Source organism: Robertmurraya massiliosenegalensis JC6, from assembly GCF_000311725.1.
GTDB lineage: Bacteria > Bacillota > Bacilli > Bacillales > Cytobacillaceae > Robertmurraya > Robertmurraya massiliosenegalensis.
In genome coordinates this window covers 494,184-551,854 of record NZ_HE978511.1, presented here as the reverse complement: position 1 = coordinate 551,854, position 57,671 = coordinate 494,184, and the positions used below count along the sequence as shown (strand labels likewise).

At 37.5% G+C, this 57,671-nt stretch carries 59 protein-coding genes (2 of these 59 cut by a window edge); 51 read left to right on the top strand and 8 right to left on the bottom strand.

Going from position 1 to position 57,671, the window contains the following annotated elements; all coding sequences use genetic code 11:
• Positions 1-2,527 carry the 3' portion of a pyruvate carboxylase gene (gene pyc / locus BMSHG_RS02890; protein WP_019152930.1) on the top strand. 914 nt of this gene lie to the left of the window's left edge, so the window shows 2,527 of its 3,441 coding nt (coding positions 915-3,441); its start codon lies off the left edge, out of view; its stop codon occupies positions 2,525-2,527.
• Between the two features lie 491 nt (positions 2,528-3,018).
• Here pyc and BMSHG_RS02885 read toward each other — a convergent pair whose 3' ends face one another.
• Positions 3,019-3,969 carry a COX15/CtaA family protein gene (locus BMSHG_RS02885; protein WP_019152929.1) on the bottom strand — a complete coding sequence of 317 codons (951 nt, stop codon included), beginning with the start codon at positions 3,967-3,969 and terminating at the stop codon, positions 3,019-3,021.
• A 600-nt stretch (positions 3,970-4,569) separates the two neighbouring features.
• On the opposite strand from BMSHG_RS02885, the gene cyoE reads away from it, so the two are divergent.
• From cyoE to BMSHG_RS02845, 7 genes are all read left to right on the top strand, one after another.
• The gene (gene cyoE / locus BMSHG_RS02875) at positions 4,570-5,508 is read left to right on the top strand and encodes a heme o synthase (protein WP_019152927.1); all 939 of its coding nucleotides are present in this window, start codon (positions 4,570-4,572) and stop codon (positions 5,506-5,508) included.
• A gap of 339 nt (positions 5,509-5,847) precedes the next feature.
• A complete protein-coding gene (gene coxB / locus BMSHG_RS02870) occupies positions 5,848-6,918 on the top strand; it encodes a cytochrome c oxidase subunit II (RefSeq protein ID WP_019152926.1) in 1,071 nt (356 codons plus the stop codon).
• A 100-nt stretch (positions 6,919-7,018) separates the two neighbouring features.
• Positions 7,019-8,890, top strand: coding sequence for a cytochrome c oxidase subunit I (gene ctaD / locus BMSHG_RS02865; protein ID WP_019152925.1), 1,872 nt, complete (start codon positions 7,019-7,021; stop codon positions 8,888-8,890).
• The gene (locus BMSHG_RS02860; protein WP_019152924.1) at positions 8,890-9,519 is read left to right on the top strand and encodes a cytochrome (ubi)quinol oxidase subunit III; all 630 of its coding nucleotides are present in this window, start codon (positions 8,890-8,892) and stop codon (positions 9,517-9,519) included. The genes ctaD and BMSHG_RS02860 overlap by 1 nt, the downstream gene beginning before the upstream one ends.
• A gap of 3 nt (positions 9,520-9,522) precedes the next feature.
• Positions 9,523-9,855: a cytochrome c oxidase subunit IVB gene (gene ctaF, locus BMSHG_RS02855; RefSeq protein WP_019152923.1), complete on the top strand. Its 333-nt coding sequence runs from the start codon at positions 9,523-9,525 to the stop codon at positions 9,853-9,855.
• A 133-nt stretch (positions 9,856-9,988) separates the two neighbouring features.
• A complete protein-coding gene (gene ctaG, locus BMSHG_RS02850) occupies positions 9,989-10,891 on the top strand; it encodes a cytochrome c oxidase assembly factor CtaG (RefSeq protein ID WP_019152922.1) in 903 nt (300 codons plus the stop codon).
• A 264-nt stretch (positions 10,892-11,155) separates the two neighbouring features.
• Positions 11,156-11,623: a DUF420 domain-containing protein gene (locus BMSHG_RS02845; protein ID WP_019152921.1), complete on the top strand. Its 468-nt coding sequence runs from the start codon at positions 11,156-11,158 to the stop codon at positions 11,621-11,623.
• A 48-nt stretch (positions 11,624-11,671) separates the two neighbouring features.
• On the opposite strand, the gene ytvI is transcribed toward BMSHG_RS02845, so the two are convergent.
• Complete coding sequence (ytvI, locus tag BMSHG_RS02840; protein ID WP_019152920.1) at positions 11,672-12,730, bottom strand: sporulation integral membrane protein YtvI; 1,059 nt, start codon at positions 12,728-12,730, stop codon at positions 11,672-11,674.
• A 251-nt stretch (positions 12,731-12,981) separates the two neighbouring features.
• Positions 12,982-13,341, bottom strand: a complete 360-nt coding sequence (locus BMSHG_RS02835; RefSeq protein WP_019152919.1) for a YugN family protein — start codon at positions 13,339-13,341, stop codon at positions 12,982-12,984.
• A 234-nt stretch (positions 13,342-13,575) separates the two neighbouring features.
• Here BMSHG_RS02835 and BMSHG_RS02830 point away from each other — a divergent pair, with 234 nt between their 5' ends.
• Positions 13,576-14,010, top strand: coding sequence for a CBS domain-containing protein (locus BMSHG_RS02830; RefSeq protein WP_019152918.1), 435 nt, complete (start codon positions 13,576-13,578; stop codon positions 14,008-14,010).
• A gap of 174 nt (positions 14,011-14,184) precedes the next feature.
• Positions 14,185-15,273 carry a CAP domain-containing protein gene (locus tag BMSHG_RS02825; RefSeq protein WP_019152917.1) on the top strand — a complete coding sequence of 363 codons (1,089 nt, stop codon included), beginning with the start codon at positions 14,185-14,187 and terminating at the stop codon, positions 15,271-15,273.
• Between the two features lie 41 nt (positions 15,274-15,314).
• Here the strand turns inward: BMSHG_RS02825 and BMSHG_RS02820 are convergent, their stop codons facing one another.
• The gene (locus tag BMSHG_RS02820; protein ID WP_392397243.1) at positions 15,315-15,803 is read right to left on the bottom strand and encodes a PaaI family thioesterase; all 489 of its coding nucleotides are present in this window, start codon (positions 15,801-15,803) and stop codon (positions 15,315-15,317) included.
• A 196-nt stretch (positions 15,804-15,999) separates the two neighbouring features.
• Here BMSHG_RS02820 and BMSHG_RS02810 point away from each other — a divergent pair, with 196 nt between their 5' ends.
• The 5 genes from BMSHG_RS02810 (at position 16,000) to BMSHG_RS02790 (ending at position 18,095) form a co-directional block, all read left to right on the top strand.
• Complete coding sequence (locus BMSHG_RS02810) at positions 16,000-16,392, top strand: YlbD family protein (RefSeq protein ID WP_019152914.1); 393 nt, start codon at positions 16,000-16,002, stop codon at positions 16,390-16,392.
• Positions 16,393-16,407: 15 nt separating this feature from the next.
• On the top strand, positions 16,408-16,650 hold the full coding sequence (locus BMSHG_RS02805; RefSeq protein WP_019152913.1) for a YlbE-like family protein: 243 nt from the start codon (positions 16,408-16,410) through the stop codon (positions 16,648-16,650).
• A gap of 137 nt (positions 16,651-16,787) precedes the next feature.
• A complete protein-coding gene (locus tag BMSHG_RS02800) occupies positions 16,788-17,207 on the top strand; it encodes a hypothetical protein (RefSeq protein WP_019152912.1) in 420 nt (139 codons plus the stop codon).
• A 72-nt stretch (positions 17,208-17,279) separates the two neighbouring features.
• Complete coding sequence (locus BMSHG_RS02795) at positions 17,280-17,723, top strand: YlbF family regulator (protein WP_019152911.1); 444 nt, start codon at positions 17,280-17,282, stop codon at positions 17,721-17,723.
• A 96-nt stretch (positions 17,724-17,819) separates the two neighbouring features.
• Positions 17,820-18,095 (top strand): YlbG family protein, encoded by a 276-nt coding sequence (locus BMSHG_RS02790; RefSeq protein ID WP_019152910.1) that lies wholly within the window; start codon positions 17,820-17,822, stop codon positions 18,093-18,095.
• Between the two features lie 33 nt (positions 18,096-18,128).
• Here BMSHG_RS02790 and BMSHG_RS02785 read toward each other — a convergent pair whose 3' ends face one another.
• Positions 18,129-18,518 carry a DUF7147 family protein gene (locus BMSHG_RS02785; protein WP_019152909.1) on the bottom strand — a complete coding sequence of 130 codons (390 nt, stop codon included), beginning with the start codon at positions 18,516-18,518 and terminating at the stop codon, positions 18,129-18,131.
• 283 nt (positions 18,519-18,801) lie between these two features.
• Between BMSHG_RS02785 and BMSHG_RS02780 the strand changes: the two genes are divergently transcribed.
• From BMSHG_RS02780 to coaD, 3 genes are all read left to right on the top strand, one after another.
• Positions 18,802-20,220, top strand: coding sequence for a hypothetical protein (locus BMSHG_RS02780; protein WP_019152908.1), 1,419 nt, complete (start codon positions 18,802-18,804; stop codon positions 20,218-20,220).
• A gap of 319 nt (positions 20,221-20,539) precedes the next feature.
• Entirely contained in the window at positions 20,540-21,097 is a 558-nt protein-coding gene (gene rsmD, locus BMSHG_RS02775) for a 16S rRNA (guanine(966)-N(2))-methyltransferase RsmD (protein ID WP_019152907.1), read from the top strand.
• A 13-nt stretch (positions 21,098-21,110) separates the two neighbouring features.
• Positions 21,111-21,593 carry a pantetheine-phosphate adenylyltransferase gene (gene coaD, locus BMSHG_RS02770; RefSeq protein WP_019152906.1) on the top strand — a complete coding sequence of 161 codons (483 nt, stop codon included), beginning with the start codon at positions 21,111-21,113 and terminating at the stop codon, positions 21,591-21,593.
• A 158-nt stretch (positions 21,594-21,751) separates the two neighbouring features.
• On the opposite strand, the gene ylbJ is transcribed toward coaD, so the two are convergent.
• The gene (ylbJ, locus tag BMSHG_RS02765) at positions 21,752-22,960 is read right to left on the bottom strand and encodes a sporulation integral membrane protein YlbJ (protein ID WP_019152905.1); all 1,209 of its coding nucleotides are present in this window, start codon (positions 22,958-22,960) and stop codon (positions 21,752-21,754) included.
• 427 nt (positions 22,961-23,387) lie between these two features.
• Here ylbJ and BMSHG_RS02760 point away from each other — a divergent pair, with 427 nt between their 5' ends.
• The gene (locus BMSHG_RS02760) at positions 23,388-24,173 is read left to right on the top strand and encodes a patatin-like phospholipase family protein (protein WP_019152904.1); all 786 of its coding nucleotides are present in this window, start codon (positions 23,388-23,390) and stop codon (positions 24,171-24,173) included.
• On the top strand, positions 24,174-25,199 hold the full coding sequence (locus BMSHG_RS02755; protein ID WP_019152903.1) for a SepM family pheromone-processing serine protease: 1,026 nt from the start codon (positions 24,174-24,176) through the stop codon (positions 25,197-25,199). It begins immediately after the preceding gene.
• A gap of 44 nt (positions 25,200-25,243) precedes the next feature.
• On the opposite strand, the gene BMSHG_RS02750 is transcribed toward BMSHG_RS02755, so the two are convergent.
• Positions 25,244-26,461, bottom strand: a complete 1,218-nt coding sequence (locus tag BMSHG_RS02750; RefSeq protein WP_019152902.1) for a nucleotidyltransferase — start codon at positions 26,459-26,461, stop codon at positions 25,244-25,246.
• A 154-nt stretch (positions 26,462-26,615) separates the two neighbouring features.
• Here BMSHG_RS02750 and BMSHG_RS02745 point away from each other — a divergent pair, with 154 nt between their 5' ends.
• From BMSHG_RS02745 to BMSHG_RS02730, 4 genes are all read left to right on the top strand, one after another.
• Positions 26,616-27,140 carry a YceD family protein gene (locus BMSHG_RS02745; protein WP_019152901.1) on the top strand — a complete coding sequence of 175 codons (525 nt, stop codon included), beginning with the start codon at positions 26,616-26,618 and terminating at the stop codon, positions 27,138-27,140.
• Between the two features lie 85 nt (positions 27,141-27,225).
• Entirely contained in the window at positions 27,226-27,399 is a 174-nt protein-coding gene (gene rpmF, locus BMSHG_RS02740) for a 50S ribosomal protein L32 (protein WP_009791160.1), read from the top strand.
• Between the two features lie 151 nt (positions 27,400-27,550).
• The gene (locus BMSHG_RS02735; RefSeq protein ID WP_019152900.1) at positions 27,551-28,315 is read left to right on the top strand and encodes an enoyl-CoA hydratase/isomerase family protein; all 765 of its coding nucleotides are present in this window, start codon (positions 27,551-27,553) and stop codon (positions 28,313-28,315) included.
• 103 nt (positions 28,316-28,418) lie between these two features.
• Positions 28,419-29,021: an RsfA family transcriptional regulator gene (locus tag BMSHG_RS02730; protein WP_019152899.1), complete on the top strand. Its 603-nt coding sequence runs from the start codon at positions 28,419-28,421 to the stop codon at positions 29,019-29,021.
• 58 nt (positions 29,022-29,079) lie between these two features.
• Here the strand turns inward: BMSHG_RS02730 and BMSHG_RS02725 are convergent, their stop codons facing one another.
• On the bottom strand, positions 29,080-29,553 hold the full coding sequence (locus BMSHG_RS02725; RefSeq protein WP_019152898.1) for an N-acetyltransferase: 474 nt from the start codon (positions 29,551-29,553) through the stop codon (positions 29,080-29,082).
• Between the two features lie 224 nt (positions 29,554-29,777).
• Here BMSHG_RS02725 and BMSHG_RS02720 point away from each other — a divergent pair, with 224 nt between their 5' ends.
• From BMSHG_RS02720 to ftsA, 27 genes are all read left to right on the top strand, one after another.
• Positions 29,778-29,990, top strand: a complete 213-nt coding sequence (locus BMSHG_RS02720; protein WP_019152897.1) for a biotin/lipoyl-containing protein — start codon at positions 29,778-29,780, stop codon at positions 29,988-29,990.
• Positions 29,991-30,013: 23 nt separating this feature from the next.
• Complete coding sequence (locus tag BMSHG_RS02715) at positions 30,014-31,555, top strand: acyl-CoA carboxylase subunit beta (RefSeq protein WP_019152896.1); 1,542 nt, start codon at positions 30,014-30,016, stop codon at positions 31,553-31,555.
• 174 nt (positions 31,556-31,729) lie between these two features.
• Positions 31,730-32,632 carry a 2-dehydropantoate 2-reductase gene (locus BMSHG_RS02710; RefSeq protein WP_019152895.1) on the top strand — a complete coding sequence of 301 codons (903 nt, stop codon included), beginning with the start codon at positions 31,730-31,732 and terminating at the stop codon, positions 32,630-32,632.
• Position 32,633: 1 nt separating this feature from the next.
• Positions 32,634-33,023, top strand: a complete 390-nt coding sequence (locus BMSHG_RS02705; RefSeq protein ID WP_019152894.1) for a DUF3397 domain-containing protein — start codon at positions 32,634-32,636, stop codon at positions 33,021-33,023.
• Between the two features lie 124 nt (positions 33,024-33,147).
• On the top strand, positions 33,148-34,782 hold the full coding sequence (bshC, locus tag BMSHG_RS02700; protein WP_019152893.1) for a bacillithiol biosynthesis cysteine-adding enzyme BshC: 1,635 nt from the start codon (positions 33,148-33,150) through the stop codon (positions 34,780-34,782).
• 680 nt (positions 34,783-35,462) lie between these two features.
• Positions 35,463-36,053: a DUF6230 family protein gene (locus tag BMSHG_RS02690; RefSeq protein WP_019152891.1), complete on the top strand. Its 591-nt coding sequence runs from the start codon at positions 35,463-35,465 to the stop codon at positions 36,051-36,053.
• Positions 36,054-36,079: 26 nt separating this feature from the next.
• Complete coding sequence (locus BMSHG_RS02685) at positions 36,080-36,544, top strand: DUF6114 domain-containing protein (RefSeq protein WP_019152890.1); 465 nt, start codon at positions 36,080-36,082, stop codon at positions 36,542-36,544.
• 39 nt (positions 36,545-36,583) lie between these two features.
• Complete coding sequence (locus BMSHG_RS02680; protein WP_019152889.1) at positions 36,584-36,808, top strand: hypothetical protein; 225 nt, start codon at positions 36,584-36,586, stop codon at positions 36,806-36,808.
• A gap of 20 nt (positions 36,809-36,828) precedes the next feature.
• Positions 36,829-38,175, top strand: coding sequence for a hypothetical protein (locus tag BMSHG_RS02675; RefSeq protein WP_019152888.1), 1,347 nt, complete (start codon positions 36,829-36,831; stop codon positions 38,173-38,175).
• A gap of 231 nt (positions 38,176-38,406) precedes the next feature.
• The gene (gene mraZ / locus BMSHG_RS02670) at positions 38,407-38,838 is read left to right on the top strand and encodes a division/cell wall cluster transcriptional repressor MraZ (RefSeq protein ID WP_019152887.1); all 432 of its coding nucleotides are present in this window, start codon (positions 38,407-38,409) and stop codon (positions 38,836-38,838) included.
• 66 nt (positions 38,839-38,904) lie between these two features.
• Positions 38,905-39,837: a 16S rRNA (cytosine(1402)-N(4))-methyltransferase RsmH gene (rsmH, locus tag BMSHG_RS02665; RefSeq protein WP_019152886.1), complete on the top strand. Its 933-nt coding sequence runs from the start codon at positions 38,905-38,907 to the stop codon at positions 39,835-39,837.
• Between the two features lie 36 nt (positions 39,838-39,873).
• A complete protein-coding gene (gene ftsL / locus BMSHG_RS02660) occupies positions 39,874-40,230 on the top strand; it encodes a cell division protein FtsL (protein WP_019152885.1) in 357 nt (118 codons plus the stop codon).
• Entirely contained in the window at positions 40,227-42,416 is a 2,190-nt protein-coding gene (locus BMSHG_RS02655) for a penicillin-binding protein (RefSeq protein WP_019152884.1), read from the top strand. Before ftsL ends, BMSHG_RS02655 begins: the two co-directional genes overlap by 4 nt.
• A 345-nt stretch (positions 42,417-42,761) precedes the next feature.
• Positions 42,762-43,154, top strand: coding sequence for a thiol-disulfide oxidoreductase DCC family protein (locus tag BMSHG_RS02645; protein ID WP_019152882.1), 393 nt, complete (start codon positions 42,762-42,764; stop codon positions 43,152-43,154).
• A 183-nt stretch (positions 43,155-43,337) separates the two neighbouring features.
• Positions 43,338-45,278 (top strand): stage V sporulation protein D, encoded by a 1,941-nt coding sequence (locus BMSHG_RS02640; protein WP_019152881.1) that lies wholly within the window; start codon positions 43,338-43,340, stop codon positions 45,276-45,278.
• A gap of 254 nt (positions 45,279-45,532) precedes the next feature.
• Positions 45,533-47,002, top strand: coding sequence for a UDP-N-acetylmuramoyl-L-alanyl-D-glutamate--2,6-diaminopimelate ligase (locus tag BMSHG_RS02635; RefSeq protein WP_019152880.1), 1,470 nt, complete (start codon positions 45,533-45,535; stop codon positions 47,000-47,002).
• A 74-nt stretch (positions 47,003-47,076) separates the two neighbouring features.
• The gene (locus BMSHG_RS02630; protein ID WP_019152879.1) at positions 47,077-47,529 is read left to right on the top strand and encodes a hypothetical protein; all 453 of its coding nucleotides are present in this window, start codon (positions 47,077-47,079) and stop codon (positions 47,527-47,529) included.
• A gap of 3 nt (positions 47,530-47,532) precedes the next feature.
• Complete coding sequence (gene mraY, locus BMSHG_RS02625) at positions 47,533-48,507, top strand: phospho-N-acetylmuramoyl-pentapeptide-transferase (RefSeq protein ID WP_019152878.1); 975 nt, start codon at positions 47,533-47,535, stop codon at positions 48,505-48,507.
• Positions 48,508-49,860, top strand: a complete 1,353-nt coding sequence (gene murD / locus BMSHG_RS02620; protein WP_019152877.1) for a UDP-N-acetylmuramoyl-L-alanine--D-glutamate ligase — start codon at positions 48,508-48,510, stop codon at positions 49,858-49,860. It abuts the gene before it with no gap.
• A gap of 71 nt (positions 49,861-49,931) precedes the next feature.
• The gene (gene spoVE / locus BMSHG_RS02615) at positions 49,932-51,032 is read left to right on the top strand and encodes a stage V sporulation protein E (protein WP_019152876.1); all 1,101 of its coding nucleotides are present in this window, start codon (positions 49,932-49,934) and stop codon (positions 51,030-51,032) included.
• A gap of 292 nt (positions 51,033-51,324) precedes the next feature.
• Entirely contained in the window at positions 51,325-52,416 is a 1,092-nt protein-coding gene (gene murG, locus BMSHG_RS02610; protein WP_019152875.1) for an undecaprenyldiphospho-muramoylpentapeptide beta-N-acetylglucosaminyltransferase, read from the top strand.
• 76 nt (positions 52,417-52,492) lie between these two features.
• Positions 52,493-53,401: a UDP-N-acetylmuramate dehydrogenase gene (gene murB / locus BMSHG_RS02605; protein WP_019152874.1), complete on the top strand. Its 909-nt coding sequence runs from the start codon at positions 52,493-52,495 to the stop codon at positions 53,399-53,401.
• Positions 53,402-53,628: 227 nt separating this feature from the next.
• Complete coding sequence (locus tag BMSHG_RS02600) at positions 53,629-54,414, top strand: cell division protein FtsQ/DivIB (protein ID WP_019152873.1); 786 nt, start codon at positions 53,629-53,631, stop codon at positions 54,412-54,414.
• The gene (locus tag BMSHG_RS02595) at positions 54,392-55,093 is read left to right on the top strand and encodes a DUF881 domain-containing protein (RefSeq protein ID WP_019152872.1); all 702 of its coding nucleotides are present in this window, start codon (positions 54,392-54,394) and stop codon (positions 55,091-55,093) included. The genes BMSHG_RS02600 and BMSHG_RS02595 overlap by 23 nt, the downstream gene beginning before the upstream one ends.
• 43 nt (positions 55,094-55,136) lie before the next feature.
• Entirely contained in the window at positions 55,137-55,865 is a 729-nt protein-coding gene (locus BMSHG_RS02590) for a DUF881 domain-containing protein (protein ID WP_019152871.1), read from the top strand.
• 2 nt (positions 55,866-55,867) lie between these two features.
• Positions 55,868-56,209 carry a small basic family protein gene (locus tag BMSHG_RS02585; RefSeq protein WP_019152870.1) on the top strand — a complete coding sequence of 114 codons (342 nt, stop codon included), beginning with the start codon at positions 55,868-55,870 and terminating at the stop codon, positions 56,207-56,209.
• Positions 56,210-56,475: 266 nt separating this feature from the next.
• Positions 56,476-57,671 carry the 5' portion of a cell division protein FtsA gene (gene ftsA, locus BMSHG_RS02580; RefSeq protein WP_019152869.1) on the top strand. 88 nt of this gene lie beyond the right edge of the window, so 1,196 of the gene's 1,284 nt are visible here — the first part of the coding sequence; the start codon lies at positions 56,476-56,478; its stop codon lies beyond the right edge, outside the window.

Sequence of the window (57,671 nt, the reverse complement as noted above, 5' to 3'; positions counted from 1 at the left end):
GATTACCGGTATTGATATTGTTCAGTCGCAAATATTAGTTGCTGAAGGTCATTCATTACATTCTGAATTAGTCGCAATACCAGAGCAAAAGGATATTAAAATCCATGGTTATGCGATTCAGTCTCGAGTAACGACAGAAGATCCATTAAACAACTTTATGCCTGATACAGGGAGAATTAATGCTTATCGCTCAGGTGGGGGATTTGGCGTACGTTTAGATGCAGGAAATGGCTTTGCAGGTGCGATTATTACTCCGTTTTACGATTCTTTACTTGTGAAACTTTCGACACATGCGATGACGTTTGAACAAGCAGCGTCAAAAATGGTGAGAAATTTACAAGAATTTCGAATTCGCGGCATTAAAACGAATATCCCGTTCCTGGTCAATGTGGTCAAACATAAGAAATTCAGGTCAGGTGAATACGATACTTCTTTTATCGATAAGACACCTGAGCTATTTTTATTCCCTGTTAGTAAGGACCGCGGGACTAAAATGCTTACATATATCGCAAATGTCACAGTCAATGGTTTTCCAGGGATCGATAAGAAAAAACGTCCTGTTTTTGAGACACCAAGAGTTCCGAAGCTGAAATTAACCGATCCTTATCAAAATGGAACAAAGCAAATATTAGATGAAAAAGGTGCAGAAGGGTTAGTAGATTGGGTTAAAAATCAAGAAAAAGTATTGCTAACTGATACGACATTCCGAGATGCCCATCAATCTTTATTAGCTACTCGTGTCCGAACAACGGATATTAAACATATTGCTGAGCCGACAGCAAAGCTGCTACCAGAAATGTTCAGTTTTGAAATGTGGGGCGGGGCAACCTTTGATGTTGCTTATCGTTTTTTAAAAGAGGATCCATGGGAGAGACTGTTAACTGTCCGAAAGCAAATCCCTAATGTATTGCTACAAATGCTTTTAAGAGCATCAAATGCGGTAGGTTACAAAAACTATCCTGATAATGTAATAAGAGAATTTGTTGAGAAATCAGCTTATGCAGGAATTGATGTCTTCCGAATCTTCGATAGCCTAAACTGGGTTAAAGGAATGGAAGTTGCGATTGACGCAGTCAGACAAACGGGAAAAATTGCTGAAGCAGCTATTTGCTATACTGGAGATATATCAGACCCTTCCAGAAAAAAATATGATTTAAATTACTATAAGAGTTTGGCGAAGGAATTGGAACAACAAGGAGCGCATATTCTTGGTATAAAAGATATGGCTGGCCTCTTGAAACCACAAGCTGCATACACATTAATTTCTGAATTAAAGGAAACAGTGGATATTCCCATTCATCTTCATACACATGACACAAGTGGGAATGGTCTATTCACTTATGCAAAGGCGATAGAAGCAGGAGTGGATATCGTCGATGTTGCCCTTAGTACAATGGCGGGCTTAACCTCTCAGCCAAGTGCAAATTCATTGTACTATGCCCTTGAAGGAACAAAGCGTAAACCAGATGTTGACATCTTTGCTTTAGAACAGTTATCTCATTATTGGGAAGATGTCCGTAAATACTATCAGGATTTCGAGAGTGGCATGATGGCACCACATACAGAGATTTATCAACACGAAATGCCTGGTGGACAATATAGTAACCTTCAGCAACAGGCTAAAGCAGTCGGTCTTGGTGATCGATGGGATGAAGTAAAGGAAATGTATGCCTGTGTCAACCAAATGTTTGGTGATATTGTAAAAGTTACACCTTCTTCAAAAGTGGTTGGTGATATGGCGTTATATATGGTTCAAAATGAATTATCGGTTGACGATGTTCTTGAAAAAGGGGAAAGCCTAGATTTCCCTGACTCTGTTGTCGAGTTATTTGAGGGCTATCTTGGTCAACCAGCAGGTGGATTCCCGAAAGAATTACAACGAGTCATTTTAAAAGGGAAAGAACCGATCGTTGTTCGTCCAGGTGAATTATTAGAGCCTGTCGATTTTGAGGCTACCAAGGCTGAGTTATATAAAGAACTTGGAAGGCCTGTAACCAGCTTTGAAGCAATCGCACATGCCCTTTATCCAAAAGTATTTAAAGAATATATTAGCACTGTCGAAAAATTTGGTGATGTTTCGGTCTTGGATACGCCTACTTTCTTATATGGAATGAGACTTGGAGAAGAAGTAGAAGTTGAAATTGAACGAGGAAAGACGTTAATCGTTAAATTAGTATCAATCGGACAACCGCAACCAGATGGTACAAGAGTCGTCTACTTTGAGTTAAACGGACAGCCTCGCGAGGTTATCGTCAAAGATGAAAGTATTAAATCTACAGTTGCTTCGAAAGTGAAAGCGGACCCTAAAAATGATCAACATATTGCTGCTTCGATGCCAGGCACAGTGATTAAAGTGATCGTTGAAAAAGGGGAAAAGGTTGAAAGAGGAGACCATCTCATGATTACTGAGGCAATGAAGATGGAAACGACCGTACAGGCTCCGTATTCCGGTGTTGTAAAGGATATATATGTTTCCAATGGGGAAGCAATCCAGACCGGAGACTTATTGATTGAGTTGACCAAATAAGAAGCAGAAAAATGCTAGGTCAAAAAGTCGATGGTAGTTTGGAGTGTATAAATTCCCTCGCAGTTGGCGGATCGCTATGAAAGAATAACAGGAAAAATTCCGCTTAATGAGCAACCATCGTGAAAAAGAGCCGAAATAACAGGAAAATTTCCTGCTATTCCCTGAAAAAATGCCAAAATAAACGCTTTTGCCCTCCATAAGCGGAAAATCTTCCGTTATTTCTCCTAAAAGGGACTCCGTTGAGGAGTTAACAGGAAAAATTCCGCTTAAGGGCGAGGGATGATTGGAGCAAATTAGGGTCTTTTTAGACAAAGTGGAAATCGATTGGATTCTTGAAAGCTAATTGGCGTTTCACTCGATTTTTTGTACGAGGAAAATCGATGGGCTTGCGTTAATGGCTAAATGAACAGACAAAAATAGAGAAAGGTGAATTCGAGTACCCTCAGGATTCACCTTTCTCTTTATTAGAAGCTAGTTATGTTCCAGCCTCTTTATTGTTCAGGATTAATCGTAATGGTGTCTTTTTGTTTTAATAAGATTTCATTTTTCTTACTTCTTGATGTTAAGAGAATAAAATAGCTTAAGACACCGAAAAGGCAGGAAATAAAAAATGCGTGTGATAGCGCAATAAATAAATTCAATCTTGTTAAAACAACTAATGCTCCTGATGTTACTTGGAGAGAAACAAGGGTACATGCTACGAGCCAACCCCAATAGACAACTTTTTGATGCCTGTAATGCTTAATTGCTAGATAGGTGATATAGGCGATCCAAATGAAGATTAAGCCTGCAGCAAAACGATGACCCATTTGCACCCACTCGTGAAAAGAGTTAGGTATATTTGGTTCGGTATTAATGCACAACGGCCAATCCCGACACACTAAACTGGCATTCACGTGCCTAACTAGTGCTCCAGTATAGACAACAACAAAGCTATATAATGTTACTCCAATAATATGCTTTCGCATTCTGCTGTCTAAAATAAGCTTGTCTGCCTCAAATTTCTTATCTACTTCAAAAATCAATAATGTTAGAAGAAATACTGCAGCAAAGGATATGAGAGAGACGCCAAAGTGAATCGCTAGTATGAAATCAGATTGACCCCAAATGACAGCTCCTGCACCAATTAAGCCCTGTAGTACTAAAAAGGAGAAAGAAAGTAAGGAGAGAAATTTCGTCTCGCGTATATGTCCAATTGCTTTCCATGACCAATAAGACAAAATAAGTACCATCAAACCGACTGTTCCAGACACCACTCTATGAGCTAATTCGATAACCAATTCTATCGTTATATCAGTAGGAATGAGTTGACCATTACATAACGGCCATGAACGACCACAGCCCATTCCTGATTCTGTTTTAGTCACTAGCGCCCCGCCGAGAAGAATGAGTAACATACCAATCGTTGTAAGCACTGCAAACCATTTTAGTGACTTTCTCAATTTCATACACCTACTTTAATAAAAATCAATTTGTCATCCTATAAACCATATCACGAATATTTTATCAAAAGAATAGATCTTGCATTTTTTCATACCACTTTTTTGATAGTACACAAAAAAAATGAAATTTACAATGGTATATGAATTTATCACCATTATTATAGTAAAAAGGTTGCAAAATGAATAAGAGTTTGCTAGAAATATATAAGAGTTAAATTTGATGGATAAATGCTTTTAGCTCTTTTATATTTTTGTATGAAAATATTTAAGTGAAGATGTATTCCTTTACATATATTATCTTGGTGTTTTTTGTGAATGTAATATTGTTATCGTAAGAAAACAACGGAGAAATCATGAAGTTTTCTTCAAAGTTCACAAAAATGGCAAAAAATATTCAAAAAATGTTCACAGATCATGCTAAAATATGGTTTAATAAAAGAGACAGAAACCCTTATACAATAACGATGTTTAATAACATTAACACTATGTCAATAGTGAAAAAATTATCCTGAAAAAAATTTGCAGGATTGCCTCGTGTCCGTTGCGAATATAGTGATATAGACAATGGTATTTGTGATAGGTTTTTTAGGAGGAAAAAAAATGAGTGATTTGAGGGCTTTAAGTGAAATGCCATCACCTAATTGTGAACAAGGTATACAAGGAACTGTGCCGAAGACAAATGCTTGGAAGGATTTTTTAGCCCTAATCAAAGTTGGAATTGTCAATTCCAATATGATTACCACCTTTACAGGCCTTTGGCTAGCGCTTTATTTTACGAACACGAGTTTTTTAGCGAGCCTTGACATCATTTTCTTTACGTTAGCAGGTTCCGCTCTTATTATTGCCGGTTCTTGTGCCATTAATAATTTCTATGATCGAGACATCGATCCATTAATGGAACGAACAAAGACAAGACCTACCGTAACAGGAAAGGTAAGTGGAACAGCGACTTTGTTGTTGGGAGTGGCTTTTGTCGCAGTTGGTATTATCTTTCTTTTACTGACAACGTTTACAGCAACATTGATTGGTATTGTCGGGATTGTAAGCTATGTATTTCTATATACGATGTGGACTAAAAGAAAATATGTATCGAACACGATCGTTGGAAGTATATCTGGAGCTGTACCCCCTTTAATTGGATGGGCAGCTATTGATCCGAGTCTCGATGTCATTGCTTGGAGCTTATTTTTCATCATGTTCGCATGGCAACCACCTCATTTTTATGCACTCGCAATGAGAAGGGTGGAGGAGTATCGGGCAGCTGGTATCCCTATGCTTCCTGTGATTAAAGGTTTCGATGTGACAAAGAAACATATCCTTGCTTGGGTCATCATATTATTTCCAGTACCATTTTTATTAACTTCCTTAGGTATACCTTTTTTAATACTAGCTACCCTATTAAATATAGGCTGGCTATTCATTGGAATAAATGGATATCGGAAAAAAGATGACATCAAGTGGGCCAAGTCGATGTTTGTATACTCATTACAATATATGACTATTATGTTTGTAGCTATGGTAATTGTCACACTTGTGTAGATTTTTTTTCATCATTTGTTTCTTACATAGAATTACTGTTTCAGTTTTAGTAAAAATTAAAGAGATAATAAAGTAACAACCAATTATTGGGAGAATTTTTCTTTACGTTTTAAGTAAAGGGGATTTATCTATAAATATTTTTCAAGAGAGTTAATTTCATAAAGCACCTGCTGATGACAACGACTTCCGCAAAAGGCATTGATTTTAGCATGAAGTGTTTATGGAATTCTTGACATTTCATTGGAATCGTAAATCGTTTTCAAACGATGATTAGACTTTGTGAAATTTTCTCATCCAAATTCAAATATTTTCTGTATGAAAGAGGGGTATGTTCAAACTATGAAAAAGCTAGCAAAATGGCGTCTGTTCTCTTTATTAGCGTTTATGGCGCTCATTCTTTCTGGTTGTGGCAAACCGTATTTATCAACGCTTCAACCGGCTGGTGAGGTTGCTCAAAGTCAATATGAGCTGATGAAATTAAGTACGATCATAATGGTTGGGGTAATTGCGATCGTAACAATCATCTTTTTAGTTGTTGTTTTCCGTTTTAAACGGAAAGATGAACAAATTCCTAAGCAAGTGGAAGGTAGTCATAAATTAGAAATTATCTGGACTGTTATTCCAATTTTATTATTACTTGTTTTGGCTGTCCCAACGGTAGTGGAAACATTCAGACTTGCAGATGTGTCCGCAATGGACGAGGTTAATGAAGAAGGCGAAAAAGACGCACTAGTAGTAAATGTTCGTGCAAATCTTTATTGGTGGGAGTTTGAATATCCAAATCAAAAGATCGTAACAAGCCAGGAACTAGTTGTTCCAACAGACGAGAAGGTTTATTTCAACTTGAAAGCATCGGATGTGAAGCATTCATTCTGGATTCCATCAATTGGTGGAAAGATGGATACAAACACTGATAACGTTAATAAATTTTGGTTGAATTTTGATTCTGAAGGTGCTGAAAAAGCTGGAGAGCTGTTTTATGGAAAATGTGCAGAGCTTTGTGGTCCATCCCATGCATTAATGGACTTTAAAGTAAGAGCCCTTCCTAATGACGAATTCGATCAATGGGTTGCATCGATGCAAGCTGTTGAAGAGCCTGTTGAAACAGAAGTTGCTCTTGAGCAAGAAGGTCAAGCGCTTTTCAATGAAAGCTGTATTAGCTGTCATGCTGTGACACCAGGAAATGATACACCAGAAGCAGCTCGAGTGGCCCCAAATTTAACTAATTTTGGTGAGCGAGCTTATGTAGCGGGAATATTAGAAAATAACGAAGAAAACATTAAAAAGTGGTTAGCTGACCCTGAAACAGTGAAGCCAGGAAACAAAATGAGTAAAACTTACGGAAAATTAACACCTCAACAAATTGATGCTTTAACGGCTTATTTAATGAGCTTAAAAGTAGAGGAATAACCGTATTTATTTACTGTAAATGACAAATTAGAACGATAAATGACCTTAATTATATTCTTTGTATAGCTAGGGGATTAGTTTTTCAAAGGGAGGTAAAATTGTGAGTACGTACGCTCAGAAAAAGGGGTTCGGAGCAACAATTTGGGACTATTTAACAACTGTTGACCACAAGAAAATAGCGATTCTGTACTTTATCGCAGGAGGATTCTTTTTCGTTGTTGGTGGTCTCGAAGCGATGTTCATCCGAATTCAGCTAGCAGTACCGAATAGCGATTTCGTTAGTGCTGGACTTTTTAATCAAATATTAACGATGCATGGTACAACGATGATTTTCTTGGCTGCAATGCCATTGTTATTTGGGTTTATGAATGCGGTTATGCCGTTACAAATAGGTGCTCGTGATGTTGCGTTTCCTTTCATTAATGCACTTGGATTTTGGTTATTCTTCTTTGGGGGAGTATTCTTAAATCTATCATGGTTTCTAGGCGGAGCTCCTGATGCTGGCTGGACGTCATATGCATCACTTGCTCTTGAATCTGGAGGACATGGAATTGATTTCTACTTATTAGGTTTACAAATATCTGGTGCTGGTACATTAATGGGGGGAATTAACTTCCTCGTAACGATCATTAATATGCGTGCACCGGGAATGACTTATATGCGTATGCCTTTATTCACTTGGACAACATTTGTGGCATCAGCATTAATTCTATTTGCGTTCCCTCCATTAACAGTAGGGATCTTCTTATTAATGTTTGATAGACTATTTGGTTCCAATTTCTTCGTTACTGCTGCTGGTGGTAATACGATCATTTGGGAGCACTTATTCTGGATTTTTGGACACCCTGAAGTATACATTCTTGTACTTCCTGCATTTGGTATTTTTTCGGAAATTATTCCTGTTTTTTCAAGGAAAAGACTTTTTGGTTACTCATCTATGGTGTTTGCAACAGTCTTAATCGGTTTCTTAGGATTCATGGTTTGGGCTCACCATATGTTTACAGTTGGACTTGGGCCGATTGCCAATGCAATCTTTGCCGTTGCAACGATGGCTATTGCTGTTCCAACGGGGATAAAAATATTTAACTGGCTCTTTACGATGTGGGGAGGAAGTATTAAATTTACTACCCCGATGCATTATGCAGTAGCCTTTATTCCTTCATTCTTAATGGGGGGAGTTACAGGGGTTATGTTAGCAAGTGCTGCAGCAGATTATCAGTACCATGATACGTATTTTGTTGTTGCTCACTTCCACTACGTAATTGTCGGTGGTGTTGTATTTGCTATTCTAGGTGGTACAGCATTCTACTGGCCAAAAATGTTCGGTACAATGTTAAATGAAACATTAGGAAAAATCACATTCTGGTTATTCTTTATCGGTTTCCACTTAACATTCTTTATCCAACATTTCTTAGGTCTTTGGGGAATGCCTAGACGTATTTTCACATTCCTTAAAGGGCAAGGTTTTGAAACTGCGAACTTTGTTAGTACGGTCGGAGCATTCTTTATGGCCGCAGCGACGATTGTGTTAGTCGTAAACATTATTATCACAACGGTTAAAAATGAAAAAGTGGGCAATGACCCATGGGGTGATGGAAGAACACTTGAGTGGGCAATCCCATCTCCACCACCATTTTACAATTTTAAACAGCTTCCATTAGTCCGTGGCTTAGACCCACTTTGGATTGAAAAAATGGAAGGGAAAAAAGGAATGACTCCTGCAGAACCACTTGGAGATATTCATATGCCGAATGCATCTTTTATTCCTTTCGTTATTTCATTCGGACTATTTGTTGCAGCATTTGGAGCGATGTACCGACTTGATCATGGATGGGGATTACCGGTTTTAATCATCGGACTAGCGATTACATTCGGTTCAATGTTCTTACGTTCTATAAAGGATGACCATGGCTTCCATATTCATAAGGAAGACTTAATGGATGAAGATGATGATAAGGGGGTTAAGGCATAATGCAAGCTGAAGAAAAAATGACACTTGAAAAATGGCCTGCGGCGCCTGAAAAGCAAACCCTTGAAGCAAAGAATAAATTCCTTGGATTTTGGTTGTTTCTTGGCGGGGAGACGGTGCTATTTGCCTCTCTCTTCGCAACGTACCTTGCCTTAAAAGATAAGGTTCCAAGTCCAGATCATGCATTAGCAAAGGATTTATTCGAAATACCGTTAGCCTTTTTAATGACGATGCTTCTATTAACAAGTTCACTGACAAGTGTATATGCAATGTATCACATGAAAAACTTTGAATTTAAAAAAATGCAGTTATGGCTTGGGGTTACTGTCCTTCTTGGACTTGGGTTCCTTGGTTGTGAAATTTATGAGTTTTATCATTATGTACATCACTATGAGCATACATTTACTAGTAGTGCCTTCGGTTCAGCGTTTTACACATTAGTTGGTTTTCATGGTGGGCACGTTGTCTTTGGGTTAGCATGGATTATTACCTTAATGGTCCGTAACGCAAATAGAGGATTAAGTCTATACAATGCACCAAAGTTTTATATCGCTAGTCTTTACTGGCATTTCATCGATGTTGTATGGGTATTTATCTTCTCTGTAGTATATCTAATGGGAATGGTGGGATAAACTATGGAAAATAATCACACGAATACGGAAAATGCGACTGTAGATATCGCTTATCGACGTAAAAAGAATGCTGAGGAAATGAGACATCAGGTTATTACCTTTGCGATGATGATTTTCTTCACAATCGTAGCTTTTGTAGCTGTCGGTGCTGGAATGACAGGCTGGTTTACAATTCCATTCATCCTGTTACTTGCTGCGATTCAAGTTATTTTTCAGCTATATTATTTCATGCATATGAGTCATAAAGGACATGAAGCACCTGCGTTATTCTTGTACTCTGGGTTGCTTGTAGGATTAATTACGGTACTTGCTTTTATGACAATTGTGTGGTGGTAAGAGTAATTGAAAATCGGCTGTATTAGGCCGATTTTCTTTTTTAAGTTATAATAGATTTGAGAGATTCTACTTGGAGAAAAACAATGTTAACTGTTCAATCTCCAATGAAGGAATGAATAGAGGTGAAGGATTCATGTTATCTTTAAATATGTTTGGTTTTAAAGCGTTGTGGAGTCCTTTTTTCTTTGTAGCAATGGTAGCCCTTTTAGTTATCTACTTTCTCATCACTGTAACTTGGAGAAATCGATTTAAGGATTCAGAACCTTTAACGATGAGACAAGGAGTTCTATTTTCCACGGCCGTCATTTTACTTTATGTGATTAAGGGATCGCCGATAGACTTAATGAGCCATCTTATGTTTTATGCGCATATGATTCAAATGGGTGTGTTGTATCTAGTTATTGCACCGCTCTTTATTGTAGGAACTCCGCAATGGATATGGAAGAAAGTGCTGAGTCTTCCAATTGTGCGTCCACTTTTTGCGTTTTTTACAAAACCAATAATCGCTTTAATTTTGTTCAATGGCGTCTTTTCTTTTTATCATATTCCATTGATCTTTGATGTGATCAAGACAGATATGCTTTTACATGCTTCATACACAACTCTATTGTTCTTGATGGCTATTTTTATGTGGTGGCCACTTGTGAACCAGGTAGAAGGGGAAAAAAGATTAAGTGGTGTGAAGAAAATTGGCTACATCTTTGCCGATGGAGTGTTGTTAACACCTGCTTGTGCCTTAATTATTTTCAATGATGTACCGATGTATGCTACATTTTCTGATCCAAGTGCTTGGGCTAAAGCTTTAGAGCTTTGTGTTTCTCCAACCGTTTTATCAACTTTGAGTTTGAGTGGTCCCGAAATGTTTAACTCGATGTCATTGCTGCATGATCAGCAATTGGGTGGAGTCTTAATGAAAGTCATTCAAGAAATCGTTTATGGTGTTGTTCTATTCCAAGTCTTTTTTGAATGGTATAAAAAAGAACAAGAGGAATCAGAGGCTGAGCTTCGTCATTTTGACCCTCAGACAATTAAGTAGTGACATTTGGCACCTTATTCAGGTGCTTTTTTTCTTTTATGCGTAGAAGTGCAAAAAGCTTTGTTCTATGCAATGCAATAATTTCTATTAAATAAATCACATTTTTACCAATAAATATGACAGAATTCGTACACTTTTTATATATTGCCAATTGAAGATTGAAAATGTATGGATAGTCTACTAAAATTAGTCTTATGTAAATAAATTTTACAAAATCGGTATGTGATACATAATTTATTTGGATATGAAGAAAGGAATAAAGTGATGAATTTTAATTTACCTATTTTACCAACAATAAGCACGACGTTTATTGTTTTAAGTGCGATCACAGTGGCGATTGGTTGGAGCCAAATTAGACAAGGAAAAAGAGAAGCTCACCAAAAGACGATGTTTTTAGGTGCAGTATTTGCGATTATTTTCTTTGTCATTTATGCTTCTAGAACGATTTTTATCGGAAACACAGCTTTTGGTGGTCCTGATGATATTAAAATTTACTATACAATCTTTTTAATTTTTCATATCACACTAGCGACAGTAGGTGCGGTTTTAGGAATTATGTCTCTTGTTACAGGATATCAAAAGAAGTTTGCATTTCATCGTAAATTGGGCCCGATTACAAGTTATATTTGGTTTTTTACAGCGATAACAGGCGTTGCAGTTTATTTATTACTTTATGTATTCTATCATGGTGGGGAAACGACATCAGTTATTAAAGCTATTTTAGGGCTATAAAAAAGGCAGTTCCAGTGTCATTGAATGAGACATTGGGCTGCCTTTTTTCTATATTTTAAAATTCATTTTAATAATGCCAGCTTCTTTGGCAGAATTAAAGGCGATAAGTAGTAATGGTCCAATCACGAATCCTAGTATCCCAAGAATTTTTAGACCTAAATACATAGCGATTAATGTCGCTAATGGCGATAACCCGATATGACTTCCCATTACCTTTGGTTCTACCGTTCTGCGAATGATTAATAATACCGCTGCAAGAACCGCTAATTGTGTTCCAAGTGATATATCACCAGTGATTAAATGGAATAAAGCCCATGGGCCTAGAATCACAATTGAGCCGATGATTGGGATAAAGTCAATCAGCCAAAGGATAAGTGCCATTATTAAAGCGATTTCTGGTTTAATAAACAATAAACCAATGAGCGAAACAATGAAGATGATAATACTAACTAAAAATTGAGCTTTAAAGAAGCCAAAAATAACGAAAGAAAGTCTTGATGTCATAAACTGGACTTTTTGAGCTGTTTTTTCTTTCAAGAAAGAATACATTCCATCACGAAGTCTCGGCAACTCTAGTAGGAACAAGAATAGGGCAATCAAGTAGACAAGAAAACTGACCAAATAGTTTGGAATATTCGTTAACAATGACTTTACATTGTCAATATTGACGTAAGCGACCAAATCATTTCTTGTTTTGTTAAGAAAACTTTGGATTTGTTGACTAATTTCTGTCACGACTTCTTTTGGCATATCCTTTGCTGCATTTGCAAAGTCCTTCTCTATATTAAGCCATGCTTTTGTAATCTCATTAATATACATTGGTGCATTTTCAACTAACCGAATGATTTCGGTGATAACTTTTGTTGTGACAAAATATCCACTTACTCCAATGAATAGTAGAAAGAGTAGGAATACGATCAATACAGCGAGTTGTTGATTTAAATTCGTCTTTCTGCGTAACCATTTAACAATTGGATGCAAGAATAATGCTGTAACAAAAGCTACGATCAGTGGAACTGATACAGGTAGAATGAAGTAAAGAAGGGCAGCGACGAGGATTACGATTAATACAATCATGGCCATGCGCTTTGTGAAAAAACTGGACAAGGTAGAACCCCTTTCTAAATAACAATAGTACAAAGATTGGTTGAAGATTGAAAAATTAAACGGAGGTTAAGACATGCTTACCTATATTTTTAAAACTTATAGTTAAATTATAGTATATAAAACAGCATTTAAACAACACGAATTATCTACTCTTTTTCTCTATTATAGATGTATTATCTAATTGAGGTAAAGAAAAAGACTCCACTCAAGCGAATGGGTCTTTTTCTTGTTTTTTTGAAGATAACAGTGAGTTAATTTACGAACTTGTCTATTTCGGCTTTTAATTCAGTTAAGATTTTTTCACATTGGCTTACTAAAGAGCTAGGAAAATCTTCACCTTCTCCGTACTCTACACCATGTGGGTAATAATGCTTCCCTAACAACGGAGTAAGAAGTTGAAGAACCGCTCTGTTCGCACCTACATCCCCTTCAACTGTATAGCCTAGAATGCGAAGGTAAAATACGCCCTCTTTTAATTCGAACTTTCGATCGTAGGATACTCTCTCATAATCCCATTGTTCTGCACGAATTAATCCGTAATTTTCCATTACGTCATCTAAACGTTTTAGATCAGCTTTTACTTTATCGAATCCTAAATTCTCAAATTTCATCTAGATCCCTCCTAAAACAAGTGAAACATAACTCGATTTGAATATCATATGTAGAATTTTACTAAAATAATCCCAAATCTAATAATAGTGGAAAAGTAGAAAAGTTGCAATGACAACGTAAAAGAAAACACACTTCTTTCACATTTCATCCATTCAATATTAATGTTTTTATCTGCTTTGGAAAGACTATTTATGAAGGTATCATTACATCCAAAGCATTGAGGAGGGAAAAAGGTGCAAAAGGTAAGAGATATTATGAGTGATGAAGTGGAATGCTGTACTTTACTCGATAACGTATATGAAGTAGCTGTTAAAATGAAAGAATGGAATGTTGGAGCGATTCCAATTGTTGATGGTGAAAAACTAGTGGGGATGATTACCGACAGAGATCTCGTCATTCGCGGCATTGCTGAGAAAAAACCTGGTTCGACAAAAGTGGAAGAGGTGATGAGTGATGATTTGATAACGGTAACAGCTGATATGACTGCAAAAGAAGCTTCTGATTTAATGGCAGAGCATCAAATAAGAAGGTTACCTGTAGTCGAAGGAAAGAATTTAATCGGAATCGTGTCACTTGGTGACTTTGCTGTTCGAAAAATGATTGACCATCAAGCTGGAAAAGCGTTGTCAGAGATTTCAGAACCCACTGGTGGTGAAGTGCAACACTAACGAGTAGGATGTTGCTGCAATAACCGAAATGGCCCCCTATAAAACATTAGGGGGCTATTTCTATTTATATTCAATTTGAAAGATTTCAAAGAAAATAATAGATGTTATAATCATATTAATATCTACTATATGCATAGAATAATAGAAATTAAATAAATTTCTTGAACAAAAGAAATGAGAGGAGGCAAACCTCTGCGAGCCCTTATTCGAATTCTAGTATTAATTGCGGCAGTATTAGCAGTTGTATTCTACTTAAATCTATCCTTTGGAGAAGAAATTTTAGTAAACGAACATCCAGATACTCCTCAGGAAGATAAAACATTAGTAGAGGAAACAAAAGACGAGACAGATAATCCACAAATCGAGGCTCCCACCACAGGACTAGCTACATTAATTGGCAAGGAAATTTCTTTATTAGAAGAAAGATTGGGTAAGCCTTCAAGAGTTGATGAGTCAGCATACGGTTACGAATGGTGGATTTATAAGAAGAGTTTTCAAGAGTATATTCAAGTAGGTGTGCGTAACGAAAAAGTCGTAACGCTATATGCAATTGGCAATGATGTCGATATCACTCCGTTTAAATTAGGCCAACCTGTAGAAGAAATATATGCGTCCGTACCGATTGGACCGTATATTAGCTTGATGTATGATGGGAGTTCCTATCGTTTTGAGCTAACAGAAAATGATATGAACACTCGTCCACTTGTGCAAATGGGAGATTTTTACGCTCAATTTTACATCGACAAATTCGATGGAACCTTATCAAGTGTAAGATTTATGGATGCAGAAACATTAATCAAATTACAACCGTATGAACTCGCCTATGTAGGTGAGTTGGTAGAAGTCAAGCCTTGGGAGAAGGGAAGCGAAACTGAGATTGCAAATGGAAATGCTGAACAGATTTTTGATATTTCCAATGTGATGCGTGTAAGACATCAATTAAATCCATTGGAAAAAGATGAAATGGTTGCAGAAGTAGCACTAGCTCATAGTATCGATATGTATGAAAGTGACGATTTCTCCCATACTTCGAAAACATCCGGTGAATTATCTGATCGATTAGAGGCGGGTGAGGTGTTTTATCAGCTAGCAGGAGAAAATATCGCAGCTAATTATGCAGACGCACCTGCAGTAATGGAAGGCTGGTTAAATAGTAAAGGACACAGGGAAACCCTTCTAAATGGAGAGTTTACTCATATTGGGGTAGGAGTGTATAATCTCCATTATACGCAGAATTTTATTCAAAAATGGACTGAAAAATAAGTAAAGGTGAGGGCTTGTGATAAGTCCTCACCTTTTAATTTTTATGTTTTTTTTCGATCAATAATAAAGAAGCTCCCGGTAGCTTGGGCTATTTTTTGACCATCAGAGCGAAGGACATCGGCATTAACTAACATCGTTTTTGATCCGTGGTGACTGATTCTTGCTTTGCAGATAATATCATCACCAATGCCTGGGGCTATGTAATTGATCGTAAGTTGAGTTGTGACTCCCGCCTTGTCATTCGGTAGTAGATGATGTACTAAAGCTCCCATAGCCGTATCAATAACGGTCGCAGTTATGCCACCATGAAGGATCTTCAAAGGGTTATTCACCATTGGATGTAATGGAATCTTTATTTCCAAGCCCTCTTCGGTTATTTCATAATCCATGTGAAGTAAACGATTAATATAGGAATGTTCCTTTTTATCCAAACCTTCTAGGACGTGTTCTAAAACATGCAACTCTTCCTCAGTTCCATTTTCAATGATTTGTTGGAAAAGTTTTTTAACTTTCTCGTGCAATAAATTCACCCCATCCAATATGTTCTTCTGCATGATTCACAACATTTAAGACTTTATCATATCGTACCATAGGAGGCATATTTTGATATAGACAAACGAACAACATATAAGTTGATTTTACAGTGTAGCTAATTGATTGATCAGTTGCAGCATGACGTTTGAAATGGATTATCGTATACATGCCCTTTGTTTGAGGTGAAAAAGCATGGAAAAGAAACAACTCCATCCTTCTGTTCAACGATTTAAAGAATTTGTCAAAGAGCATCCCGAAATGGTGATGGAAGTAAGAAAAGGCAAAGCAACATGGCAAGAACTTTTTGAGGAATGGTATTTACTTGGAGAAGAGGACTCACGTTGGAATGAAACAAAAGGAACGAAGGAAAAAGAACAAGATAAAAAAGAGTGGATCCCGCAAATTATGAATGCTGTGAAAAACGTTGATCCGAATCAATTACAAGGACATATAACAAATTTAAGTCAGGCGCTTGGAGCGATACAAGGTATAATTCTACAATTCCAAGGAGGAAAACAAGGACAGACAACGAGCAATAATACAACGAATCAGGCGCCAAATCCATTCCAGTTTAGAAAAGATTAATAAAGGGGGATGGATATGAGGAAAGATATGATGGAAATAATTGATGCAGATCCTGACTTGAAGAGATTTTTACGTGAACAACCTCTTTGGTATCGAAAGCTTGCAAGAAACCCAAATGATTTTCAAGCATTTCAAATTGCAGCCCTGCATTATCATCGAAAAACCATTCCGCATCGTGTTGAAAAATTTTCTAATGGTGTCTATATGGCCTCTATGATGATGAGCATGTTTCAAGCGATGAATAATAATCAATCTTAAAACAACTTTCTCAACCCAAAAGAGAAGGTTGTTTTTTCATGTTCTCATGTTGTAAGAGAGTAAAAAAAGATTTGTTAGCAAACAATATAACTACATTTACATAGTTGCGAGTCTAGAATTGGAAGGGGGACAAACGAATGAAAAGGATTATCGTTGGTATATGTTTGTTATTACTGACAGTAGTGGGATGTCAAAAGGATATGCCTGAACCTGAAGTGAGGTTTACTGTTATTCCAATGAGTACTGTCAATACTGCCCACGATATGCCAGTAACAATTGAGCAGAATAATGAACCTTTTCAGGTACAGCATCATATAAGAGGAACAAGTGTATACGTGGAGTGTATGATACCAGCCATTTCTTTTCGTGATGATAGCGACAAGAAACAAGGGAAAATTATTCTCTATATTGATGGAGAGAAAAAGGAAGAGATTACGGCTGCGGCTTTTATAATAAAGGGGTTAGAAAAAGGCAGCCATCAAGTTAAATTAGAGGTTGTTAAGGCTAATAACGAGCCATATCATCTTGAAAAAGCATTCACTGTCTCCATTCCTTAGGGCATAATTGTTCAATAAACTTTCGTTTTTCCATAGTTCCATGTTAAAATAGGTAGCGGAGGTGAGCTAATCTTGCTTGCTACTTTAGAAAGAATGGAAATTTTGGATCAGGCAGAACAGCTATCTATGATGATTTTGGAATCAGAAGTTGTTGAGTATTATATGATCTGTTTAAATAAAGTGAAGACAACTAGAGAAACACAGCGTAAAATTAGAGCCTTTTCAAAAGAAAAGGAGCTTTATGAAGAAGTTCAACGCTTCGGCCGTTATCATCCTGAATATCAAAAAGTGATGAAAAGCATTCGGGAATTAAAAAGAGAGATGGATATGGATATACATGTTGCTGAGTTCAAAAAAGCGGAAAATGACCTTCAGGCTCTATTGGATGAAGTGAGTGTTTTAATCGGGAAATCTGTATCTGAAAAAATTAAAGTTCCAACAGGGAGTCCTTTCTTTGATAGCTCTTCCAGTTGTGGTGGCGGATGTGGTTCAGGTGGAAGCTGTGGTTGTTCATAATAGGCTTAGGCGATATGCCTAAGCCTTTTTTAGATTGAAATATCTGAGTTTGTCTGCTAGACTAAAAAAAACAATGTGGTTGAAGGGGAAAAAAGTATGTTAGGACAACGTCAGGGGATTATCGTATGGCTGTATTCTTTAAAACAAGCCAAAATGTTAAGAAAGTTCGGAAATGTTCATTTTGTTTCCAAGCGCTTAAAATACGTTGTTCTCTATTGTGATCTAGAGGATGTAGAAACGATTATGAAAAAAATAGAAAACTATTCCTTCGTCAAAAAGGTAGAACCTTCATTTAAGCCGTTTTTAAAAACTGAATACGAGAACTCGAAGCCGGATAAGGCGAAAGAGTACGATTATCGAATGGGAATTTAAAAAGGTGGAGCAAAGGCTCCACCTTTATTTGATTTATGATAGTGGCGGAATATAGTGATTCATTCTTAATATTCCAATTAAATATTGATAGAAAAGTTCCTTCTCGGAGAATTGGAGAGAAGGTTTTACCTCGAGTTGGATAATCTCTTTATTAAGCTCATGGGCAGCTTCTTGAAAAAGTTCATAGCGTTTATTGGGCTTTATGTTTGGATTGGGAATTCCTTCACGGCAAATATATAAGGGTTGGAAATCTCCAGGTGTTGTTGGTTTGAGAACGACGACTAACGAAGAAACTTCTCTGTTATTTATGACAGTATGGTAAGCCATCATATGTAAAAGTCGTTCTTTGTTTGCTTTTGCAAGCTCTATTAATTCATAAATATCAGAATAACCTTCTCCTAATTCGATAAATCGTTGAATCATTTCATAAATCCTCCTCTATTCTAGTACCAACAATACTTTAACACGCTTGAAGCAGAATCGCTACGAATGATTTGAAAAGAGGTAATGCCTCAAAAAATTTTTGCTTCATTTTCATATGTAACAGGATTTTTGACGCCTATTATTGTTGTCAAAAGGCAAGTGTGTGTATCGCCTTGTTTTTTCCTAAATAATACAGATGACGTCATTTCTTAGTTCTGATATTGTTAAGGTATGAAAGACTAGATATATCAATATTAGAGAAATGGTTATAAGGGGAATATATATGTGGAAGATTGCGTTCACATTATTAATAGGTTTATGTAGCATAATTGGAGTCATGTTATTTTGGCAATGGAATGCCTACTCTGAATATCATAATCCTGCTAAATTCGGTATAGATGAAAAAGTGGTACAACATATTACAGTAAAATCTAATGATAGCTTTCTCTCTGTTACACAAGAAATTGAAGGCTTACAAAATGATCTCGATTATTCTGTTGTTACGCCCAAAATGATAGCTGATTGGCAGTGTACCGAGGAAGACGGGGAAAGTTGTGAACCTGCTAAAGACAATCCTCATATCATACAGACGCAAAATCAGTCATTCACTTTTCAATATCAAATCGATATAAGTGATGAAGACTCAGCCTTTCTTTTAAAAGATTGGTTCCTTCATTTGCAAGATGTTGACATTACCCATACGACGATAAATCTCATTGCTACATCAAGAAGAGAAGGCTCGTGGGTAACGGGTTTTCCGCTCAAAGGCTATAGTAAACTGGAGTACATTGATTATTATGTTTTCGAGGGCAAAGGAGATAGAGGAGCACTTTATTGGCAATCAACTCCATTGGAGAAACGAGATGTCGAGACAGGAATACATTTTTATACAACAAATGGTTCTCATCCAGCTCTTTCTCTTCCATCGATATTGAAAATACCCAATTACGGGCCACTAGCGGTTGTCATAACAGACAGTTATTCAAGCGCAAATGGATCAGGTCTAATGATTATTCAATCTAGTATAGATAATCAAGCATTAGAACGAAGAATGATTTATCATTATTTTCTAGAAAAAACTTGGCAATTTCCAGTAGAAGAAAGATGGCTTTTGGAGGTTTTAAGCTCTCTTGTAGATCAACAAGAAAGTCATATTCTCAAAGCGAACCGGATGATTGATGAACTGAACAGTTATTTTTCAAAGGATGAATTGGATCAATTTTTAGCATTGGTCTATAAAGAGGAGCATATTACATCTCAAAAATTAGATGAACTTCTCGGTTCTATCATTGATAAAAGAACAGAATTTTTTACGTTGAACAAAAATAAAAAGGCAAAGTGGAGCCCGCTCTATTTTTATGATTCTCGGCCACTTATTATTGGTGATAAGGATATTGAAGGTTTAGATGTATTCATTATGAACAACGAACGGTATCTTCCATTTGTTGAAACGATGACTGCACTTGGCTATAGAACATCATTATTAGACGATTTTGAGACTGTTCATGTGGAGTTAGAGAATCAATTTTACCGTTTTTATGTTAATCAAAATATTTATGAGTATAATCAAGTGCATTATGGTCTTTTGGAAAACCCCTTAAAAATGATCAATGAGAAACCTTATATGAAATTAAACATGATGTTGTCACTGTTTCAATTTTCATTTAAGGAAGATGAAGAGGGACTGTATCTTAATCGCTAAAAAAAGAAAACCCTGCAAATAATTTTGCAGGGTCCTTCCATCTCCTTTATAAGGAAAGAAGGCAAAGGGAGAGGAGAAACCGGAGGAAGAACTTATGGGGAAACGTAAGTCTTCTCCGCGGTTGGCAACAACATCCTCGAATAGATGTTGTTACTTACAGTATTTCCACAAAAAATAGGGATATACATAAGATAGGGTTATTTTTTACAATAGTATATTGTTAAAATGATTGCATGGGCTGGCGAGGATTTCAAAAATTGGCACTTTGATTCGATTATGATAGGATGGTAAAGAAGTTTACAATGCAGGTGATTTTTCCATGAGAGTTGTTTCAGGTAAATTAAAAGGGAAAGCGTTAAAAGCTGTACCAGGAAAATCGACGAGACCGACCACAGATAAGGTAAAGGAAGCGATCTTCAACATGATTGGTCCTTATTTTGAAGGTGGGTTATGTCTTGATCTATTTGCAGGTAGTGGAGGGCTAGGGATTGAAGCGCTGAGTCGGGGAACGGATAATGTGATCTTCGTTGACCGTGATGGAAAGGCGATTCAAACAATTTATGAAAATTTAAAGCAATGTCGACTAGAAGAGCAGGCTGAAGTATATCGAAATGAGTCGAGTCGAGCACTGAAGGCAATTGTGAAGAGAGAGCTTCGTTTTGATTATATTTTTCTAGACCCACCCTATGCAAAACAACAATTGAAAGAAATGTTAGAAATAATCGACAAGCATTCATTGTTGAACGATAAAGGGGTCATTGTTTGTGAGCATAGTTCGGACGTACAATTGCCTAAGCAAATTGAGGGTCTTGTACTGCTCAAACAGGAAACCTACGGAATCATTACCATATCTATTTATGAAAAGGCCCATTTTTGAAAGGTGGATCGAAATGGCAAGTATAGCTGTATGTCCAGGTAGCTTTGACCCAATCACGTTTGGTCACTTAGATATTATTTCAAGGGGAGCAAAAGTGTTTGATCAAGTGTATGTTTCTATTCTCAATAATTCATCAAAGAAACCATTATTTACAGTGGAAGAGCGAGTTCAATTAATTAAAGAAGTGACAAAAGATATTCCAAATGTTAAGGTTGATTCCTTTCATGGGCTCTTAGTTGAGTATGCTAAAGATATTGGTGCAAATGCGATTATTAGGGGTTTAAGAGCTGTTTCAGATTTTGAGTATGAAATGCAGCTGACGTCTATGAATCGTTTTCTTAATCATGAAATTGAAACATTTTATATTATGACAAATAACCAATATTCTTTTTTAAGTTCTAGTATTGTGAAAGAAGTGGCCCAATATAGTGGGAAAATTTCAGAGCTAGTACCACCGATTGTTGAGGAAGCACTACGAGCAAAATTTAAGAAATGAATACGAAGGTAAAGTGAAAAACGAACTTTTCTAGTGTTGTTCATTCGAACTCATCTTAATAGTTATATAATTTAGAGTATAAATTCATTTGTTTTTTAACTTGAGAAGTACAATTAGGAAATGGGTTCACATATTTAACACAAAGAAACGAGCATTGATTAGTGCTCGTTTCTTTGCATTCTATGTGCGTATATACAAATATAAATCATTAACGAAATAAGCGTTAGAATCGGACCAATTTCCCTCATGAATTCCATCGTATTAAAGGCCCATTGTCCATCTCCAAAATACGTTACTGGAACGGTTTTAGAATTAGGGTCACTTTGATTCATATTCTCATAAATTGGCTTCCAAAGTAACCATGTATATAGACCTGCAAAAATTCCATGAAAGAGCCGTGCGATAAAATAGGGTTTAAAATTAATGTCGGTTTCTGCAAGGATACTTGCAACTTGAGCTTGGACGCTGAATCCGCTGAAGGCCAAAATGATACTGGCAATAATCGCTTGTTGTAGCAGTGATACGCTTTCGACTTGACTGGTGAGCTTGTTACCTAATGTTATTTCAAATAATCCTGATATAAGTGGAATGCTAAAGGTTTCTGGTAAATGGACAAGCTGAAGTAAAATCGCTAACCAAGCACCGAGCAATTCAATCATATGTAGATTGGATAAAAGTTGATTTAAAACTGAAAATAAGATGATAAATCCACCGATCATTAGTAAGGTTTGGATGGAGGACATGACAGCATCCCCAAGTAATTTCCCAATTGGTCGCTTATCGTTAATTCTCGTTTGGTGTAAGGCGTTAAATGCGTTCTTTATGGAAAATTTACTTGTGCTTATAGAATTGTCCTTTCCGTGAAATCTCATCATGATTCCAACGGTGAAATTTCCGAGATAATGGGCTAATGCTAATATAATGCCAAGCTGCGGATTGGAAAAAAAGCCAACAGAGACTGCACCAAAAATGAACAATGGATTTGAACAATTCGTGAAAGTGACGAGTCGTTCCGCTTCAGTTTTGGTGAGTTGACCTTCTTGTCTCATGCGTGCTGTTAATTTAGCTCCTGCTGGATATCCAGAGGCCATTCCCATAGCCCAGACAAAGCCACCGACACCTGGCACTCTAAATAGCGGTCGCATTAATGGTTCTAAAAGAACACCGATAAATTTCACTACACCGAAACCAATCAGCATTTCGGATACAATAAAAAATGGAAGTAATGAGGGAAAGACGATTTTCCACCACATATCCAATCCCCTAATGGATGCATTGACCGATTCTTGTGGAAAAGTGATTAGAGAAATAGCCATAATGGAAACAGCAGAAGCAAGAATAATGGTTTTAAGTTTGGATTTTACCACCCATGCATCCTCCCTCGAAGATTTACTAAGGCTCTTTTCGCATACAACAATTTATCCTTTCTGGTAGCGAAAAGTGCTGTGCAATGCCGGCATGAAATTTTTAAAAGAAAAAAATTTGGACATTTACGATTAAATAATTATTCGATTCGTATACCGTGCTACTTATGACGCAAGCAAAGTGCATCTTCTAGAAAATAATGCTAAAATAGATTGTATTAACAACTGAAGTGGCGCTCGCTTTGCTCTAAAAAGTACGATGATGACAACGTTCAATTGTTTTACTATGCACAAAGGTCTTGTCCTCATATAGATCAATATACTCATAGAAAAATAAAATAGACCATAAGAATATATAAAAGTAGGGGAAGGAAATGTAGATCCTTTCATTCCCGCTTAAAGATTCCTTATTAAAGGAGGCGCTCATTTTTTGCACCATCCTAAAATTGGTCTTGCGCTTGGGTCAGGAGGAGCAAGAGGGTTTGCTCACTTAGGCGTTATAAAGAAATTACTAGATGCAAACATTCCGATTGATCTTATTGCAGGAAGTAGTATGGGAGCGATGGTTGGTTGTTTTTTTGGGGCTGGTTTGGATATTGACCGATTATATCAATTATCTCGAGTATTTAAGAGAAAATATTATTTAGACTTCACGATTCCGAAAATGGGTTTTATTGCTGGAAATCGTGTGAAGGATCTTATTCGGATTTTTACTCACGGAAGAAATCTCGAACAATTGGATATACCTGTTCAAGTGGTGGCAACGGATTTAATGACTGGAGAGAAAGTGATTTTCAAAGAAGGACCTATAGCTGAAGCGGTAAGAGCTAGCATTTCAATTCCTGGGATATTTGTTCCAGAAAAGTATGAAGGAAGACTTTTAGTTGACGGCGGAGTGGTGGATAGGGTACCAGTCTCGGTCGTGAAAGCTATGGGAGCGGACATCATCATCGCTGTTGATGTTTCCCGAGTAAATCGTACTACAGAAATTAGTTCTATTTATGATGTGATTATGCAGAGTATTGATATTTTACAAATGGAGATTGTCGCCAATAGAGAAATTGCCTCCGATATTATGATCCAACCTGCTCTTGAAATGTATAGTTCGAGAGCCTTTACAAATATAGATGAAATTATTCAAATTGGAGAAGAGGAAGCAGATAAGTACATAGCAAGAATTCAACAACTGATCGAGAAGTGGAAGGAGCAGCATTAGATGAACAAACGGTTTTATTTTCGATTTTTTTTCATATTAACGGCATTATTTTTATTTATTGCCTCATTTTTTTCTTTACCCTATTACGTATCCAAACCAGGAATGGCAAAGGAACTGAGACCAATCATTGAAGTGAAAAATGGCTATGATGAAGAAGGGACCTTTATGCTTACAACCATTCGCATGGGAAAAGCGAATATCTATTCTTACGTGATGGCCTCATTGAGCGATTATCAAGAAATCTATCCGTTAGATGCAGTTCGCGGTGAAGAAGAAACAGAAGAGGAGTACAATGTACGTCAACTTCACCTCATGGCTAGTTCAAAACAATCAGCCATTGAAGTGGCTTATAAGAAAGCAGAAATTCCAATAGAATATGAATACAAAGGTGTATATGTCTTAAATGTTATTGACAATATGCCTGCTGCTGGTAAATTAGAACCTGGAGATCGCATCTTTAAAGTGAATGGTGATGAATTCACTTCTTCGGAAGAATTCATCGAATTCGTTAGCAACCAAGATGCTGGAACTGAAATTGCGCTTACGTTCTTACGAAGAGGCGAGGAGATGGAAACTGTTATAGAAGTTCAACCATTTCCTGATGATAAAACCAAAGTTGGTGTAGGGATCGGACTTGTTGATGATAAAGAATTGCATGTAAATCCAAATGTTGATATTAAGACGGATGATATTGGTGGTCCATCAGCTGGTTTTATGTTTTCCCTTGAGATCTATAACCAACTTATCGAAGAGGATTTAACTAAGGGCTATGAAATCGCTGGAACAGGAACGATATCCCCTGATGGAAAGATAGGTAGAATCGGCGGAATCGAACAAAAGATTGTTGCAGCAGATAAAGCAGGAGCAGAAATCTTTTTTGCGCCCAATGAAGAGGGAGCAACAGATTCCAATTACAATGCGGCAGTGAAAACAGCTGAAGATATTAAGACAGATATGAAAATTATCCCTGTTGACACATTTGATGAAGCGATTGACTATTTAATGAAATTAGAAGAAAAAAAATAAAGGGATTCCAAAAAGTTAGTGATGCTGACTTTTTGGAATCCCTTTTAAGCTTTTACATAAATGGGGGGCTGCTCGTAATCCATTATCAGAAGACTTTGTATCACTTCTTTTCTTGCTCCTAAAGCATAAATTCTAGAAGCTCTTATATCAAGGTTAATATCTTCGCCCTGGTAGGCTGATAATTTAGAGATAATAGGAATAGAAGTATGGCTTTTCCACTTGTTTAAATACATTCTTCCATTTTCACTCATGCCTAATAGTCGTAAGTAACTAGCATGAGCCATGTTTTGACGCATTTCACTGACAGTTGTATTTGTCAGGATATGCGTGCACATCCGTTGTAGTCTAGTCCAAGTGTAGCGCTTTGTTTTAATCTTTGTCATAAAATCTTGAAAGGAAGTTGCTTGTAAAGCAGCCTCGGTAACTCGGTATTCTAATCCTTCTTCAACCTCGTATATGTTGCGTAGTTCTGCTGTAGTCGTATGCAGCAATTTAAACTGTAACAATGGCCAATAGTTTTCCCAATGCTGAAATTGTTTAAAGCTTTTATTGTAGTCAGCTAAGATCGTCATTGTGGTGCTAGGTACATAATGACTTATCTCTTTTAGGGAACCGCTAGGGGAAAATAAAGCTTTGCGAATGCTTGTAGCACTGGCAATCGATTCAGAAGTGAAGTGTTGATCATGGTACCCTGCTATTGTTCTTTGTATCGTTAGGGCACTCATATTGAAGCCTAAATCATTAATCGCTTTTACATATTGGAAGCCTAAAATATTATTTGGTTTTGAAAGATCAACAATCTCTTCTGTCGGATTAAGCTCAAGAAATGCGGATGATAAAGCGGATGGGTAACTCAATCCTTGACTGATAAAGGATTTGATTTTTTCCTCATACGCCTTTTTATTTTGTTCTAAAAAGTGTAATGTTGAAAAGAATGGATCGATCGCCCCTGCTTCACTTCCGAAGCAGATGCTGCTACATCCAATATGACCTAATAAAGATATCGCACCTAGAGCAAAGGTATCTGCTTTTTGTGTTGCGAATCGATAGGGGAGTTCAATGACAATATCAACACCAGCTAATAGAGCCATTTCTGCCCGCTGCCATTTTGGAAGCAACGCAGGTTCTCCCCTTTGTAAAAATTGTCCGCTCATCACGGCAATGACAATATCAGCATTACTTTTCTTTCGAGTTTGCTCTACGTGATATGCATGCCCATTGTGGAATGGATTATATTCGACTACAATGCCAACTGCTTTCATTTTTTTAATCTCCCAAAAAGATAATCAAGTAAGACTTATGTTAAAATGTTGACTAAATGATGTTGGTAATGTCTACATTATAGTGTAAAGAAAAAATATTGACAAATAATTATAGGAAAGCTATAATAACCTTTGTTGCCTTGAGGTGATTCTTATGAAATGGACCATAAGTCAGTTACAAAAACATCGAAGCAAGGAATACCCAATTGATGAGATGGTAAACCTTGATGAGATAAAAGAAGTCGATCAAACGATACGCTCGGTTTCACCAATGCATATCACGGGTCGAGCAGATATTGACTCCTCTAAAGTAACGTTTCATCTGAAGATTAAAGGACATTTAATTCTTCCTTGTTCTCGTACTTTAGTTGACGTGAATTGTCCGATCGATGTAGAAACAACTGAAACCTTCCTCTTAAAAGGTTTGGAATACGAAACTGATGAGGAAGTTCATCAAGTCAAAGGTGATGTGATTGACCTTAAACCGGTCTTACAGGAAATCCTTTTACTTGAAGTACCTATACAAGTTTTCTGTGACGATGGATCAAGCGAAGAAGGGGCTCCGCAATCTGGTAATGATTGGGAAGTCATTCATGAGCAAAAGAAGGATAAAATCGATCCTCGCTTAGCAGGGCTTGCAAAATTACTTGATCAAAATGATCCTTCTTCTAATTCTTAGTGATTGAAGAAGACAAGAAACTGTTGAAAGTTAAGCTAGTCTAGCTTTTATGACTTTCTTAATACTCTTTAAGGAGGTGGGAATAATGGCTGTACCTTTTAGAAGAACTTCTAAAACTGCAAAGAGAAAACGTCGTACTCATTTTAAGCTACAGGTACCAGGTATGGTAGAATGCCCAAACTGTGGTGAGATGAAGCTTGCTCACCGTGTATGTAAAGCTTGTGGAACATACAAAGGAAAAGAAGTAGTAAACGACTAATACTCAATATGAGATTTAAAGCACAGGACGAACTCGTTCCTGTGCTTTTGTCGTTTTAGTGCTAATAGAAGAGCTAGTCTTAGATGAGCGCTCTCTCTTGTTTTTTGGACAAATTAGAAGTTTAATGAAAGAAAGAGAGGTGGGGTAAAAGATGTCAAAATCTTTTGATATTGAGGAGCGGGAGAATGGTATCTTAAGTTTTACGATCACTAGACCTAAAAAAAGAAATGCTGTCAATTTCGAAGTAATGGATGGGTTGAAAGAGGCGCTTCAATTAGCTAGGACCTCTAACATAAAAGCTCTTGTTCTTACTGGTGAGGGAAATGAGGCTTTTTGTTCAGGTGGTGATTTATCTCAATTCCATGAATTACAAACAGCAGAACAAGCCTATCAAATGCTTTCTAAAATGGGAGAATTATTATATGAATTAATGATGTTCCCAAAGCCAACTATTGCACTGATAAATGGGGTAGCAATAGGTGGTGGCTGTGAGATTGCAACAGCGTGTGATTTTAGAATTGCTCGAAAAGGAATAAAGGCAGGCTTTGTACAAGGGAAATTAGCTATCACCACGGGGTGGGGTGGTGGAACCTTTTTATTGGAAAGAATGCCTCAATCTATGGGGATGCAAATGCTCTTTGAAGCAAAACTATTTGAGTTTGAGGAATTACTGGACTTAGGGTTTGTCCAATACATCTATGAAGGGGATCGCTGGGAGGGACTGCGAGAAACTTTAGGTTCCGCTTTAAATATGGAAGGAACAGTCTTAACAGCTTATAAAGAGATCTTAATTCGGAAGTGGGAGAAGTTAGATTTAAAAGAAAGAATAGAACAAGAAATTCGTCAATGTGCTGAGCTTTGGGGAAAAGAGGCGCATCACAAGCAAGTGGATAAATTTCTCAATCGTAAAAATTGACTAAACATGATTTATGTACATTGATATTTGAGTAATATCAGTCTATCTCTTCTAGTAGTTGCATATGTATGAATAAAACGAGTACACTAGGAGGGATTGACCCATGCCCACGAATCGTCAAGATGCTTGGTCAAATGATGAAGACTTGCTACTAGCTGAAGTAGTTTTAAGGCATATACGTGAAGGAGGGACCCAACTTCAAGCTTTTGAAGAAGTGGGGAAACAACTCACAAGAACTGCTGCAGCCTGCGGATTTCGTTGGAATTCTTATGTTCGCAAGCAATATAAATCTGGAATAGAATTGGCAAAAAAACAGCGTAAAGAGTTAAGAAAACAGGCACAATCAGTTGCTGAACCAGAAGAGAGTGAAAAGGAAATCACAGTTGAAGCTTCTTCTCAAGAGGTAGCAAAACCGAAGATCAGTTTTGAAGATTTTGTCAGCACATTAAAGAGTCTTTATCAACAATTTGAAGAATCCATTGATTCACAGGAAAAGATTCAAGAATTAGAAAAGAAAGTAGCTTTTTTAACTGCTGAAAATGAGAATTTAAAGAAAGAATTACAAACTATTGAACAAGATTATAAGGCCCTCATTGAAATTATGGAAAGGGCTAGGAAGATGGTTGTTCTCCAAGAAGAAGATCGGCAACAAAAGGTGAAATTCCAGATGGATAAAAACGGTAATCTAGAAAGAATAGAAAAATAGAATATAGTTTAAAAATCAAAAAGAAGCGGTAAATTATCCGCTTCTTTTTGTATAGAGATTATATTTCTTTTTGCGAGAAATTTTCTGGGAACCAGAAAAGTGGGTTTTCCCCTCGATCCCGTGCCATATCATAGGTCACAGATTCAAACCCCATCTTTTTCCAAAAATCTTTTGATTTCATTCTAGCATTTGTGCGAATGGGTAAGTTCATTTTCTTTGCAAATTCTACTAGAGCTTTTCCATAGCCTTTTCCTTGATAATCAGGAATGACTTCAAGCTTCCATAATTCAAGAAAATCATGTGGTGGTTCAAAATATCGATTGAATTTTGCGTCTACTTTGTATAGACTCATTCGAGCTACCAATAAGTCACCAAAATAAATCCCGTAAAAAGGAGATTCACTGTCATTATCAATGATATTTGCTTGCAAGTCCTCAAGCATGGAAAGTTCTTGTAAACCATATTCTTTAAATCGTTTGAACTCTTCTAATGTTTTGTAATTCACCTTTAATTTCTCTACTTTATATTCCATCTAACTCCCCCAGTCCAACTTTAATCATGAATAACTTTGTAGTTTCATATATTTAATTTGAAGTATGGTGCTCACTATACTTCATTATATAACAAAAAGACAGAAAATACTCACAAAAAAGCGTAAGCGATTACAGGTAAAAATTGAGAAGCACATAGCAAACGAGTAGGAAGAAGGAAGAGGAAATCTCACAGGAAAAGTAAGGTTTGAAGGAGGAGTTAACCATGAAGCAGATCACAGCGACTATCGCTGGCATTATTTCCAATGTTTTAGTGAAACAGACTGATGTAGTAGAGGTGGGACAAGAAGTTATCGTGATAGAATCGATGAAAATGCAAATTCCGATTGAGAGCGAGATTGAAGGCACTGTAAAGGAGGTCAAGGTTAAACCAGGTGATTTTATTAATGATGGGGACATTATGCTCGTACTAGAATAAGAAATAAGTATTTGGAGGGGAATATGGATACAGTTCATGGATTAGCGGCAAAGCTTATGCAAAAGCAGAAGGAAATTGAGAAGGGAGGAGCGCTGAAGTACCACGAGAAATTACAGTCGCAAAATAAATTCTTTGTTCGCAAAAGACTGGAATTGCTATTTGACGATGGGAAGTATGAGGAGGATGGCAAATTCGCCAATTGTGAAGACGGTCATTTACCTGCCGATGGAGTTGTGACAGCTATTGGCCGAATAAATAGTCAAACAGTATGTGTGATGGCAAACGATTCTACGGTTAAGGCCGGATCGTGGGGAGCGAGAACCGTTGAGAAAATCATTCGAATTCAAGAAGCTGCTGAAAAACTCAAAGTTCCTTTGCTTTATCTAGTTGATTCTGCGGGCGCAAGAATTACAGATCAATTGGAAATGTTTCCAAACAGGCGAGGGGCAGGGAGAATTTTTCACAATCAAATAAAGCTTTCAGGTATGGTCCCGCAGGTCTGTCTTTTATTCGGACCTTCCGCAGCAGGTGGTGCTTATATTCCCGCCTTTTGCGATATCGTCATTATGGTCGACAAAAATGCTTCAATGTATTTAGGATCACCGAGAATGGCAGAAAAAGTGATAGGAGAGAAAGTTACACTGGAAGAAATGGGTGGAGCGAAAATGCATTGTACGATCAGTGGCTGTGGTGACATTCTTGCATCTAATGAAGAAGAAGCCATTTCTGCAGCGAGAATGTACTTATCGTATTTTCCTGCAAATTACCAACTAAAATCAAAGATAGGAAAGTCAGTGCAACCGAAGGAAGGGAGAGCGCTTGAGGAAATTATTCCATTAAATCAAAACGCACCTTTTAATATGTATGATTGTATTGATACGCTTATCGATGAGGGGAGTTTCTTTGAAATAAAAAAACGATTTGCAGCAGAACTCATAACAGGACTAGCAAGAATTGGAGGCAGACCTGTCGGAATTATCGCAAACCAACCAAAGGTAAAGGGTGGAGTTCTTTTTATTGATTCAGCTGATAAAGGGGCTAAGTTTATTCAACTCTGTGATGCATTCCATATTCCATTACTTTTTCTCGCTGATGTTCCCGGTTTTATGATTGGAACGAAAGTGGAGAGAGCGGGAATTATTCGCCATGGAGCAAAACTAATTGCGGCAATGAGTTCAGCGACGGTACCCAAAATATCAGTTATTGTCAGAAAGGCTTATGGGGCTGGCCTCTATGCAATGGCTGGTCCAGCGTTTGAGCCAGATTACTGTGTCGCTCTTCCGACTGCTCAAATTGCAGTCATGGGACCTGAAGCAGCAGTCAATGCAGTGTACTCAAATAAAATAAATGAGATTGTTGATCCGAAAGAAAAAAACGCTTTTATAGCGGCAAAAGAACAAGAATATAAAGAGGAGATCAATATTTATAAACTTGCCTCTGAGATGATAGTCGATGACGTCGTTGCTCCCTCACAATTAAGACAAACACTTATGAATCGACTGACTATTTATGAGACAAAGGATGTAGGGTTGAGCGCAAAGAAGCATCCTGTGTACCCAGTCTAAGTAATAAGAAGAAACTGGATGAAAGCTTAAATAATTTTTTTAGGCTTTCTTTTTTTGGTCTATAAATCTTCTGCAATTAATTTTTCGTGGAAAAACAACAAAATCTGAGAAAATAGACCTTGTCTTTGGTAAAATATGAATAAGTTCTAAAATGAGGATTAATGAGGCGATAGAATGAGAGTTGCCATTATTGGTGGAGGGTCTATAGGTCTTTTGTTTTCCTACTATTTAAATAAGGAACACGATGTCGTTCTATACGTTCGAAGACAATCGCAAAAAGCTGAAATAGAAGCTAAAGGGATTGTACTAAGGAAACGAACGGATTCTTTTCATACATATATAAATGTTAAGGGATTTGAAGAATGGGAAAAAGAAGTCCCTGTTGATCTTGTCATCATTTGTGTTAAACAATACCATCTTCAAGCCGTGCTTGAAAAAATAGGCTTATCCGCAGATCAGACCGTTCTATTTATTCAAAATGGAATGGGACATTTAAAGTTCATTGAGAAGTATAAGCTAAATCATGTTCTCATTGCTTCTGTAGAACACGGTGCCTATCGTGAAAACGATCACTGTGTGTATCATAGAGGGGAAGGACGAACAAAAATAGCAGACTATCAAGGTCACAATCAAGAAATCATTCGTGAGCTAATGGGAAGTACGGTTAAAGATTTTCCGTTAGCTTTCACAGATGATTACAAAGAGATGCTACTTAAAAAACTCGTGGCTAATGCGGTAATTAATCCACTAACCGCTCTTTTAAAAGTGCAAAATGGAGTGCTCTTACATAATCCTCATTACTATCAGGTCTTTACTATGCTATTTAAAGAAATTAGCCATATACTTGGACTTGAGGAAGAACAACTCTATTTTGAAAATGTAAAGCAAATTTGCCAAAATACGGCTCAAAATCAGTCCTCCATGCTGAAAGATTTGCAGGCGGGAGGTCAGACAGAAATTGAGGCTATTCTAGGTTACTTAATTGATGAAGCGGAGAAGAAGAATATTCACGCTCCACTCATTACTACTCTGTTTCATCTTATTAAAGGGAGTGAAGTGGAGGGAGGAGGAAAGTAAGATGTCAAATGTTTTTTCAAATGTTGCGGCTGCATTTATCACCATTCCTGTCTTAGGGTATATCATAATCTTTGTTATATGTAAGCAAGCGACGAAACAACATCGTCGAGCTGTTCAGATGGCATTGGATGGGAGCACGGTTTTATTTATGATTTCTGTCCATTATTTAATTTTGACGATTTGGAATAAATCATTTCTATGGTTAATTTTGATCCTCATTCTTTTAATAGGGGTGTTGGTCGTATTCCTGCATTGGAAGGTAAAGCAAGAAATCGATTATTCAAAAGTATTCCGAGGTTTTTGGCGTTTTAATTTCCTTGTTTTCTTCTCAGCTTATACCGTTTTATTAGTTATTGGGATTGTTCGCAGCATCTCAAACGCAATTTCATAAGCGTTAGTCTGGTGACAATGAACAAGCCGCCTACACTTTTCGTATAAGCAAAGTTTTTTTATTTGTGGTTATTCAGTGATATACTCATACGTAGTAAATTGTTGCTTAGAAAGGAAGTACATAAATGGAGATGATGAATCTCAATCTCCCAGCTACGAATAAGTTTGCTACGGCATACTATAATGGGACTGACGAGGTAAAGAATTTTTTTCATTATCAATATCAAAATCCCTCTCATTACCAAAAAAGGTTGGAGGAATTGTCCAGTCGTTCGTTTATGAGGCAGGAGTTGGCGGATCATATTGAAGAGTTTATGAAGCCATTTCCAACCTCTGATAAAGTATTTGAATCAATTGCAAAGCTCAAGGACGATAATAGTGTTGTCGTCATCGGTGGACAACAGGCTGGAATTTTAACGGGTCCCTTATATTCTATACATAAAGTGATTTCAATTATTTCCTTTGCCAAGCAGAAGGAAAAAGAATTAGGAATTCCTGTCGTTCCTATATTTTGGATTGCTGGTGAGGATCACGATTACGCAGAAGTAAATCATGTTTATTTGGAGAATCGAAATCAATTGGAAAAATGGGTTTATCCAAGCAAAGTGTTAGACAAAAGAATGGTTACAGATTGCGTTCTCAATAAAGAGGTTTGTCTATCATGGATAGAAGCTGTGATTGAAACGTTTGGAGAAACAGACCACACAAACCAATTACTAGCGTTTTCGAAAAAGGCTGTGGAGAAATCAGAATCATTTGTCGACCTTTTCGCTTATATCGTCATGGAATTGTTTAAGGAACAAGGTCTATTACTTGTCGATTCAGGAAATCGAAAGCTGCGCCAATTAGAAAAGGAAATATTAGTTGAACAAATTAACAATGCTGTAATGATTACCTCTGCAGTAGAAAAAGAACAGGCTGAACTTGCTAAAAAAGGATTTTCGAGAACAATTGAGCTTTCAGATAAGGCAGCGAATCTGTTCTATTATGATGAACAACATTACGAAAGAGTTCTCCTAGAATTTGACGAGGAAGCAAATGTTTTTGTTGGAAAAGATGGCTTGATTTCTTTCACGAAGGAAGAATTGCTTGCAATTGCCAGTGAACAGCCTGAAAAAATGAGCAATAATGTGGTAACAAGACCACTTATGCAAGAAAAATTGTTCCCGACATTAGCATTTATCGCTGGCCCAGGGGAAATATCTTATTGGGCGGAATTGAAGAGTGCATTTGAAATCTTCGACATGAAAATGCCACCGATCATTCCAAGAATCAATATTACTCTTTTAGAGCGAGAAATTGAATCAAGTATGAATGACTGGAAATTTGACTTACAGGAAATTCTACAAAGGGGAATTTCCGAACATAAAAAGTCATTTTTAGAATCTGTCAAAGATACGAGTTTTGAGCATTTATTCTTGGAAACGAAAGAGCAACTAACAAAAAATTATTCGGCAATTAGAAAGCAGACAGAAAAAGAGTATAAAGGTTTACTCCCACTGCTAAAGAAAAATGAATCGATCCTTTTAAAGCAAATCGGGTATATGGAAGAAAAAATCGAAGAAGCGTTGCTGTTAAAACATGATACTGCAATAAAGCAACTTGATTGTATTGACTATTCTATTAGACCATTTGGTGGACCACAGGAAAGAATGTGGAATATTTATTATTTCTTAAACAAATACGGATTAGATTTCGTGGAGCGATTATCAGCTCTATCCTATGATTTTGATGGGACACATAAAATCATAAAAATATAAGAGGTTGAGGCTGGGACAAAAAATCGGTGGTAACGACTTTTTGACTCTAGTTTCGAATGGATAAATTCCCTCGCAGTTGACGGATCGCTATGAAAAAATAACAGGAAAATTTCCGCTTAATGAGCAACCAGCATGAAAAAGAGCTGAAATAACAGGAAAATTTCCTGCTATTCCCTGAAAAAATGCCAAAATAAACGATTTTGCCCTCCAGAAGCGGAAAATCTTCCGTTATTTCCCCTAAAAGGGACTTCATTGAAGAGATAACAGGAAAAACTCCGCTTAAGGGTGAGAGATGGTTGAAGCAAAATAGGGTCTTTTTAGACAAAGCGGAAATCGATTGGAATCTTGAAGGCTAATTTGCGTTTCCCTCGATTTTCTTGTACGAGGAAAATCGAAGGTCTTCCGTTAATGGCAAAGTTCATATCCATAAATAGAGAAAGGTGAATTTGAGTACCCTCAGGATTCACCTTTCTCTATTTTTGACATTTACGAAAAAACCACAATCATTACGAAAACAGCGTTGATAAAAGATACGACACCCATTTTCAAATAGGTTTATCATACAATTATAGGGGGAATTAATATTTAAATTGTAAAAAGCGAAGAATTTCAGCAATTGGCTCTACTTAGTGTGTGTACTAAAGGCAAAGAATGAAATTATTTGACCTGAGGTGAGAGGGATGAAAAAGGAGCAAAAAATTGTTGTGGGTAAGACAATTAAGAAGAAATTTCTAATCGCGATGGGTTCGGGACTATTAGCGCTTGGCCTGCTTTTTTCAATTTTCGGATTTACCGGAAGCGCTTTCGCAGTACCGCTGGGAGGGATTGGCGACTTTTACGTTGAATTTGATCGCTTACAAGGAACCCAATTTCAATTATTACCGCATGTTGGAGAAACCGGGACGTCGGATGCTGAACCTATGGTACGTAATAAAATGGATACAGCGAAAATTACCAATCTGCACATTTATAAGGATTTAAAATTACCTACCGGAAATTGGGTGCGCTTTCACGTTCAAGCAAATGAAACAACGATTAAGGGGCTTATTCATGATGCGCGATTTATTGATGCAGATTTTGATTTTTCAGAGCTAGCCATTAAAGAAACGAATACATCAGATTTCTTGAAGAACTGGGGCCAAAGTGCTACATCGATTAACATTACAAATGCAAAAATTGTAACAGATTACTTGTTTCAAAGTATGGTAAGTTTGGGTGGTGCCAAAATTTCAGTTGAAAAAATCGATCAGCCTGATATAACGAATCAATAAATTTTGATTAGAAGGAAGGAAATGGTATGGATCGAAAGACAAGAAAAGTTCAAAAAAGAGAAGAGAAAAGAAATAGGAAGAGTCAAGCGGTTGCCCAATCCGGAAAATTTAAGCAATGGCAGCAAAAACGTCCCTTTTGGGGAGCAACTCTGACTATATTAGCAGCACTTATCATCATGTACATTCCGATTCAACTATACGCAATTGCTTTTATTCCAGGAAGTCTTGTGTTTATTGGTTTTCTATTTAGCGGTTTCCTTTTAATTGTCGGAATTTTCTCATATATATACCCGCAATTTTCGACTTTGTTTGGAGTACTGACCATTTTTTTATCTGTGCTTTCGATAATGGGTGCACTTGGAGGGTTTATTATTGGAACGATTGTGGGAATTGTAGCTGGTTCATTGTGCATCGCATGGGAGAAAGAAGAAGTGCTTGTCCAGAGTATGGATTCATTGAAAAGTAATCAGGAGCCATCCATGGAAGTATAGGGTTATCCCATAAATAATTTCTGAGGAGAGAAAAGGAGAATGAAAAAAAGAAGATCGTTTTTTCTATCTGTGTTGGTCATAATGGTATGCGTATTTTCCTCCTCATTCATCGGGAACATGACGGTTCAAGGGGAAGAAAATATCGAGCGTGCTGCTTCAGAGGATAGTGGAGGTTTTATTATTGAGTCGGTCAAAGTAGATGGTGTTCTCGATCTAGCTGGAATCTTACTCGGTAAAATCACCATTTATGAATATATGGTTTAACGATTACGAAAAAATTCTCATTGGGAGGTAATCAAGAGCCGCTAATTATCAAGATTACCTCTCCAGGTCCTATTCCAGTCAAGCAGTTAACAGCGTCAACGAAAGGTCACTCGATCCCGGAGTTCGGTGGGCTTTGTAAACCTGAGAAAGCTGGACGGGTTTGCATGGAAGATGTGTCGATGACGGTTACAGCACAAGAAGCTGCTTCTATTGCGCTCCCGGATGCAAAGGTAGAGACTTGTTATGCTCGTCAATGTGGTCCATTGCCTGAGGGGAGTTCCATGAGTGAGGAACAATTTAAGGAGTTCATGAAGCAGATAGAAGACAATGAGTCTGACTTAAAAGAGATTTTGAAAGGAGTCGAGAAAGATTCGGAACAGCTTTCCGTTTTAGAGAAATTACTGAAAGATGCAATGACTGCATGGGAAGTTATTGATTCTGATCAGACGGAAAGTCTAATTCATCAGCTTACTTCAACCTTAGATAAAAATGTGGAGAATATCAATTTGCATCAATTGGCTGGGGGAGCAATCGAATTGGCGAGAAAAAAGGATCATTATTTACAGACGGTAGCGAATTTTTCAGAAGCAATGAGCAAAGCGGAACCATTGGTGGAACATTTAGAAATGAATTTAACCCAGATGGAGGCTAAATTAGAGGAGATCGAATCCTTTGAGAGTAAAGCTGTAAATGATCCAAAGATTCTATTGGTACAGCGGTATATTGAACTTATTGATGTTTCAACGAAAACGCAGGCAACAATAAAAGACAGTTCAACAGAGGTGCGGACAAAGTTAGAGGAGCACAAAAAGATAATCATACCAATCCTGGATAAATTCAAAAGCTTACTACTTGAAATTAATAAAATCGAAGCGGATAAAATAGAGATTGTACAAAAGACAAACAGTTTAGAAGAAACCATTGCAGATAAGCAAGAACAACTAAACGAGGAAGAAGAGGAGGATGTCATTGAGCCGATCGTTTCCATTCCGAAAGATCTTCTCGATAATGGAAACGATCAAGAACAAAAATCGATTGTAGATACAGGTAACGAAATCAAGGAACCACTTATAGACATCGTTTCTGAGTTACCGCTCATCGAAGAAAACATCGTTCCCGATATACCACTCGTTGATACTATCAAGGAGCCTGTTAAAAAAGGAATTCCAAAAACCTCGCTCGTCGAAGAAATGAAGGGTCCACTAGCTACTATTATTCCTGATTTATTGGAAATAGAAGGAGTGAAAGAATGGCTGATTTTAGATGGGGGAATAGCGGAGATAACTGAAATTGATGAAGATCTCCTTAATGAACGATTAGACAAAATGGAGCCTTTAAAATTATCGGATCTATTAAAGTTACAATAGTAATAAAAAGGGGGACGCATAATAGGGATTGCTCCTCATTATATGTTCCCCTTTTTATTGAACAGGTCGAAAGTTAGGTTACAAATTAATAACCTTATGATTCCGTAGTAAAACCTTCCTATTTTCAACATTTAGGAAGGTTTTTTTATTCGAATAAAGAATTTTATAAAATAAGGTGGAGGAAAGTGGGGGATTGTGGTACATTTAGAATAGAGAGTGGGGGTAGTGGGTATGTTTATGGGTGAATACCATCATAATGTTGATACAAAGGGTCGTCTTATCGTGCCCGCTAAGTTTCGTGATCATTTAGGCGAAACATTTGTTTTGACACGAGGCCTTGATCAATGTTTATTTGGTTACCCGCTATCTGAATGGTCCCTTATTGAAGAAAAATTAAAAGGATTGCCATTAACGAAAAAAGATGCCCGCGCATTTACTCGATTTTTCTTTTCAGGTGCCACTGAATGTGAACTTGATAAACAAGGAAGGATCAATATTTCTTCCCCATTGATGCAATACGCAAAACTAGATAAAGAATGTGTTGTGTTAGGTGTTTCCAATCGAATTGAGATATGGAGTAAGGATCTTTGGGAAGACTATTTTTCAGAGTCAGAAGAATCTTTTGCAGAGATTGCAGAAAATATGATTGGATTTGATATTTAATTTCGATCACATGTAGCATCAAGAATCATTAACTCCTAAGTCTGACGATTGGAAAGGTGGACAAGCATGTTTGAACATACAACAGTGTTATTACATGAAACGGTAGAAGGATTAAATATTAACCCAGACGGAATATATGTCGACTGTACGATGGGGGGAGCAGGACATAGTTCACTTATCCTCTCAAAGCTATCGTCTAAGGGAAAGCTGTATGCCTTTGACCAGGATGATATCGCCATCGCAAATGCTAAAGTAAAGTTGGCCCAATATGGTGAGCGAATTACGATCATTAAAAGCAATTTCCTTCATTTAAAAGAGGAGCTTGCCAAAAGAGGAGTCGATAAGGTAGACGGAATTTTGTACGACCTTGGAGTTTCGTCCCCGCAACTAGATACTCCGGAGAGAGGGTTTAGTTACCACCACGACGCTCCACTTGATATGAGAATGGATCAAGAAGCACCTATTTCTGCTTATGATGTAGTGAATGAATGGAGTTTCAATGATCTATTACGAATTTTCCATCGTTATGGAGAAGAAAAATTCTCAAAACAAATTGCTCGTAAAATTGAAGCAGCAAGGGAAAATAAACCAATTGAAACGACAGGGGAACTTGTCGATATTATTAAGGATGCGATCCCTGCCCCGGCTAGACGAAAGGGTGGACATCCAGCAAAACGGATTTTTCAAGCGATTCGAATTGCCGTCAATGATGAATTAGGAGTATTTGAGAAATCACTCCAGCAAGCCATCGAAATATTAGCTCCGGGTGGGAGAATTAGTGTCATCACTTTCCATTCATTAGAGGATCGAATTTGTAAAGTGACCTTTAAAAAAGCAAGTGAGACACCAGATTTACCTCATGGTCTTCCAATTATCCCAGATGAGTACAAGCCTGTATTAAAGCTCGTTACAAGAAAACCAATTTTACCGACTGAAAAAGAGTTGGAAGAAAATAATCGGGCCAGATCAGCAAAATTAAGAATTGCTGAAAAACGCTAGCCTATAGCAAATATCTAAATCCAAGGAGGGAAAAGAATGGGGAATTTAGCAAGGAAGCTTCAACAAGAACAACAACAGAAACAGGTGCAAGCACCGAAAATAGTACGAAAGAATCGATTGGGTTTCTCTCCTGGTGAGAAAATATTAGGAGCAGTATTTTGTGTAGCTCTTTGTTTTGGTGCTGTGCAAATTATTTCAAATCAAGCGTCTATATATGAAATAAACAAAGATATTCAAGTGATATCAACATCGATCGAGTCCCAACAAAAAGTGAACGCAGATCTTGCTATGCAGGTAGAAGAACTGAGTACATATGAAAGAATATGGGCAAAGGCAAAAGAACTCGGTTTGAAGTTAAATGAAAATAACGTCAAGGTTGTGCAAGGGCAATGATAAGAAAACAGCCAAATATGAATGTAGGAGCAGCAATTTTATTTATTTTATTTTGCCTGCTCTTTTTTGTCTTACTATTTCGTTTCGTCTCTATTCAAGTTACAGGGGAGGCTGCTGGGCAACCGTTAGCAGCAAAGGCACAGCAAATCTATAATAAGAATGGAGTATTAGAAGCGAAAAGAGGAACAATTTATGATCGAAATGGAGAAGTAATTGCAGAAGATACTTCGTCGTACACGGTGGTTGCTATTTTAGACGAAAGTATGAAACCGAATTACGTTTCCGATAAAGAAAAAACCGCTAGAGAACTAGCGAAATATCTCGATTTAGCAGAATCAGAGATTTTGAGAATTTTATCAAAGGAAGGCCAGTTTCAAGTTGAATTTGGTCGAGCTGGAAAAGATATTCCGCTTCAAACGAAGCAAGAGATAGAAGAATTAAAATTACCAGGTATCACTTTTGTTAGAGAATCCAAACGTTTTTATCCAAATGGTGTGTTTTCGTCCCATTTAATTGGGTATGTGGATACGAAAGAAGGAGAAACGATCCCAGTCGGACAATTAGGACTTGAAAAATCCTTAAATGATATTCTGACGGGGGAAAATGGGTCTATTAACTATTCAAGTGATTTATGGGGATATATTCTCCCTGACAGTGAACAAAAAATTACTCCAGCCAAAGATGGGCAAGATGTTTATTTAACGTTAGATAAGAAAATCCAAACATTTTTGGAGGATGCGTTAAATCAAGCAGATGAACAATATAAGCCTGCGAAAATGGTTGCCCTTGTCGCAGACCCAAAAACTGGTGATATTTTGGCGATGGGGCAAAGACCTACCTTTCATCCAAAAACGCGGGAGGGTATTGAGAAAACATGGTTGAATGAAGCGGTTGAAGTATCATATGAACCAGGATCAACGATGAAGATTTTTACCCTTGCAGCTGCCCTTGAAGAACAAGTGTTAAATCTAAATGAACAATATCAGTCTGGTTCATTTAAACCTACGAAAAATTCCGATGCAATTCGAGATCATAATAAAGTCGGTTGGGGATCCATCACATATCTAGAAGGTTTTCAGCGATCATCAAACGTAGCTATTGCGAAAATAGTTCAAGAAAAGCTTGGTTTCGATACGTATCGTGAATACTTAACAAAGTTTGGGTTCGAAAATCCAACAGGAATTGAGATCCCGAATGAAACGGGCGGAAAAATTGTTTATAATTATCCACTCGATAAAGTAACAACAGGTTATGGTCAAGGAACAGCGATTACACCGCTGCAACAAATCCAAGCAGCAACAGCGATTGCCGGTGATGGAAGAATGTTAAAGCCGCAAATTATTGATAGAGTAGTTGATCCAGCGTCGAATAAGACCGTCAAAAAGTCAGAGCCAGAAGTGGTGGGCAATCCTATATCTGAGGGAACAGCAAAAAAAGTGCGGGAAATTATGGAGACGGTTATCACTTCTCCTAAAGGAACGGGATATGAGAGATATAACATAGAAGGCTATGATATTGCTGGAAAAACAGGAACGGCAAACTTAACGCAAAATGGTGTATATCTTCATGGAAAAAATGATTATGTATATTCTTTCATGGGAATGGCCCCAGCAGATGATCCAGAGTTAATAGTCTATGTTATGGTTCAGCAACCACAAATCGATAATTCTTCTGATGGATATAAACCAGTTTCTTTAATTTTTAAACAGGTGATGCAAAATAGTCTCCAGTATTTAAGCATTCAGCCTACTGAAGTGGAAGCTTCAAAGACGATCGAGATCCCAAATGTAATGGGGCTTAGTGTTGAGAACGGTGTGAGTGCGCTTCAAGATCTGGGTGTTAATGCAGTAGTCTTAGGAAATGGTACCGAAATTGTGAAGCAGCTCCCTGCAAAAGGACAACCGCTATTAGAAGGTGAAAAGGTCATTGTCCAAACAAACGGTGATATCACATTACCTGAAATGAAAGGTTGGTCGCTAAGAGATGTCATGAAAGTGGCGAATTTAGCAAAACTACAATTAAATATTTCAGGTAGTGGGTATGTGAGCCAGCAAAATTTAGCAGCAGGTACGAAATTAAAAGAAGGGGATTATTTAGTAGTTCAACTACAAACTCCTGACACAAAAGAGGAAATCGTTGATGTGGACGAAGAAGAGGAAGAGGAAGAAATTCCTAAAGGTGGATGAAAGAACGGCTAATCACACCTTTGTTTCAGACTGTAGGCAAAATATTTGTCTGCAGTCTTTTCTATTATGAAAAACAGAATCTCCAGTTTAAAAAAGTTTTTTTTATGAACATCAAGTATAATACAATGATAAGTGATCGCTGTTTTCGTATAGATTATGGTTATATGTAAAAACCCAAAATCCGGTTTTTACCCTCGTATTACGGTTATGGCTATACATGAAGTGTGCGACGGCGCTGTTCGCTCCCTCAATCACGCATTTTGTTTCTTGTTATTTTCCAAAAGTAACCATGTTTGTAAAAAAAGCCTAATTGATAATAGAAGTACTTAAAAAGGTGGTACGGATATGGAAAGGATTATTCTATTTGATGGTGAGTGCAATCTTTGCGATCAAAGCGTACAATTTATCATCAAAAGAGACCCGGATGGTGTCTTTACGTTTGCTTCATTGCAAAGTGATATCGGGAAAATGTTATTAAATAAATGTAACGTTTCAAGTGAGATCGATAGTTTTGTTCTTATAGAGGGTGAACGATATTATGTTAAATCATCCGCTGCCCTTCGTGTTTGTAAGAATATAACAGGAGCATGGAAGTTGCTGTATGCCCTAGTCGTTATTCCGAAACCTTTGCGAGATTTTTTTTATGGAATGATCGCTAAAAATAGATATAAATGGTTCGGGAAAAAAGATCAGTGTCTGTTACCATCTCCGGATGTAAGAAAACGGTTCTTATCTTAGAGCTGTCAAAGTACAAACTTTGACTCCGGCTGCTTTTGTTGGAAATCTACGAGCTATTAGCACAAGCCCATTCAATAAAATGAAAAAATAAACTAGAACGCACTTTAACAATTGGTGCGTTCTATTTATTTTGGTACAAGCATATATTTGAACGAGCCAAACATGGGGGAGGTTCGTTCGAATATGCGGGTTTCGAATGTAACAGTTAGAAAAAGGTTAACAATTGCGTTGCTTGCTGGTTTTCTCATTTTTTTCATTATTGATATCAGGCTTGGGTATGTCCAATTTTTCCTTGGAAATTGGTTAACCGATGGGGCTGAAAATTTATGGAGCCGGGAAATTCCATTTGAACCTGATCGTGGGGAAATCGTTGACAGAAATGGTGTAGCATTAGCGACAAATATGAGTGCACCTACGGTTTATGTGTTTCCAAGACAAGTGAAGGATCCAGCCGAAACAGCAGAAAAGCTTGCGGCTGTCTTGAATGCTTCGAAAGAAAAGATATACAAACAGATAACAGAGAAAAGTTTAAATGTGCGAATATCTGAGGGACGCAAAATTTCAAATGAAAAAGCAGCTGAAGTTCGAAATCTTGATCTCGCAGGTGTTTATATTGGGAAAGATTCAAAGAGATACTATCCTTTTGGGGAATATTTATCACATGTGTTAGGATTCACCGGCATTGACAATCAAGGTTTAATGGGACTTGAACTGTATTATGATGACCAGTTAAAAGGGAAAAGGGGCTCTGTAGAGTTCTACGCTGATGCTAAGCATAATCGTATGAACGACAAAGCTGATGATTACAAGGCGCCAGAAGATGGCCTTGACTTAAAATTAACGATTGATTCAAAAGTGCAAAGCATTATCGAGAGAGAACTGGATATTGCAGAAGCTACGTATAATCCAGATGGAGCGATTGCGATTGCGATGGACCCTAATACAGGAGAAATATTAGGAATGTCCAGTAGGCCGAGTTTTAACCCAACCAATTTTCAGGATGTTGCACCTGAAGTATATAATCGGAATTTGCCGGTTTGGAGTACATATGAGCCAGGTTCTACCTTTAAGATTATTACTTTAGCAGCAGCATTAGAAGAAGGGAAGGTTGATTTAGAAAAAGATCATTTTCATGACTCAGGTTCGGTAAAGGTGAACGGATCGACCCTTCATTGTTGGAAAAGGGGAGGACATGGGAGTCAATCATTTCTTGAAGTTGTCCAGAACTCCTGTAACCCAGGATTCGTTGAATTGGGTCAACGATTAGGAAAAGAAACGCTTTTTAAATACATTAAGGATTTTGGGTTTGGGGAGAAAACAGGGATAGATTTACAAGGGGAAGGAAAAGGAATTCTCTTTAATCTTGAGAATGTTGGGCCTGTTGAGCTTGCGACAACAGCTTTCGGTCAAGGGGTCTCAGTGACACCGATCCAACAGGTTACCGCGCTGTCTGCTGCGATTAATGGTGGAACGCTCTACACTCCATATATCGCAAAGGAGTTGGTTGATCCTATAAGTGGAGAGGTCGCCATGAAAACTTCACCAACAGCGAAAAGAAAAGTTATTTCAGAAGATACGTCAAAAGAGATTAGGCATGCCCTTGAAACAGTTGTTGCACAAGGAACAGGGGGAAAAGCATTCGTGGAAGGGTATCGGGTAGGTGGAAAGACTGGAACAGCCCAAAAAGTAAAAGATGGTCGTTATATGGAAAACAATCATATCGTTTCTTTCATTGGCTTTGCACCTGCAGATGATCCGCAATTAGTGGTGTATGTTGCCGTCGATAACCCAAAAGGGACGCTCCAGTTCGGGGGGACCGTCGCTGCACCGATAGTTGGAAATATCATGGGTGATAGCTTAAGAGCGATCGGAGTTGAACCACGTGAAGATCAAATCGAAAAGGTGAGAAAGAATTGGGAAGATCCTGTGATGATCGAAGTACCAGACATGGTCGGAATGTCGAAAAAAGATATTCGTGAGATATTTGTGAATTTCAAAATTGATGCAAGTGGACAAGGAGATACGGTCGTGAAGCAAACACCACAAGGTGGTATAAAGCTGAAGGAAGGTTCGACAATTAGACTGTATTTTGATGATTCGGAAACAAAGGAAAAAAAGGAATAGTCAAGGCGGGAGGCAGAAATTAATTCGCCTCTCGCTTTTTTCATATAACTCAAAATTTTTGCCATTATTTCAAATCAGATCAATATCTCGAGAAAAAATAGCGAAATGTTTGGTTTTCATGTAAAATAAAAAGCGCGAGTTTTGAAAGAGCACTCTCGAAGGAATCCAGCAAAAAGCGTACACACCCAAGACAAATAAGGATCCCGCACATTAAAGCAAGGTGTCCGTACCTTTAAGAGAGGATATGATCAATTTTGAATTTACATACTTTACTTAAGAGTCTTCATTTCATTAATTGTGAGCATGTCGATAATCCTGAAATTGAATCGATTGAAAATGACAACCGTAAAGTCGTAGAAGGAAGTCTTTTTATTTGTATAAAAGGGTATACGGTGGACGGTCATGATTACGCTGAATCAGCTGTGAAGCAAGGGGCTGTTGCCGTTTTGGCCGAAAAACGATTATCATTACCGGTTCCGGTTATTGTCGTAGAAAGTACAAAACGAGCAATGGCTGTATTATCTGATGCATTTTATGGTCAACCTAGTCATAAACTTCATATGATAGGAATTACGGGTACAAATGGGAAGACAACGACCAGTCATCTCATTGAAAAGATACTTTCTGATGCAAACCAGCAAACAGGTTTAATTGGTACGATGTATACGAAAATAGGTTCGAAACAAATGGAAACGAAAAATACGACGCCAGAAAGTTTGACTTTACAAAAGACATTTAAGCAAATGGTCGAGGCTGGTGTTGATACGGCAGTTATGGAAGTTTCTTCACATGCTCTAGTCGAAGGTCGAGTCCATGGAACAGACTTTAATGTTGCGGTATTTACGAATTTAACACAGGATCATCTCGATTATCATCATACGATGGATGAATATAAGAGAGCAAAAAGCTTATTATTTTCCCAATTGGGAAATACATATCATTTGCACAACCCAAAATTTGCTATCTTAAATGTGGATGATGAAGCAAGTCAACTATTTATGGAGAGTACGAGTGGTCATGTGCTCACTTATGGGATCGATAAAGAGGCAAACCTTCGTGCAACTAATATTCAAATCACTTCACAAGGGACTGAGTTTGAATTAAAAAGTCCTTTTGGGATGCATAAGATCACGATGAGTTTAATTGGGAAATTTAGTGTTTATAATGCGCTTGCTAGTATTGGGGCTGCGATTTGCTCTGGTATTTCAATCGAAGATGCCATTTCCTCCATTGAAACGATAAAAGGTGTAGCGGGACGCTTTGAACTAGTGGATCTTGGTCAAGACTTCACCGTGATTGTAGATTATGCACACACACCTGATAGCTTAGAGAATGTATTGAAAACGATCAAGGAGTTTGCCCAAAACAAGGTTTCTGTCGTTATTGGTTGCGGAGGAGACAGGGACCGTACGAAGCGACCGATAATGGCGCAAGTTGCTTGTGCATATAGTGACCGCTCCATTTTCACTTCTGATAATCCACGAAGTGAAGATCCAGAACAAATTTTAAAGGATATGGAAGCAGGTGTGACGGGTCAATCATTTGAGGTGTTGGTAGACCGTAAAAAAGCAATATATTATGCGATTGAAACGGCAGAGCCAGGTGATGTTATTCTAATTGCCGGGAAAGGTCATGAAACCTATCAGTTGATCGGTGATCAAGTTTTTGATTTTGATGACCGTGAAGTAGCTAAAGAAGCAATTAAACAACTACAAAGAAGTTAAGAGCTACAGTGTATAGATGGTTAGAATTCGATTGTAAGACGTCACTTCACATAGTGGGGCAAAGGAGAGATAAGATGATCTTAACTTATGAAGACTTATCTGTAATTTTTCCAGACGTAACAGGGATAAGGGAGTTCGATTTGCATTTTCAAACCGTTTCAATAAAAGCGGATATAAACCAATCAAAAGGCCTTTATATTCCATTAGGTTCAAAAGCACAAGACCTTCAACAAGCCATTGCTAATGGAGCGGTAGCGGTGGTTTGGGAAAAGGGAAAAGCGATACCTAAATATACACCAAACCACTTTCCAGTATTCTATACAGATGACATTGCAAATGGAATAAAGGACATTTTGTTTGCTTTCCTTGATAAAAGTAATACAGAAGTAATCGATAAAAAGGACAAAACAAATTTCCTGTTTTTAGATGAAAAACTTCTTAATGAATTTTATGAAACATATGATAAGGCAGTAATAGAAGCAAAAATTAACGAACTGATAGAGAAGTTTCGAGAGGAGAAGGAATAGAAAATGCTCGAGCAAGTTATATTTTTTACAATATTATTAGGATTTTTGATTTCAGTCATTCTTTCTCCTATATTTATTCCTTTCTTAAGAAGGTTGAAATTTGGACAAAGCATTCGAGAAGAGGGGCCGAAATCCCATCTGAAGAAATCCGGGACACCCACTATGGGCGGTCTTGTGATCTTACTATCAATCGCAGCGACAACATTTATTATGATTGGAAAGTATGCAGAGCCTACTATCCATACATATTTATTAATCTTTGTAACCTTTGGATTTGGCTTATTAGGCTTTTTAGATGACTTTATTAAAGTAGCCTTGAAGAGAAACCTTGGGCTTACTTCTTTACAGAAATTAATTGGGCAAATCATCGTGTCTGTTGTTTTCTTTTTAATCTTACAACATTATGAATTTTCAACAGTGGTTTCCATTCCACTAACAGATTTCTCAATTGATTTAGGTTGGGGATATGTCCTCTTTATTATCTTTTGGTTAGTTGGCTTCTCTAATGCAGTGAACTTAACCGATGGACTAGATGGTTTACTATCGGGGACAGCTGCAATTGCTTTTGGAGCTTTTGCTGTATTAGCATGGAGTTTATCTCAACTAGAAATAGCTGTTTTTTCAGTTGCTGTTGTAGGGGCAGTATTAGGTTTTCTTGTTTTTAATGCCCATCCTGCTAAAGTATTTATGGGGGATACTGGTTCGCTTGCACTTGGAGGAGCGATTGCTGCAGTAGCGATTTTATTAAAACTTGAGATCTTGCTTATCATCATCGGTGGGGTATTTGTAATCGAAACCTTGTCCGTTATTTTACAAGTTCTATCATTTAAAACAACTGGACGAAGGATTTTTCGGATGAGTCCACTACATCATCATTATGAACTAGTTGGATGGTCTGAATGGCGTGTAGTCGTAACATTTTGGACAGTTGGACTGCTCTTTGCTGTCCTTGGAATCTATATCGAGGTGTGGTTGTAATTGAAGCAAATAAAAACATATACCCATAAGAAAATATTAGTATTAGGACTAGCCAAAAGCGGGGTGAGTGCAGCCTCGCTTTTACATCGGTTGGGGGCTTTTGTAACGGTTAATGATATGAAGCCATTATCGGAGAATCCAGAAGCACAAGGGTTGCTTGAGCAGGGGATTACAGTTATCTGTGGGGAGCATCCGATTGAATTAATGGATCAGGGATTCGAATTAATCGTTAAGAATCCAGGAATTCCATATCATAATCCAATGATTGAGCGGGCACTTGAAAAGGGTATTCCGATCATTACAGAAGTAGAACTAGCTTATCAAATTTCAGAAGCGCCATTTGTGGCGATTACAGGAACAAATGGGAAAACAACGACAACGACTCTTGTATTTGAAATGCTACGTGAAGGAAGAAAATCACCTCTAATTGCGGGAAATATCGGAACAGTCGCATCCGACGTAGCACAAGAAGCAACAGCCGAAAATATGGTAGTCATTGAACTATCTTCGTTTCAGTTAATGGGAATTGATCGTTTTAATCCGTTTATTGCGATCCTCACGAATCTGTATGAGGCTCATTTAGATTATCACGGGAATTTAAGTGATTATTGGAAAGCGAAGGCCAATATTACAAAAAATCAAACGGAAGATGAGTTTTTGATTGTTAACGTTGATCAAGAACAGGTCGTTGAATTAGCGAAACAATCGAAAGCACAGATCATTCCATTTTCCACGAAGAAAATTGTCGATAACGGTGCGTATGTGAAAGACGGGGCCATTTGGTTCATGGACGAAAAAATTATGGCTATGGAAGATATCGTCTTACCTGGGGAACATAATCTCGAAAATATATTATCTTCAGTGGCAGCTGCTAAGCTTTCTGGCGTAGATAATGAGGCGATATTTAAGGTGTTAAATTCCTTCAAAGGGGTTAAGCATCGTTTACAATTTATCGCAGAGAAAGAAGGACGAAAGTTTTATAATGATTCGAAGGCAACGAATATTTTAGCAACAAGCAAGGCGTTAGCTGCATTTAATGAACCAGTTGTATTACTTGCAGGAGGCTTAGATAGAGGAAATGAATTTGATGAATTACGTCCTTATTTGGAGCAAGTCAAAGCGCTCGTAACGTTTGGACAAACGGCTGGGAAAATAGAAAGAGTGGCGAGTGAGGCAGGAATAAAATCGATCATCCGTGTCGATAATGTTGAAAAAGCCGTACCCGCTGCTATTGAGCTGTCTAGCCCAGGAGATGTGGTGCTACTATCACCTGCATGTGCTAGCTGGGACCAGTATAAAACTTTTGAGGTTAGGGGAGACATTTTTATCGAAGCGGTGCATAAGCTTAAATAAGGGCTAGTCCAATTTCGTCTGTTTGGCATAACACAACTCGGCCCTTTAAACTTGCATTCGAGGTGGATAAATTGCCAACAAAAAGATCTACTCCTGACTTTATTCTTTTGCTCGTGACATTTGCTTTACTTGCTCTAGGTTTAATCATGGTTTATAGTGCCAGTGCGATTTGGGCTGATTATAAATTCGGTGATTCTTTTTTCTTTGCAAAAAGGCAAATGCTTTTTGCAGGGGTGGGGATTTTCGCTATGTTTTTTATCATGAATATTGATTACTGGACATGGAGAAAATTTGCAAAAGTTATTTTAATTGTCTGTTTTGTTCTGTTAGTGCTCGTTCTCATTCCTGGGATCGGAAATGTTCGAAACGGCTCGAGGAGTTGGATAGGAGTTGGAGCCTTCTCCGTTCAGCCATCCGAATTTATGAAGTTGGCCATGATTGCATTTTTGGCAAAGTATTTATCAATGAATCAAAAAAATATTACATCATTAAAAAAGGGGCTATTCCCTTCGTTAGGATTAGTATTTCTCGCTTTCGGAATGATTATGCTACAGCCTGATTTAGGGACAGGCACTGTCATGGTAGGTACTTGTATCGTCATGATCTTTGTAGCAGGTGCAAGAATCAGTCATTTTGTTGGCTTAGGTGTGATAGGACTGTTAGGATTCGTCGGTCTGATTATCTCAGCGCCATATCGTATTCAGCGGATCACGTCATTTTTAGACCCATGGTCAGACCCGCAAAATAGTGGCTTCCAAATTATCCAATCCTTATATGCGATCGGTCCTGGTGGGTTGTTTGGCTTAGGACTTGGTCAGAGTAGACAGAAGTTTTTTTACTTACCTGAACCTCAGACCGATTTCATCTTTGCGATTTTAGCAGAAGAACTTGGTTTCATTGGTGGTTCCTTTGTTCTGTTGCTTTTTGCCCTTCTTTTGTGGAGAGGGATAAGAATTGCCCTAGGGGCCCCTGACTTATTTGGAAGCTTTTTAGCCGTTGGGATTATTGCCATGGTTGCCATCCAAGTCATGATTAATATTGGTGTTGTGACAGGATTGATGCCTGTAACGGGAATAACCTTACCTTTCCTCAGTTATGGTGGTTCTTCCTTAACACTGATGCTCATTGCAATCGGAGTGCTTCTAAATATAAGTCGTCATTCGAGATATTAGTATCAATCAAAACAATAGTATAACCTCAAATTAGCCCTGTTTTCAGGGCTTCTTTCTATTTAGGCTACAATTAGATATTTAGCTTACAATTTAGTAAAATGATAATGAATGCACAATTATGACGATAACATTAAAAATAAATAACATTATCATGTTGTTATCTCATGATTCTTGATAATATAGTAGAATGGGTAAAGTGCAAAAAACACACTCTCCCTTGCTGGAGTTTACCAAATAGTGAAAACCAAGCTACTATTGATCCAGCTTTTAAAGATACCCAAGAGGTGAGAAAATGAGAATAGTTGTTAGTGGTGGAGGTACCGGGGGACATATATATCCGGCACTTGCCTTAATTCGAGAAATTCAAAAAGAAAATATAGAAGCTGAGTTCCTATATATTGGCACAGAAAAAGGCTTAGAAGAAAAACTCGTTCCAAGAGAAAATATTCCGTTTAAATCCATACATATAACTGGATTCAAAAGAAAGCTATCTTTTGATAATATGAAAACCATTTACCGATTTATAAAAGGGGTTTCCGATAGCAAAAAGATGCTCAAGGAATTTAAAGCAGATGTAGTCATTGGTACTGGTGGTTATGTGTGTGGACCTGTTGTGTATGCAGCTGCAAAGCTTGGCATACCAACAATTATTCACGAGCAAAATAGCGTCCCAGGATTGACGAATAAATTTTTAAGTCGTTACGTCAATAAAATAGCCATCTGTTTTGATGAGGCAAAGAATTTTTTTCCAAATGAAAAAGTCGTCTTTACTGGAAATCCACGCGCTTCAGAAGTGTTAGGGCAAGATGGTGTGAAGGGTAGATTGTCGGTCGGTCTAAAAACTGGTGAACCAGCTGTTTTGATCTTCGGTGGAAGTCGCGGAGCTAGACCGATAAACGAAGCTGTGATTAAATCACTTTCAGAGTTCGGTAGTAAACCGTATCAAATACTATACATAACAGGTGATGTCCACTATAACGAAGTCCTCAAAGAGGTGGAGTTAGTTGGAAATCCTGCTAATGTTGTCATTAAACCGTTTGTCCATAATATGCCAGAAGTATTAGCTGGGATTGATTTGACTGTTTCACGTGCAGGAGCAACGACATTAGCAGAATTAACGTCGTTAGGGATTCCTAGTATTCTCATCCCAAGCCCGTATGTCACGAATAATCATCAAGAGAAAAATGCACGCTCTTTAAGTGATCGTGGTGCAGCAAAACTACTATTAGAAAAAGAATTGACGAGTAAAAAATTAGTGGAAGAAATAGATCGTATTTTAATGGATGAGAAGCAATTAATGTCAATGAAAAAATCTGCTAAGGAACTTGGTATTCAGGATGCCGCACAACGTCTTTATAACGTTATGGAGGAACTGACTCGCTAAGTAACGGTGAAACATAAATCAAAATTTCTCAACACACATATATTGAATTAACTAAAAGCATGAAAGGGAGGTTAAGATGATCGAACTTAGCGCTAAATTGAGTGAACAAAACGTAGGAAAAGTGAAGGAAAACGAACCATTAGCTAATCACACTACGATAAAAATTGGTGGTCCTGCTGACCTTTTTGTTGAACCTTCATCCGTTGAAAACTTACAACTTGCGATGGAGCTTATTCGTGAATATAACGTAAACTGGAGAGCGATTGGTAGAGGATCCAATCTTCTTGTGTCAGACCAAGGAATTGAAGGGGTCGTCATAAAGCTAGGAATGGGGATCAATGAACTTGAAATCGACGGAACAAAGATAACGGTTGGCGGGGGATACTCTCTCGTTGCGCTAGCTACCCAAATCAGTAGAAAAGGCTTATCCGGACTTGAGTTTGCAAGTGGAATTCCTGGCTCGGTTGGCGGTGCTGTATACATGAATGCAGGGGCACATGGATCAGATATTTCAAAAATCCTTGAAAAGGCACTGATCCTTTTCGAAGACGGGAAGTTAGAATGGGTCTCGAATGAGGAAATGGAATTTTCTTATCGCACTTCTGTTCTTCAGAAAAAACGTCCGGGTATTGTGATAAAGACTATTTTCCAATTAACTGAAGGGGATAGAGATAAAATTTCTGCTGAGATGAAGAAAAATAAAGAATATCGAAAAGTGACTCAACCATGGGATTCCCCATGTGCGGGAAGTATCTTTAGAAATCCTTTACCAAATTACGCAGGCAAGCTTATAGAAGAAGCTGGATTAAAAGGCTATTCAATCGGCGGAGCAAAGATTTCTGAGATGCATGGAAATTTTATCGTGAATAATGGTGGTGCGAAAGCAGAAGATGTACTTTCACTTATTCAATATGTGAAGGACCAGATCTTTGAAAAATATCAGGTAACGATGGAGACGGAAGTAGAAATTATCGGACGAAAATAGTCCTTTTTCCCCCTTTTGCTGCCAATATTTATGGTATAATATAACACTATATAGAACCCTATTCATGTATTAAAGTAGGAATAACGGCATGTGTTATCGTGCCGTTGTTTTCTCTTTTTATGATGATATATGTGCTCGGCTTGGGCCATTCGATTTATATAAATACTAGATTTGGACAAGCCTTTTAAACACTAAGTAAATGGAAAAGAAAAATCGGGGTGAATAGGTTGGAAAAAGGGAAGATCGTTTCGCTAGAAGATCGCGTTCCTAAGTTAAAACAACAAAGACGGAGGAAGGCAAATAAACGCCTTATTTTTCTTTTGTTTCTGTTTTTTTTACTTATCAGTTGCGTCGTTTATTTCCAATCACCGCTAAGTCATGTAAATAAAATAAAGATTATGGGCAATGAAGCTTATGCTGAAGATAAGCTAGTTGCTATAAGTGGATTGACTAAGAATACGAATGTTTGGAAGATTAATGAAAAAGAGGTTGAAAAAAAGCTGGAGGAACTGACAGAGGTGAAATCAGCTACTGTTGCAGTTGAGTTCCCGAATAATATTTTGATTACTTTGAATGAATGGAAGCGAATTGCTTATATCATGAAGGATGGCCTCTTTTTACCGATTCTTGAAAATGGGGATATTTTAGAAGAACAGTCAGGGGCAATTCCTGTTAATTCACCTATTCTTCTTTCTTTTTCAGAAGGGAATGAGATGGAAGCGATGATTGACGAGTTAAATAAAATTCCAGTTGAAGTACTAAACTCCATATCAGAAATTCATCTCGATCCGAAAGAGACAGACCCTTATCATATTAAATTATTTATGAATGATGGATTCGAAGTAAGTGCATCGATAAGAAGCTTTTCTGATAAAATGGCCCACTATCCTTCTATTGTTAGCCAACTAGATCCAGAAATTAAAGGTGTTATTGATTTAGAAGTTGGATCATTTTTTAAAGCTTATGAATGGGAAGGTGCTGAAGAAGAGAATGAAACTGAAGGTGAAGGGTAAGCACGTCATTCTCTCGTTGGTCAGTCTAGTTTTAGGTTTTATCATGGCATTTTCATATCATTTCACGCAAAAAAATGATACAGATAAGGCAATAACGAATAATCAATGGGAGCGAGACATCGAATTACGTAATCAATTAATCGCTCAAGAGCAAAAAAATCGTGAGTTCCAAAAAGAATTGATTGAGAAGCAAGAGAAAGTTCGTGAGACGGAAGAAGAGTTGGCTCAGGAAGAGCAAGTCTTTTTTAATCTGGCAGAGGACGCAGAAAAATATCGAATGTTTCTTGGCAAGGTTCGTGTAAAAGGACAAGGGGTTACAGTAACATTAGCGGACGGTCAATATGACCCAAATGACGACAATATCAATAATTATCTTGTACATGAGCATCATGTCTTTAATGTTGTCAATGAATTGTATGTTTCTGGTGCTACAGCTGTTGCGATTAACGGACAGAGACTTTCGCACAACTCTTATATCGTTTGCAACGGTCCTGTCATAGAGATTGATGGAAATCCTCATCCTGCTCCGTTTGTGATTACGGCAATTGGTGAACCAGATGTTTTATCTTCTGCCTTGAATATTACAGGGGGAGTAAAGGACAGGCTTGTAAATGAAAATGTTGAATTCAAGTTAGAGGTAAACGAAGAGATTATACTTGAACCAACTCTAGGTTCGTAAAACTTTCAATGTTGTCCACAAGTATAGAAAGTTGGGTGATTCGGTGGGCAAAGGTAAAATAATCAGTTTTACACTGATCACGATGATCGTGGGATTTATGTTAGCCATCCAGTTTCAGTCTGTGCAAAAACCTGTTGTCAGAGACACCCGTGACACATGGGAATTAAGGGAAGCGTTGCAGAAGGAAATGGAATTACAATCGCGGCTTATTAAAGAAATACGCTCGAATGAAGAAAAGCTAGCGAACTATGAGACAGAACGAAAGCAAGGACAGGAGCAAACATTGCGGACAACGTTAGATGAATTGAAGGAAGAAGTTGGTTTAACGGATGTTACAGGACCGGGTGTGAAAATTGAAATTGACGTTATTGACAATGCGCTCATTTTTGATCAAAGTGAACAAATGCTTTCTCCGCAATTGTTAAGACGATTATTAAACGAAGTCAATATGTATGGAGCAAAGCATGTTTCAATTGGTGGACAACGGGTAATCAATACGACGGTGATTAGGGAAATTGCAGGTGAAACGAAAATTAACGGTCGTTCTTTAAGGAAATTCCCCATCGATATTTTAATCATTACTGAGGATATGAAAACTGCTAAAAATTTATATAATCGAATGCTCGTTTCCAATGCAATCGAGGAATTCTTTATCGATAATTTGAAAATGACAATAGTAGAGCCTCAACTTAATATTTCTATTCCAGCGTATGAAGACTCCATTAGAATTAGAAATATAGAATCAGTGAAATCGGATAAAGGAGGCAATTAGAAATGTGGCTTCCGGTATTGGGGCTAGTTGTAGGTGTTGTTTTAGGGCTTATGAGCAACATTAGTATCCCTGATCAATATTCCAATTACCTATCGATTGCAGTCCTTGCAGCTTTAGATACATTGTTTGGTGGAATCAGAGCGCACTTGCAAAATATTTACGATGAAAAGGTATTTGTCTCTGGTTTTTTCTTTAATATTGCTTTGGCTGCAAGTTTAGCTTTTCTAGGTGTGCATCTTGGTGTAGACTTGTACTTAGCAGCGGTTTTTGCATTTGGTGTAAGACTGTTTCAAAACATTGCTGTCATAAGAAGAATTTTAATCACAAAATGGTCTAAAAAATAGTCAACAAGAAAATTAGAAAAAATTCAATTTATTAAAAGGGAAAATATTAATTTTGCCGAATAATTTTATAGATAAGCTGTTTTTCTTTGATGATATTACTTCTAATGAGGAGCACAAATCAGTCTATCTATAAAATAGGGATGTGTTTCTTCTCTTTAATGGACGGCCAACGGTTGATCATTTATATAATCAAGAGAAAGAAATATAGATGGGATAGTATTGTTGTTCGAGAAAATTGAATCGCTTAAGAGGAGGTGCCAGTGAGAATGAACAGCAACGACATATATGTAAGTCTTGACATCGGTACATCCAGTGTAAAAGTTATCATTGGTGAAATGGTCAATGATGCTTTGAATATTATTGGAGTTGGTAACGTAAAGTCTGAAGGCTTGAGAAAAGGTTCTATTGTTGATATAGATGAAACAGTTCATTCTATTAATAGGGCGGTAGAGCAAGCTGAAAGAATGATTGGAATGGAAATAAGTCAAGTGATTGTAGGAGTAACTGGTAATCACGTACTCCTACAACCGTGCCATGGTGTAGTGGCGGTCTCAAGTGACAACCGGGAGATTTCTAATGATGATGTAGCAAGAGTTCTTGATGCTGCCCAAGTTGTCTCCATCCCACCTGAACGGGAAATCATTGACGTTATACCAAGACAATTTATCGTTGATGGACTTGACGAAATTACGGATCCAAGAGGGATGATTGGTGTTCGGTTAGAAATGGAAGGAACCATTATTACGGGTTCTAAAACAATCCTACATAACACGTTAAGATGTGTTGAAAGAGCTGGTTTAGAAATTTTAGATATCACTCTTCAACCATTAGCAGCAGGGGCATTTGCTTTATCAAAAGATGAGAAAAATCTTGGAGTTGCCCTTGTCGATATTGGTGGGGGATCCACTACAATCGCTGTTTTTGAAAACGGTAATTTAAAGGCTACAGGAGTCATTCCTGTTGGTGGAGACCATATTACAAAAGATATATCGATAGGACTTCGTACCTCTACCGAGGATGCGGAGAAAATTAAGATTAAACATGGACATGCTTATTATGATCATGCTTCTGAAGAAGATGCTTTTAGCGTACCAATTATCGGTAGTGATCAGCATCAACAGTTTAATCAGTTAGAAATTGCTGATATTATAGAGGCAAGAATGGAAGAGATTTTTGAATTGATCCAAGCAGAGGTTAGACGCCTCGGTGTACATGATTTGCCTGGAGGCTATGTATTAACAGGTGGAGTCGCTAATACTCAAGGCATTCTTGAATTAGCTCAAGTTATTTTTCAAAATCGAGTTCGTATTGCTATTCCTGATTATATTGGTGTTCGGGAACCACTCTATACGACAGCAGTGGGACTTATCAAATTTGCATATAAAAACGCAAAAGTGCAGGGGAGAAGTTTAAATAGTCAAGCAATCGTTTCAGAACCAAAGGAAAAACGTGTTCAAAAACA

Coding starts and splice junctions, on each gene's coding strand:
- cyoE (WP_019152927.1), top strand. CDS start 4,570: ATGAGTGATTTGAGGGCTTTAAGTGAAATGCCATCACCTAATTGTGAA.
- coxB (WP_019152926.1), top strand. CDS start 5,848: ATGAAAAAGCTAGCAAAATGGCGTCTGTTCTCTTTATTAGCGTTTATG.
- BMSHG_RS02860 (WP_019152924.1), top strand. CDS start 8,890: ATGCAAGCTGAAGAAAAAATGACACTTGAAAAATGGCCTGCGGCGCCT.
- ctaF (WP_019152923.1), top strand. CDS start 9,523: ATGGAAAATAATCACACGAATACGGAAAATGCGACTGTAGATATCGCT.
- ctaG (WP_019152922.1), top strand. CDS start 9,989: ATGTTATCTTTAAATATGTTTGGTTTTAAAGCGTTGTGGAGTCCTTTT.
- BMSHG_RS02845 (WP_019152921.1), top strand. CDS start 11,156: ATGAATTTTAATTTACCTATTTTACCAACAATAAGCACGACGTTTATT.
- BMSHG_RS02835 (WP_019152919.1), bottom strand. CDS start 13,341: ATGAAATTTGAGAATTTAGGATTCGATAAAGTAAAAGCTGATCTAAAA.
- BMSHG_RS02825 (WP_019152917.1), top strand. CDS start 14,185: ATGAGAGGAGGCAAACCTCTGCGAGCCCTTATTCGAATTCTAGTATTA.
- BMSHG_RS02810 (WP_019152914.1), top strand. CDS start 16,000: ATGGAAAAGAAACAACTCCATCCTTCTGTTCAACGATTTAAAGAATTT.
- BMSHG_RS02805 (WP_019152913.1), top strand. CDS start 16,408: ATGAGGAAAGATATGATGGAAATAATTGATGCAGATCCTGACTTGAAG.
- BMSHG_RS02800 (WP_019152912.1), top strand. CDS start 16,788: ATGAAAAGGATTATCGTTGGTATATGTTTGTTATTACTGACAGTAGTG.
- BMSHG_RS02790 (WP_019152910.1), top strand. CDS start 17,820: ATGTTAGGACAACGTCAGGGGATTATCGTATGGCTGTATTCTTTAAAA.
- BMSHG_RS02785 (WP_019152909.1), bottom strand. CDS start 18,518: ATGATTCAACGATTTATCGAATTAGGAGAAGGTTATTCTGATATTTAT.
- BMSHG_RS02780 (WP_019152908.1), top strand. CDS start 18,802: ATGTGGAAGATTGCGTTCACATTATTAATAGGTTTATGTAGCATAATT.
- rsmD (WP_019152907.1), top strand. CDS start 20,540: ATGAGAGTTGTTTCAGGTAAATTAAAAGGGAAAGCGTTAAAAGCTGTA.
- coaD (WP_019152906.1), top strand. CDS start 21,111: ATGGCAAGTATAGCTGTATGTCCAGGTAGCTTTGACCCAATCACGTTT.
- BMSHG_RS02755 (WP_019152903.1), top strand. CDS start 24,174: ATGAACAAACGGTTTTATTTTCGATTTTTTTTCATATTAACGGCATTA.
- BMSHG_RS02750 (WP_019152902.1), bottom strand. CDS start 26,461: ATGAAAGCAGTTGGCATTGTAGTCGAATATAATCCATTCCACAATGGG.
- BMSHG_RS02745 (WP_019152901.1), top strand. CDS start 26,616: ATGAAATGGACCATAAGTCAGTTACAAAAACATCGAAGCAAGGAATAC.
- rpmF (WP_009791160.1), top strand. CDS start 27,226: ATGGCTGTACCTTTTAGAAGAACTTCTAAAACTGCAAAGAGAAAACGT.
- BMSHG_RS02735 (WP_019152900.1), top strand. CDS start 27,551: ATGTCAAAATCTTTTGATATTGAGGAGCGGGAGAATGGTATCTTAAGT.
- BMSHG_RS02730 (WP_019152899.1), top strand. CDS start 28,419: ATGCCCACGAATCGTCAAGATGCTTGGTCAAATGATGAAGACTTGCTA.
- BMSHG_RS02725 (WP_019152898.1), bottom strand. CDS start 29,553: ATGGAATATAAAGTAGAGAAATTAAAGGTGAATTACAAAACATTAGAA.
- BMSHG_RS02720 (WP_019152897.1), top strand. CDS start 29,778: ATGAAGCAGATCACAGCGACTATCGCTGGCATTATTTCCAATGTTTTA.
- BMSHG_RS02715 (WP_019152896.1), top strand. CDS start 30,014: ATGGATACAGTTCATGGATTAGCGGCAAAGCTTATGCAAAAGCAGAAG.
- BMSHG_RS02710 (WP_019152895.1), top strand. CDS start 31,730: ATGAGAGTTGCCATTATTGGTGGAGGGTCTATAGGTCTTTTGTTTTCC.
- BMSHG_RS02705 (WP_019152894.1), top strand. CDS start 32,634: ATGTCAAATGTTTTTTCAAATGTTGCGGCTGCATTTATCACCATTCCT.
- bshC (WP_019152893.1), top strand. CDS start 33,148: ATGGAGATGATGAATCTCAATCTCCCAGCTACGAATAAGTTTGCTACG.
- BMSHG_RS02690 (WP_019152891.1), top strand. CDS start 35,463: ATGAAAAAGGAGCAAAAAATTGTTGTGGGTAAGACAATTAAGAAGAAA.
- BMSHG_RS02685 (WP_019152890.1), top strand. CDS start 36,080: ATGGATCGAAAGACAAGAAAAGTTCAAAAAAGAGAAGAGAAAAGAAAT.
- BMSHG_RS02680 (WP_019152889.1), top strand. CDS start 36,584: ATGAAAAAAAGAAGATCGTTTTTTCTATCTGTGTTGGTCATAATGGTA.
- mraZ (WP_019152887.1), top strand. CDS start 38,407: ATGTTTATGGGTGAATACCATCATAATGTTGATACAAAGGGTCGTCTT.
- rsmH (WP_019152886.1), top strand. CDS start 38,905: ATGTTTGAACATACAACAGTGTTATTACATGAAACGGTAGAAGGATTA.
- ftsL (WP_019152885.1), top strand. CDS start 39,874: ATGGGGAATTTAGCAAGGAAGCTTCAACAAGAACAACAACAGAAACAG.
- BMSHG_RS02655 (WP_019152884.1), top strand. CDS start 40,227: ATGATAAGAAAACAGCCAAATATGAATGTAGGAGCAGCAATTTTATTT.
- BMSHG_RS02645 (WP_019152882.1), top strand. CDS start 42,762: ATGGAAAGGATTATTCTATTTGATGGTGAGTGCAATCTTTGCGATCAA.
- BMSHG_RS02640 (WP_019152881.1), top strand. CDS start 43,338: ATGCGGGTTTCGAATGTAACAGTTAGAAAAAGGTTAACAATTGCGTTG.
- BMSHG_RS02630 (WP_019152879.1), top strand. CDS start 47,077: ATGATCTTAACTTATGAAGACTTATCTGTAATTTTTCCAGACGTAACA.
- mraY (WP_019152878.1), top strand. CDS start 47,533: ATGCTCGAGCAAGTTATATTTTTTACAATATTATTAGGATTTTTGATT.
- murG (WP_019152875.1), top strand. CDS start 51,325: ATGAGAATAGTTGTTAGTGGTGGAGGTACCGGGGGACATATATATCCG.
- murB (WP_019152874.1), top strand. CDS start 52,493: ATGATCGAACTTAGCGCTAAATTGAGTGAACAAAACGTAGGAAAAGTG.
- BMSHG_RS02595 (WP_019152872.1), top strand. CDS start 54,392: ATGAAACTGAAGGTGAAGGGTAAGCACGTCATTCTCTCGTTGGTCAGT.
- BMSHG_RS02585 (WP_019152870.1), top strand. CDS start 55,868: ATGTGGCTTCCGGTATTGGGGCTAGTTGTAGGTGTTGTTTTAGGGCTT.